Source organism: Paenibacillus hunanensis, from assembly GCF_014645615.1.
GTDB lineage: Bacteria > Bacillota > Bacilli > Paenibacillales > Paenibacillaceae > Saccharibacillus > Saccharibacillus hunanensis.
Window position 1 is genome coordinate 1 of the sequence record NZ_BMMB01000015.1, and the last position, 57,671, is coordinate 57,671.

A 57,671-nucleotide genomic window follows, 5' to 3' on the forward strand; every position below is an offset into this window, starting at 1 on the left:
TGGAGAACCGCTCACGAATCCTTTTCAGAGGAACTGTCGCACTTGGCTTGACAATCCGTCGTTTTAAAAATTACAGATAAAAATCACTTTAATAAATTTCATTTCTCTTTTTGATATGAGGATATTAAAAAAAATAAGATTGCTTTATCGATCCCAACGGTCTGTATCAGATGCGTGCATGCTACTACAATTCGGAGATCAAGCGCTTTGTAAATCGGTATGTGGTGATAGGAAGTATTGGTAATGGATTGACGATGAATAGCTACGCGTATGTGAATCCGGTACCTGGTTGATAGTAAAGCTCGGAAAGATTGGAAAAACTCAGGTTAATGAGATATAGGCTGCGGAGAAGCAAAGTTTCCGATTAAAGCTGGATTTGCAGTTGTTTGCTGAGGAAAAAGGAGAGGCTATAAAGAATGATATTATTGACCTGGAACGTAAAGGAAGTGCACTAAAAGATGATAAGATCAAGCCAATATATGATGATAGTGGAAATATATTAAAAGAATATCCTGCTAAGCCTAAAGCACATGGTTTTTCGGACATACTTGATAATTATGTTGGAGATGCTATAAAAACAAAGTTGAAAGATGGAGCTGATTTATATCAACTTAGTGGGACGTATAATAATGTGGCGGGTAGATTTGAGTGGATCGTAGATAAAGGTGACGTTACTCATCGAATGTTCATTGAGAATGGAAGTATGAATGGAGTGCCAATTAAACCATGACATATTTACAGATGTTTAAAAGAAGTAATATTCCAATAACATGGACGGTTATATTAATAGGTATTGAAGGCCCAGGTAAAAAGGAAAGACTTTTAGTAAGCCAAGATATCATTAATTATGCTATTGAGTTGATTGAATTAAATGATAATTATCCTCAGGAGATACTAAAGTTAGCTAGTGCAACTAATAATGAGGAAGAATATATCAAAAATTTAGTTGTAAATCTAGCACAAAAAGAAAAATTAAATAGGAACAAGGAGTTAAAGAAGTGGATTGTAATACTTTTAAAAGAAACATTGAATAAGCTCCCAGAAAGTCCTTTATATGGTTTAATTGCATTGACGGAGTTTTGGGAAAGTTTTGATTATCCCGACTACAGTCCTCATATAGTCCAAGGAAGAGGTAATGATATTAAACCAGAAGATTATTATTTGAAGGAATTTTATGAATATTGTGTATTCAAACATAAACAGTGGATAAATGATATTTTAAAGCCTAAGTAATAATTGACCTTGATTGAGTGATTTTTACTTAATCAAGGTTTTTTGTATACTTTATCATGAACTGCTACGCGTATGTGAATGGGAATCCGGTATCGTATATTGACCCATTTGGACGGAGTGCAGATGGAGCAGATTAGCTGAAGCAGGGCGGAAGCTTTATAGCGGACGCGATTCCGTTTGTCGGTACGGCGAAGGGCATACAGGAAGTGTTCACTGGCGTGGATCTGATCACAGGACAGCAACTGTCGGTGACAGATCGGGTAGCGGCAGGTGGAGGAACGCTGCTGAGCTGGCTGCCGGGTGGTAAGGTAGCTGGGAAGTGGGCAGTAAAGGGTACGGTTGAAGGCGGTACCTGGTTGTTTAAGAAACTAAAGCATGCTCCTAAGGAAATCTTTTCTACAGGAGGCAGGTTACTTGATCCTGAAGAGTTTTATAAACAAGAAGCCATTGCAGAAAAAATTTATAAAGAGATAAGAGCAAGTTCAAATGATGTTGAACTTATAGCAGTCAATACTGGATGGAAGGTTTCAAGAATAAATAGAATTAAAGATCATGTATTTTTTAAAGCACACACATTTAGAGATGGAAGTGTTGGAATTTTTGATCCTGATTATGAAATGGCACAAGCTTGGATTCGATTACAAAAAGGGACTTATACAACTGAAGATATTCGTCTATTAAATCACGAGTTTTTCGAATCAAGATTTGAAGGGATTTTTAAAACTGATTATGGTACGGCGCATGATGCTACCATTTCACCAAAATCAGGTCGTACTTGGACACCTTAGAAGATATTATAGGGAGTGAATAGAATGAGTGCATATGTTCTTTTATTCAAAGAATTAGAAACCAAAGAAAAGGTGATTTACTGTTATGGTCCAAATGAACAGCAATTAGGTAAGATCGAATATAATAAGATAACTAAAACATTTCAAGAAATTGAGGGTATCCAAAATTTCTCGCAAAAAGAATCGGATCATTATTTATCCTATGCTGCTAAGAAAATAGCCAGTATCTTAAGAAAGGGTGAGGAATTTCCTGACGAGACTTTCTTTGCTTAAATGAAAGTTTAAATTAAAAGAGAAATGAAGAATTAATTTTAATAACTTCATTTCTCTTTTTTTATGGGACAATGTAAAAGAATCCAAGATTGCCTAGACCGATGCAATTGTTCAGATTACCGATACATAAACCGATCCGAATGGTCTATACCAGATGCGTGCACGTTATTACAACCCGGAGATCAAGCGCTTTGTGAACCGAGATGTGGTGACGGGGAGTATTGGGAATGGCTTGACGATGAACTGCTACGCGTATGTGAATGGAAATCTGGTATCGTATATTGATCCATTTGGATTGAGTGCAGATGGAGCGGAGTGGCTGAAGCAGGGCGGAAGCTTTGTAGCGGACGCGATTCCGTTTGTCGGTACGGCGAAGGGCATACAGGAAGTGTTCACTGGCGTGGATGTGATCACCGGACAGCAACTGTCGGTGACAGATCGAGTCGCGGCAGGAGGAGGAACGCTGCTGAGCTGGCTGCCGGGTGGTAAGGTAGCTGGGAAGTGGGCAGTGAAGGGGACTGCCTCCGGCGGTACCTGGTTGATAGGAAAGCTCGGAAAGATTGGAAAAACCCAGGTTAATGAGATAGAGGTTGCCGAGAAGCAAAGTTTGCGATTGAAGCTGGATTTGCAGTTGTTTGCTAAGAAGACGGGGAGTGTTAGTCCTGAAATTGTTGAACTTCATACAAAGCTAGATGATCTTGCTGAAAAATATCTTCTGCCTCAATTTAGAGAAATAGATCCTAATCTTACAGCTGGTTATACAGGGTCATTTAAAACTGGTACAGTAGGTAATCCTAATAAACCAACTTATGGTCAGCCTATTAATTTAAGCAAATATGATATTGATTATTTTATAGAAAGTGATATTTTGTATGAGCAATTTGGAAATAGTCTAAAAGCCAATCCTGAGTTTAGAAAAATTCTTTCTAAGACACCAGGCTTTGAAGGATTAAAACCAAATAAGGCAGGCTTCTCGATAAAATTCAAACCGTCAAACAATTAATTAGGGGGTTAAAATGGAGATGTTGGACAAAGTACATGGTGCACACGCAAATGTGTTTATTCAATATGAAGGGTCTTTTCAGGATTTAGGTTTAGCAATTGAAAAAGGACTCCATATACCAACTTTAAGATTTGAAAATATAGAAGAAGAACCGTATGATGAGGTGGGATACGCTGAGGTTTTGGGCTTTGAAATTGAATTAAAGCCTAATAATAAATGGCCTAATTATAAATATTCAATGTCCATAACTACTACTGATTCCTTTCAAGAAATTTTTAATAACCGTATGTTTGATATTTCACTTTGGTTGGCTCGTTACCTTTCACTTGTATGTGAGTTGACTACCATGGTAGAAAATTCTGATGGACAAACAGGTCAGCTATTCTATTGGAATCCTACTACAGAAAAAAGAGAAAGTAGCTTTGTTAATATACAGATATAATTTGCTAAGCCATAGAGAGTTAGGTTTTCTATGGCTTTTTGAGTTCTCAAGTTACCCTAGCCTGTTTTAAAATCGTATTCAATCCACTTGTTTCAATAAAGTTAGAATCGAAATCCAATCATCAGGTATAATAACTTAGATGGTCATGTACAGGCTCATGGTGCATTTGTCACTGATTTACCAAAAGCTTTTAAAATGGATAGAACATTAATGTCTGTAACTACTGACAAAAATATTGCGAAATATTTTGAAAATGGTGGAACTGTGTACGAGGTAAAAATACCCAAGTTTCAGCTTATACCACAAACACTCCCGGGATCGACAGAAAGTGAATTTTTAATCAAATTTGGTATAGGAGGTTTTACACCACATTGAATCTGAATAATTCACTCATTCAACAATATGAGATTGATGGTAAAAGAATATATATATATTAGATACTAAAGCTTTTGATTCATTAATCAATGATCCGGTGATCGAAGGTAGGCCTATCCATGCTGTAGGTCAGGTATCGTATATGATGCAGTTTCCTAAAAAATATAATATATTTTCTCTTGCTTTCTATCCTCTAGGAGATCGAAATATTTGGATGTTTTGTTTATTTATGAATAATGCTGATAAACTACAAAGAGTACAGATGGAACGTGTGAACTGTAGCATTTGTAATTGGACAGGCATTATTGCGAATCCTACTATTCCAGAGTTGTATTATGGTTGTCCCAATAGATGGGAACTTTTAAAAGAAGCTAATGAAATACCAGTAGTAAATTGTCCTGTTTGCAGTCATGTCTTACCAAAACATTCAATATGGGTAAGTGATTAACTTTTAAAGAAACCTTGAATGGCTTCATACCATTCAAGGTTTCTTTTTAGAATAGTAAGTTATTATAAAATTTATACGAATTGGGACTGATCAGCCGCGAAGACGCAGCCGGTAACGAACAGACGTATCATTATGATCTGCGCGGTAGCACCATCGCCTTGACCGATGCAAATGGTCAAATCACCGATACGTACATGTATGACACGTATGGCGAACAGCTGGAGCATATCGGCGATAGTCAACAACCTTTCCAGTACAACGGACGCGACGACGTACAGACCGATCCGAATGGTCTATACCAGATGCGTGCACGTTATTACAACCCGGAGATCAAGCGCTTTGTGAACCGCGATGTGGTGACAGGAAGTATTGGAAATGGCTTGACGATGAACCGATATGCGTATGTGAATGGGAATCCGGTGTCGTATATTGATCCGTTTGGACTGAGTGCAGATGGAGCGGAGTGGCTGAAGCAGGGCGGAAGCTTTGTAGCGGACGCGATTCCGTTTGTCGGTACGGCGAAAGGCATACAGGAAGTGTTCACTGGCGTGGATCTGATCACCGGACAGCAATTGTCGGTGACAGATCGGGTCGCGGCAGGTGGAGGAACGCTGCTGAGCTGGTTGCCGGGTGGTAAGGTAGCTGGGAAGTGGGCGGTGAAGGGTACGGTTGAAGGCGGTACCTGGTTGTTTAAGAAGGTTGTAAGGTCTTCTGCTGATGAAGTTGCTCCCACAGTTGGTCGTAAAATGGCTGGAGATAATATGGGAGTTATGTTAAGAGGAAACAGAAATCAACCTTTAGCATTGCCAATAGGTAATGCTCCATCTGGAAGTTCGCTAGTCATAGAACATTCTTCTAATCTGAAAGTTAGCTTTTCTGAAAGTGAACTGAGAGTAGCTAATTACATGTATGAGCAAGGTAATCAGGTAATATTACGCCATCCAGTAGGAACGAGATTAGATGGTGGCACTTCAGATTTGTTGGTTAATGGAAAAAGATATGATGTATATACTCCTGAAACTAAAGATGCCTCTCGTATAATTGGAGGCATTGCAAAGAAGAATTCTCAAGCTGAAGGTGTTATTTTAGATTTATCAAAAACACCAGTAACATCGGAACAATTAGGTAATGTCATTGGACGAGTACATGGTATTATTAATAAAGGAGGAAAAACTCCCAATATTAATGACATTATTATTTTACCTTAAGGGGCTAGAAAAATATGCCAAAACTTTTATGTACTTGCAACAATATATTAAATCTTCAGGACATTCCTTGCAAAGTACAATACAATTTTATTTCTGATGTAGATTATGATAAATATCATGACAATATTAATGCAGAAGAATTGTATCAAGAGATGAAAATTTTTGTTGAATGTGATAAATGTGGTCGATTGTGGTTTTTTTGGAATGGATTTGATGAAGAGCCGCTCGAATATTTACCAGTATCAAAACAAATTTAAGATAAAAACCTTAGGAATTATTTTTCTTCCTAAGGTTTTTATCTTATTTAGTTAAGAATTAATAGCAAATCAACGATGAACCGATATGCGTATGTGAATGGCAATCCTGTATCGTATATCGATCCATTTGGATTGAGTGCAGATGGAGCGGAGTGGCTGAAGCAGGGCGGAAGCTTTGTAGCGGACGCGATTCCGTTTGTCGGTACGGCGAAAGGCATACAGGAAGTATTCACTGGCGTGGATCTGATCACAGGACAGCAATTGTCAGTGACAGATCGAGTCGCGGCAGGTGGAGGAACGCTGCTGAGCTGGCTGCCGGGTGGTAAGGTGGCTGGGAAGTGGGCAGTGAAGGGTACGGTTGAAGGCGGTACCTGGTTGATAGGAAAGCTCGGAAAGATTGGAAAAACCCAGGTTAATGAGATAGAGGTTGCCGAGAAGCAAAGTTTGCGATTGAAGCTGGATTTGCAGTTGTTTGCTAAGAAGACGGGAAAAAGTATTGATTTGTCTAAATCAAATAACCCAAGTGATTTCCTGAAAACTGCAGCAGAAAGACAAGGTTTGGATAAAGTCCCTGGAAGATTTAAGGAAAAATGGACGGAAGGTGATTATAAATACGAAGTTAGGGCACATGAAGCTGAATCTCAATATGGAAAGACTGGTAGCATTTTTAGGGTGAGTAGGCAGAAACCTGGAGAGGGAACCGAGTATATGGATTCCAATGGGAATTGGTATCATGAGAGTACGTTAAAGGAAACTTATAAAGACGGACGTCCAAACCCATTATTTAATGAAAATGCAGCTAGAGGTACACATATTCAGTTACCATGATAAGGAGTGATGAGCTTGAATGACCAAAGGTTCTTAATGAATGAAATAGAAGTGATTCAAATAGTTGGGAGTATCAACGAATACGTTTCAAAGGAACCTTGGATGGATTTCGATGTTGCCTTATCTAATGGTTGGGACTTAACGATTATAGGTAGGTTAGATAATACTTTAAAAGAAGCCAATATTGAGATTACTTTTGAACAAATATCCTTTGTTTCAATACCTTTTGGGTGGAAAACCGATACTTCAAGCAATATTATTAAATTAGCCACTCATAAAGAAGTTGAAGAGTTATCTGACAAATTTGAGGTGGAAATCGGCAATTATATATTTAAGTTTATTGCAGAAGGCTTTAATAATGAAAAATATTACTTCGTGGGAGCGAAGAAAATCTCATGTCGATTACTTGATAAACAGACAGGTAAACTAGAGTAACTCGGTAAAAGACAATGGTGGTTTAGAAATCTTGTTTATGTAGAGACCTTGATTGGCTTTGTGCCTTTCGAGGTTTTTCCATTGATGGAGGGACAAATGAACCAATTATTCAACTAATCAAATTATTACCTAGATAACTCTTTGAATGCACATTATGGATTTTGAATACAATTGGAGGTGTTTTATCAAATGTTTATTGAGTAAGATGATTATATGCTGTTGGAATTATTTGAAAGTGAACCTCTGTACTTGCCAAATGAAGAATCTGGAATTTTAATGTATGTTAAAGAAGATGATTCTGGTTTCAAACTTATATTGACTATCTCGATATATGAAAGAAAATGTGATTTAAGTCTAAACTACTATAAATTTTCTAAACCTATATTTGAAGGGGATTTTCAGAATATAGGAAGAATCCTTGCTACAGATAATGAATTAAAATTGTTATATAGTTAAGATAATACTATTGCCGCTTCTGTACGTTTTAAGACTAATTTTGCTATTTTCATAAATGAGAGGTAATTCTTATAGGATGATTCATTTAACTTTAGGTAAGGTATGAAATTCACTGTTGCGCTAGAAGTGATGATAACAATGTTATAAAATAATTTTGTGGAAATACCAAACGTATCTATTTCTAGTGTTTAGCAGTATAAACACAGGGTTCAATGAAAAGGAATTTTTGCAAGGCAAAATATCGTACTGCTTTAGATTTAGCAGTTTTCAAAGAAATTAAACGTGATTTTTCGAGTTTAATTAGCTTTAGTTGTAGAATTAACGAAGAAAATATTAATATGGTTACGGAATGATTTTGTTAAACCTTGAATGGATTCATGCCATTCAAGGTTTTTTAATGACAGATTATAATATGAAGTTCGACACTTACTAGAACTCAAAAAGAGAGCAAGAAACGCTGCTGAGCTGGCTGCCGGGTGGTAAGGTGGCTGGGAAGTGGGCGGTGAAGGGAACCGTTGAAGGCGGCGCGTGGCTGATTGGTAATCTAAGCAAAAAAATCAAAAAAAGCGCGAGCCTCAGTGAAGGTTCAATGGTTAAAAGGTATACTGCTGACGGAAGGACACTTAGTGATGTTACAGAGTTGCCAGGAGCTAAAGGTATGAAAATCCCCAAAAGACTTTCTCCCGAAGAAATGGAATTTCTTACTCAAGAATATGGAGTAGAATTTGCCCAAGTTTATAGAGCAGGATCTGGTAAAAACGGAGGGGGTGGATACTATGAGTTATATTCAGGAGTGCATAACCGAGTTAATATACCTCTTGGTGAGGACGTGAGATTAATATCACATACTCATCCGTGTGGTACAGCACGACCGAGCCCAGATGATCAACTACTAATGCAACTACTTGAACAATCGGGATCACCTCAGCGTAAATCTCAAATCGTACCTGTTGGTAAGACACCTGTATATTTTGATAAAAATAGTTTGAAGTAAAACTCAGTATTTTTAATATAGGAGGACAAATGAAACTGAATAATTATATAGATATGTGGACGATAAACAAAGACAAATATGCTCTATTTGAGATTACTCCCAATGTTTATGCTATTGTAGATATTGAAACTAAATCTGCAGTTTTGATTGAAGATAGCAATATTTCTGAACAAGTCAAAAAGAAAATGATTGATTCTGGTAATAGAGTTATAGATAAAAATTGGTTCAATAATTGACTTTATATTCAGTTAAATGTCACTGAAATATTGAGTCTGCAATAACACTGATTTTAAAATAAATCAAGAAAATTAAACGGGAAATCTTTTTAAAGACCAAGGTATTGTTATCATGCCTTCAAGGTAGGCATTGAAAAAAGAGTCTAAGCTATAAGCGGCTTCCGGAACTCTACCGGAAGCCGTTTATTTAGTTTTCGTTATGGTCGATGCGCATGATACAAGGTGGTCTGATGGAATAGCGACTATACATCCAGTAAGCCAAGCTATCTTAGAAGATTATTTAGCAAGATCAAAGTGAGATATTGCTTTTAAATTCTAGTTTGAAATATAGATATCTAATCAAGGAGGAGATTTATATGTTAAAACTAGAAGCTGACATTTATCTAAAATCAGAAGAATAAGGAGGGATGTATAAAGAAGGATTTGCTGGAATGATGCCTTCATTTAACGTGGAAAATGATCTTATAATGTGCAGAGTAATCCTACATACAAATGAAACGATTATCCGAAGGGGGCAATGTCATAAAGTAATAATCGAATTGCCGTATGGAGAAGACTACCAAGAGTTTATTTTTAAAGGGTATTCTTTTACTTTAAATACGGGGAGAAAAATAATTGCTTATGGTAAGATAATGTCAATATATTGATATTCCAGTATTAGAATCTGAGAGTTTAAAAGGGATATATTAGACTAAATAGACCGACATGGACAGGGCAGAACTTGTCTATAAGAGGTGTAGATTTGATCGTAGCTGGATAAGGCTGTGCTAATAAGATGTTTTTTTAGTAGTACAATGCTGGTTTTCGAAATGGTCAACGAAATACAATGTGTCCTGAACCAACTCAGACTGATCATAAAGGAGAAATGATCATTGCTTATTATTAAACCTGATCTATTAAGAATATTTTTGGACCCATTAACAGGGCTTGCTGATGATGATGAAGAGATGATCTATTATATGAATAAGCCTCCTCAAACAGAAGATGACTATAGATCTATTATCAAAGAGCGTTTAAAGGAACCTTTTCATCAAAAGGAAGAGAAGAAGAAAGAAGTAGCTAACTTAGCACTTCGATATTATTTGAGCCACCCTACTATTGATTTTGAAGGAGTATATGAATCGGTATTACCTCCCTTTGACCCACCGCATCCACCAAGAGAGTTTTTCTTATGGATATGGGAAGAATTATTTAAAGGTGAAGATTATAGTTTGAATGAAGAAGAATATAAGATGATTATTGTTAAATAAATGAGAGTATACCTGAAAGAGTTACCGAACCAAGTTCATGGCATATCGACTAATAAAAATTATATGATTTATGCAGTAGAAACAAGCATAGATGGTGAAGAGTTTTACAGGATAGAGAATGATTATAATCAAATAATCCTGTACTCAGCTAATTTATTTGAAATACGCTCTGCACAATTAAGCTCAGATTGGATCCTATGGAATAAACCCAATGGAAGCTCCGTTTTGTTACCAGAACAGTTTGCTTATTTAAGTTTTTGGGAAGATTATTATAATGACGATGTAGAAGCATTAAATATATTTAGTAGTGTCAAAGAGATATTGATACAACAAGAGTTAAACGAAAATGAGATAAGCAAGATCTTTGAAGCTAGCATTGATAATGACATTAATTATATTCTTAATGTTCTTTTGAAATTCCAAGATTTACGTTTTTTGCGACAAGTACTAAAGTATGCGAAATCAGAATTTGAAAGCAATGATAGCGAGCTAGCTACTAAGGTACTTACATTCCAGTACCTTAGTCTGTTTTCTAAAAAAGAAGTAGAGGAGTTTTTTATCTATTATTTAACCAATATCGAATTAGGATGTAATGAATTAACACAAATAGTGACAGATTATTTTAAAAAATGAATATTTTATAAATGAAGTGTTTTTAAATGTGAGCTTAATTTTGTTATTAAATTTCACCTAAGTAGTCCACCTTGAATCTCTATAAATAGGGACAAACGATTAACTTTACAAAAAAATTGAATGGCTTCATACTATTGTAGTCAAGTGCCTATTTGATAGACAGTAAAACAACCTTCTAAGAAACAAACGGATGCCGCTATTTAACTGGCATCCGTTTGTTTGATGTTTGCTGTAGTCTTCAGGTGATGCAAAATGGAATGCCCGGTAGCGCAGTAGACACTGGCGAAGATCAGGGAAGTCGTGTAGGGCAGGATGTATACGGCTCAACTGAAGCAAACAGCCTGATTCAAGAACCAGAACGTGCAGAATCTACAAATGCTGCTACTACCGATATAGCAACATCCACGACCATTACCGAAGACACATATGGTCTATACGGCGATCTGCACATGACCTACACTGCACATAACCGACTAGCAACTGTAAATGGTCAAACAGTGCGCTACGATGCAGAAGGCAATATGCTGCATGGTCCACTGAACGGCTCGATGGAGGACTATCGCTACGATGCGCGTAATCGACTGATCGAAGCCGGTGGCGTAAGCTATGGATACGATAACGAAAACAATCGTAATGCGATAACCGTCGACGGGAAAACCACCCGATTCGTCATCAACCCGCATGCGATGCTATCTCAAGTGCTGATGGAAACCGATGCACAGGGTACGCCGCAAGCCTGGTATGTGTACGGACTCGGACTGATCAGCCGCGAAGATGCCGCAGGCCACAACCAGACGAATCACTATGATCTACGCGGTAGCACCATCGCATTGACCGATGCAACTGGACAAGTGACCGATACGTACACGTACGACACGTATGGCGAACAATTGGAGCACATCGGCGATAGCGAGCAACCGTTCCAGTACAACGGACGTGACGGTGTACAAACCGATCCGAATGGTCTGTACCAGATGCGAGCACGTTACTACAACCCGGAGATCAAGCGCTTTGTAAATCGGGATGTGGTGACAGGAAGTATTGGGAATGGGAATCCGGTATCGTATATCGATCCATTTGGATTGAGTGCAGATGGAGCGGAGTGGTTGAAGCAGGGCGGAAGCTTTGTAGCGGACGCGATTCCGTTTGTCGGTACGGCGAAAGGCATACAGGAAGTGTTCACTGGTGTGGATCTGATCACCGGACAGCAATTGTCAGTGACAGATCGGGTAGCGGCAGGTGGAGGAACGCTGCTGAGCTGGCTGCCGGGTGGTAAGGTAGCTGGGAAGTGGGCAGTGAAGGGTACGGTTGAAGGCGGTACCTGGTTGATAGGGAAGCTCAGAAAGATTGGAAAAACCCAGGTTAATGAGATAGAGGTTGCCGAGAAGCAAAGTTTGCGATTGAAGCTGGATTTGCAGTTGTTTGCTGGAACAAGGTCTTCACTGACGAAAAAATTGAAGATAATGCAGCAGTACAATTATCGAAAATGGAAAGTGCGATTCCTAATGCACATTTCTATTCCAGGCATGGATCTCAGACGACTCTGGCTGAGCAATATTTGCGAGCAACAACAGGTGTAATATCTGATGGATATCATTTACGTCCTGTAAATTCTTCGAGATTTTCAAGTAATCAAGCTCAATTAAATTCTGCTCAAAGATCTGAGACTATTTATAGGCAAACAGGGGCAAATAAAATTAATTTTTCGATGGATGACATTATAGGAGAAGGGTACAAAAGAGGTGGACAAACGTATATAAAATCTTCAAAAGTTGTGGCTATTTTTCGGAATGATCAACTATATACTATGTATCCTGACCTAAATTAAAAAAATCATAAAGGAGAATTGAGCATTGTTTATTATTAAACCAGATATGTTGACGATGTTTTTAGAACCCTTAGCTGGTCTCGCAGAAGATGAAGTTGAATCAGTTTACTATATGAGTGTGCCGCCTCAAACAGAAGAAGACTACAGAAAAATTATAAATGAGCGGTTAAAGGAAACTTTTTATCAAAAAGAAGAGAAAAAGAGAAAATTAGCTAATTTAGCACTTCGCTATTATCTGAGTCATCCTACAATTGATTTTGAAGGCGTATTTGAATCGATATTACCTCCGTTTGATCCCCCTAATCCACCGAGAGACTTTTTCTTCTGGATATGGGAAGAGCTATATGGAGGTAAAGAGTATAGGGTGACCGAGGAAGAGTACAAAATGTTTACTGCAAAATAGGTCAATTAAAATTTGAAATGCTATGTAGTTAAATTATTAGGATAGCTACATCGCATTTTATAAATATTTAGCTATATCTGTAATATAACGAATGTCTAAGCACGTTTTGAAAAAATGAATGATTGATCGTGATCAAAAGTTAAGTCTCACGATATATTTTCAACTATAAACGTATATCTAATTTAATAAGAATTATTTAATATTGAAACTGTATTTTAATCTTGAGGGGCTCTTATGCTTTTCAAGATTTCTTTTGTAGAATAACGTCAAATAACTGATGTGCGAAGTGGATGGAGAGCAAGCACATTGTTCGAAGTATAGAGAACTACTCCAAGTAAACCAATTAGGTGGCGGAAAGCATCCGAGCGTTTTTGCCCAAATAATTATTTTAGGATTATGATGGAGTATAAACAAACTAATGCAATTTAGTATTTACAATTTGATCAAAAGCTTAAACGAAAATAATAATCTTACTAAAGGAAGCTCACCATGAACAAAACTGATAATCAACACTTCTCATTTGAAGCTATATGTAATATTGCTGAGCGCGCTACAAGAAGAAATTTAAAAGATTATGGAGCTGACTGCGAAGTTCGACTTTTTAGAGATCGAAGATTTTGATTGAAAGTCATAGTTGTATAGTTTGGAAACTCAAATGCTGTGAAAGATGCTTTACTAATTATTTAGTAAGATGTTTTTAACTATTATCTTTTCACGTTCAAATGAAATGAGAACCTTCAGGATTTAACTTGAACAATAAGAATATGATAAGAACAAGTTTCGGACAAAGCATAGACGTGAAAGCAAATCAGAAAGGCCACTATCGATATACTGAATTAAGGAGAAGACTCAAATGCTGATAATAAAAGCACTGACAAAAATGTTGGAAGATTGGGGCGATGATGGAGATGATTTTTATATCTATTATCATATTGATATTGGTCCCGAAGAAATACATGGCGCATCTGACTTATTTTCGTTTGAGTTAATTAGTCCAAAAAGGTTACAACGGATGACGCATGAAGGCGATATTATTATAGGACGCGGATGTATCATAACAGGAGACTTTAATGGGAAAAAGCTTGAGGAGACATTGAATCGCATTGTATCAAAATGTTCTCATAATGATATTACTAAAGCCAATTATAATCTTTCTCGATATTTCCGTTGGAAAATGGATGAATAGCTTGCTTCAATCATCAGAACAATTGTATCAAGAGATGCGTATGTTTTTTAAATGTGATTGTTGTGAAAGACTGTGGGTATTTTGGAATGGTTTTGATAAAGAACCCTATGAATATTTGCGTACACCAAAATAAACATCAAATCCAAAGAGGTGATACGAATGAAGATACCGATACAGTACGGCGAAAATATCATCGTTGCTGTGATCTACGATCAGACATGGAGCGGGTATGTTACCGACAAGGAGTACTGGTATTTAGATTTAACCAAATTAGAGCAAGCCTATGTAGATCAAGGCTATGAATTGCCCACTGCTGGTGACTATTCAGAACGCTTTGATATTGTAGTAGTGAATGAACATTCAGCGGCAGACTTTTTACATAACATACGCGAATATCGAGTAAGTGTGGCGGAATTAAGAGAGTTATTATTGAAGCTAAAGGACGATCATTTGACTCAACCCGATTCGATTACAGAATATACTCCATCTTTATTAGTTAATTTTGATGAGAAGCGATTCATCTCCTACTTTCCAGAGCCTGCATCGTTTGAGCATTATATACCAGAGGGTTGGATCGGGAAGTATGAAAGCTTCATGGATCAAGTACCGCCACAGGAACAATATTGGATTGTACATGGGAAAGATTATTTTTCTAGCCAATGAGTAGAGAGAGGTTTCCTTTAGATAAGCAAAAAGGATTTCACGCAGCGAATTTGATATTAGCTCAAGAAGCGCTAATCATTAAAGTAACATCTCATTCGTATACCTCACCCAAAGGAGAGTGACACCCATGCAACCATCCCTATCCCGTGCTGAACTGATCCAACTCGTCCAGCGTATTCAATACGGCGAAGGCAGCGAGCAACAGCAGGATGAATGGCTAGAATTATTGACCTGTCAGGTGCCGCATCCGGAAGTGAGCAATCTGATTTTCTGGAATGAGGAAGACTGGACAGCAGAGCAAATTGTGGATGCAGCGTTAGCATATCGCCCGATTATACTTGGTGGAGAGTGAATGATCCCATGGACTCATTTAGCACACAATTGACGACGGCGATCGCAGATGCAGCGAGGCAGGCATTTGGCGAGCTGTTTGCGAACGGTGAGCATTACTATTACTGTAGTCTAATTACGATTGCAGAAGGCTATGCCCCATTTGCATCGGCATGGTCAGTAGAGGCATTAGAGCGGGAGAAGGCGCAACATCCAGACTATGATGTGAAATGGTCATATGCTGATTCGCCGTATAGTATCCTGGGAGAAGCCTATTTTGAACCTGTACAGCACTTGCTGGATACGCGACCACGTATAGATGAAATATCGTCTGAGGATTGGGAACTGGAGCTAGTGATGCGTTTAGAAGCGATGGAGCAGGCGATGCGACAGCTGGATGAGGAAGGATTATTTTCGCAAAATCAGCCACGAGAGCAGGTCTGTGTGCTAGTCGAATTAATGCCACCTGTGCCGCTTAATACGACGATCGCCAAGCGATTGAATCCGCCAGCAGCGCTGGAAATATGGTTGAAGGAAGCTGCAGAGCTGGAGGAATAGGGTGGATTATACGGAGCACAGAAGCGTAAGGCGATGTAAAAAGGAAGAGGATTCCACATCATCCATATAGTATGTCTTTGAACGATATGGTAACGCTTATGCTATACAATAAGCATCAAAGCTCTAATCTTTTTCAGCATTTTCACCACCGCTAGCAGTATCTGATCCTTTGTTATTACTTGTCATTTGTTGTTACTTGCTCATAGCCAAAAAACCGCCGTATGCAGACTACTATGCTGCATACGGCGGTTTTTTATGTTGGCAATGTTGTATAACATGCTTTCTTACGGTCTGGCGTACATCGTAAACGAAATGCCAGGCGTTTCAACAAAAATCTGTTAAGACATTCAGAACCTGCTTAAATTACAAAACCTTCTCCAGGAAGCTAATCGTACGCTCATGCTTCGGACTGCCAAATACTTGCTCTGGCGCGCCTTCTTCTACGATATAACCGCCATCCATGAAGATAACACGGTCAGCAACCTCGCGTGCGAAGCCCATTTCGTGGGTAACGATCATCATCGTCATGCCTTCGCTTGCCAGATCCTTCATAACGCCAAGTACCTCGCCGACCATTTCTGGATCGAGTGCAGAGGTTGGCTCGTCAAACAGCATAATATCCGGGTTCATTGCCAGTGCGCGTGCAATCGCTACACGCTGCTTCTGACCGCCGGACAGGCTACCTGGGAAAGCATCTGCTTTGTCAGACAGACCAACGCGCTCCAGCAGCTGTAGCGCCGTTTTGCGTGCTTCTGCTTCAGATTGCTTTTTCAGCTCCACCGGAGCGAAGGTGATGTTTTTGAGCACGCTCATATGTGGAAACAGATTGAAGTGCTGGAACACCATGCCGATATTTTCACGAACTTTGTTGATATCGGTACGATTGTCGCTAATATTGTAATCATCGACGATGACCTCGCCAGCTGTCACTTCTTCCAGCTTATTCACGCAGCGCAGAAGGGTACTTTTACCAGAACCGGAAGGGCCGATGACACAGACCACTTCGCCTTCTTCGATCTGCATGTTAATGTCCTTCAATACTTCGTTAGAGCCATAGCTCTTTTTAAGGTTAGCGATTTTAATTTTACCCACGGCGTGTTCTCCTTTCGACACTGTCTGCCAGTTTAGTCAGGATGGTGATAACAACTAGGTACATGATCGCGACCATTCCGTAGATCAAAGTGGATTGGAGGTTATTCGCTACGATCAGCTTACCGGATTGCGTCAACTCGACCAGACCAATAGCGGACATGATCGACGTATCTTTGAGTGTGATAACAAGCTGGTTGATGAACGATGGAACCATAACCTTGATTGCTTGTGGAATGATAACTTTGATCATCGCTGTCCGATATGACAGACCAAGTGAACGTGCAGCTTCAAGTTGACCTTTATCAATCGACTGAATACCACCGCGAATAATCTCAGTTACATACGCTCCAGCATTCAAGCTAAGCGCCAGTACAGCGGCAACGATCAATGGAATTTTAATACCGAGTGCGCCCGGAATACCAAAATAAATGAACAAGCCAAGTACAAGCAATGGAATACCACGGAAAATATCGACAAACCCGGTCGCAATCCATTGAGCGGTTTTACTTGGACTTACTTTCATAAATCCGAAGATCAGACCGAAAATAAATGCAAAGAACAAGGAGATGAACGTATACATCAGTGTCATTCCTAATCCTTTAAACAGAATAGGAAGAGCAGCCATAATAATTTCCATTTTGCTCAAAGGTGGAGGTGCATCCGTTGATTCCTGACCTGGCTTCGTGTTGCCCAAGTAGTTAGAGACGATCTGATCATATTCGCCGCTGGCTTTGATATTTTTCAGTCCAGCATTGAATTTTTGTAACAATTCCTGATTTTGTCCTTTGTTCACGGCAAAGCCATAAGGAGAGCCTTTCTCTTTCTCAGTTACCACTTTCAGCTTCATACCTTGTTGAATACCGAATGCGATAACTGGGAAATCCTCGAAGCAGGCAGCAGAGTTACCAATAACTACTTCTTCGTACATTTGTGCAGAATCGTCAAAAGGTACAAGAGTGAAACCATATTTATCTTTGATTGAATTAGCAAAATTGTAGCCTTCTGTACCCGTTTTAACCGCTACACGTTTACCACGCAGGTCTTCATAACTTTTGATCGTATTGTCATCTTGACCGATCGCCATAACAACACCGGATTCGTAGTAGGGATCAGAGAAATCAAATGTTTGTTTTCTCGTATCCGTAATACTCATACCAGCGATCATGCCATCCAATTGATTCGATTGCACACCTTGTAGTGCAGCATTAAAACCAAGTGGTTTGAGTTCATATTTAAAATTTTGGTCTTTTGCAATAGCTGCTAGCAAATCGAGGTCAATCCCTACATATTTGCCATCTCGTTGAAATTCAAACGGCGCAAACGTAACGTCCGTACCGATTTGATACGTCTTGCCTTCTTCCGATTGAGCGACCGCGCTTGGACTCCAGCTTGCGGTACACACTCCGAAGAAAAGAAGGAACGCAATAGATAGCCACATCAGCCTAGATTTCTTCATAATATCCTCCATTTCATATACTTCAAGATTACGAGTTTGTGATGGTCGTCGACAATGCTGTAGCAAGCTTGTTAAGAGCAAAGCTGCCTTCACATTCTATGTAACATTTCATGTCTCACATCACACGTCTTCTTATTCTACAAAAAAATATCCTTGTTGACTATAGCGCTGTGAAGCTGAAATGCATAGAATTTTAATTTGGTACTCATTTTAATAATTAATTTTCTGGATTTCTTTCTTTAAATAAATTCTATTATTTCACAAAAGAAAAAGTATATTCACTTCAATATGAAGACAGAAAAAATTTTACTATATTAGTTGATTGAAAATCCATATCACAATATGTATCTCCAGCAATAGAGTAGTTGAATCAACTCAGTTATATAAGAAGAAATGATTTAAGAAAAGCAGCTATTCTCTTAAATTAAGAAAATAGCTGCTTTTCTGTATATAGTTCATAGTTTAAAGGTTGAATTAGGCTGAAAATCAAATATCATCAATAATTTATTATATTGACTGGTTTTTGAACCGTGAAGACTTTACCATTTGCTCCTTTTTTGACATCCATTTTAATATTCATCCCAACAACACTTGCACCTCTAGGTGCTAGCATGCTGTCACTTGTCCAATTTAGCGTGTATGTTGTTTTTGAATTCTGAGAAGGATAGTAATATTGAACTTTATTTACTCCAGGACCTACTTGTCCTGCTATCATAGTGCGACTAACAATAATAGTATCTCCAATGGGAAAGAATTTACCTGAAATGCTTTTAATGCCGAAATAATCGACATTTTGTTTAGTGGTTGATACATAATTTAGAGTACCTACTACAGTGCCGTACCCTTCTTTTGATGCTTGGTCGTATACACTACCTCCACCTGTCGCAGCAGCTGAAGCTAAAGAAGAGCTAGTATTTGAAAGAAGTTCTTTTCTGTTTTGTTCAACAGTTACTTCGTCTTGAGCAGTCAGAACGGAAACTATTGTTTTTGATTTTAGCGCTTTCTCTTCACCGTCGATAGAAGGAGCTAAAGAGTTTTCTAGCATTCTTTTATTGTCTTGAGAGAGATTACTAGATTTTATGTCATCAGAATCCATTTCTAAATTAATTGAAGTAAGTGTTTCTCCATCATCTGTTTTGATTTGTTCAGTTTTTGCTTGAGAGTTAGAATAAACATAGTTGAAAAGCTCTTGTGAATCCATTTTATCTAAACTTTCTTCGTTCATTAAGTTTTGAGCTTGAGCAATAGGGACATTTGGTAAGACTGCACTTGTTGCTAGTAAAGCAGCTATTGTAGAAGAAATAAGTATTTTTGTTTTCATTATTTAACACTCACTTTCTATAATATTTATTGTGTTTTTGGAGTTCGATCCTCCTTTCTCAAAAAAGTAAGTTTACATTATACCATTAAAAGTAATTTATTTCAAAATGATGGGTAATTCTATACTTTTAAAATATTAAAGGCATTTTATTTCATTATTATCTGTTTTAAAATAAATGTTATTAATCATCAAAGGAGTTTATTATGAAATCTGTTATTTTAGACGTAGACACTGGCATCGATGATTCGATGGCAATTGCCTATGCAGTCCATTCCCCAGAGCTAGACGTGCTAGGTATTACCACTGTATTTGGCAATATTACGGTTGAAGAAGCAACACGCAACACACTGGTTGTGCTGGATCAATTGGAGCGCCCGCTACCTGTATATCCGGGGGAAGCCAAGCCGCTGCAACGCGACTATACCAAGCCATTTGCCCGGCATATTCACGGAGCAGATGGAATCGGTAATCAATATCGTGAGCCATCGACAAGACAGGCAGAATCTCTGTCCGGCCCTGAGTTTATCGTCCAGCAAATTATGGCGAATCCCGGCGAGATCACGGTCATCGCGGTTGGGCCACTGACGAACATCGCTCGTGCCCTACAGCTGGAGCCAAACATCGCCCAGCATATCGCTCGCCTGATCGTGATGAATGGCGCAGTCACCGTACCGGGCAACGTGACACCATATGCCGAAGCGAACACCTACTCCGATCCTGATGCCGCGGCGCTAGTATTTAGCTCCGGTATGCCAGTGACACTCGTTGGCCTGGATGTGACGATGCAGACGTTGCTCACTGCTGCCCATCTAGAACAATGGCGTAGCCTGAACACCAACCTGGCCACTTTCCTTGCAGACATGACCGATTTCTACATGGAAGCCTACAAGGGCGTCATTACTAGCGGACGCGGCTGCGCCCTACACGACCCATTAGCCGTCAGTGTAGCGATCGATCCAACCTTCGTACGCACCGAATCCTACGCCGTACATGTCGAATGCACAGACCAGGACTCCCTGGGCAAAACGACCGGCGTACACGCCAGTCAGGCGCCACACATCGACGTAGCCCTGGATGTAGATGCTGACCGCTTCGTAAGCCATTTCCTGAGTCGCATCGTATAATGCTCGCTGTTAGGGGAGGGTTGCTAGATAAGAATCGTTATACTGTCATGGACAATAGATGATGTGGTACATGTCAGTATAATCGCCAATTATGAGAGCAGCCTCAACCCAATTCATTTTAAAATGAAACCTCATACTGAACCATATATGAAAATTAACCGTACCTTGGAATATACAGGTACGGTTTTTTCAGAAACAAGGTCTATGAAAAGTGGCAGAGCTAGAATATCCTAATTGTGCAAGTGCAAGTGCAAGTGCAAGTGCAAGTGCAAGTGCAAGTGCAAGTGCAAGTGCAAGTGCAAGTACAACAACACAGCTGCTTGTTTATACCCTAATTATCCATTTAATGTAATAAATAGCATAAAATCAAGATTTTCATCTTCGAAATAAGCGAATAAGCCCTTTTTTATTGTGACGAATGTCTAAATACGGTATATTGAAGTAGATGAACACATTGCACATGGACACTTGTTTACACTTCAAAACAATAAGCGTTTACATACTGTCCCTATGCAACATTCTCCCTCTGCATGCAGGAGCGGATAATGCACGCAATATACTGAAATTATGAGCTGATTTCGACAATGTACATCATGTATACTGCTTCCTGTTTGACGTAGCATCCAGCATGGATTCATAGCTTGCAGATCGATTAGATTGATAATTTATATAGTAAGGCCAGGTGTACTCAATGAGCAGCAAAAATCCGAGGCGACAAGACGCATTATCTGCAGCACAACGTAAACTCGAGACCCTGCGCATTCTTGAAGCCGAAGGCACAGTCCGCGTATCCGGATTAAGTCGCCGCTTCAATGTGACAGAAGAAACGATTCGGCGCGATCTGGAACGTTTGGAGCTTGAAGGTATCGTTGTGCGTACGCACGGTGGCGCGGTGTTTAACCGTAACCGTGAGCAATACGAATCTCCTGCTGTACAGCGGGAAACGCAAAATATTGAAGAGAAAAAGGCAATCGTGGAGCATGCGCTCTCACTGATTCAGCCGGGCGATGTGATTGCGCTGGACGCAAGCACGACCTGTCTGCATCTGGTTAAGCAATTGCCGAACCGACCACTAACGGTACTGACGTATTCGCTGGCAATCGCGAACGAGCTTGTGCCGAAGACCGAGATCAATGTGATTCTGATCGGTGGGTATCTGGATCGGGATTCGATGGCGAATACCGGCATTCATGCGGAGAAGATGGTCGAGAGCTACCATGTGGACAAGTTTCTATTCTCCTGTCACGGCTTTGATCTGACGCGTGGACTGACCGAGCCATCTGAAGCACATGTGCAACTCAAAAAGAAAATTATCGAGATTTCCGATGAACTGATTTTGCTAACAGACAGCTCCAAGTTTCGTCGCAAATCACTGGTACGTTTCCTCGGCATGGAGGACCTGAACCGCTTTATTACCGACGATCAATTGCCGGAAGAGGCAATTCATGAATTGGAGGAAATGGGTGTTGAGGTCATCGTTGTGGATTAATCGAACCAGCTTGTACTAGCCGCACTGTAGACACAGGGCGGCTTTTTGTTGTGTAGAGATCCCTTTTGTTAACGCTATCATATGCGATATGTGTAGAATTTGTACCAATAGGCTTGAAAATCGTTCCAGTTGGCGGTACGGTAGAACAATAGCATCGTGCTAGCTAGCAGCGATACCCGTTCGGGTGGAGACGACAGACTGAATCGATGGAAGTGGGTTGAACTTCGGAAGCGTAAGAACAACTCAACGCGACACCTGCCGATTCAGAACCATACAGGATGCTGAACCAAAACGAATAATGACGGGATGGGCGTCTGGAGTGAGGAGACAAGCAATGAGAGCAACGGAGGATAACAATTCGCAAACGGTAAGTATGGAGGATATCGTACGGGCGCATCACGTACTGCGCGACGTTATCGTGCGTACACCGCTACAGCGGGATGCAACCCTGTCTGAAAAATATGAGTGCGAGGTGTATCTGAAGCGAGAGGATATGCAGGTCGTACGCTCATTTAAAATTCGCGGTGCGTATAACCGCATTCGCAATCTGTCCAGTGACGAGCTAGCAAACGGCATCGTGTGTGCCAGTGCGGGTAACCACGCGCAGGGCTTTGCTTTTTCGTGCCGACAGCTGAATATTCGCGGGAAGGTCTACATGCCAAGCACCACACCGAATCAAAAGGTGAAAATGGTGAAAAAGTTCGGTGGAGCGAATGTGGAAGTCATTCTCGTTGGCGATACATTTGATGATGCGTATGCAGAAGCGATGAAGACGTGTGAACAGTACAATATGAGCTTTATTCACCCGTTTGACGATCCTTATATTATTGCAGGTAATGGTACAGTCGGTATGGAGATTATGGAAAGTCTGGATCGTCCGGCAGATTATGTGTTTATCACGATTGGCGGCGGCGGTCTGGCTGCCGGTGTAGGTCAATATATGCGTACTATTAGTCCATCCACTCGTTTGATCGGAGTCGAGCCACTGGGCGCTGCATCGATGAGCGAGGCGATTAGCCGTAATCAGGTGGTCACGCTGGAGGAGATCGATAAGTTTATCGATGGTGCAGCCGTGAAGCGTGTTGGACAGCTAACATATGAGATTTGCCGTGAGACACTGGATGATGTAATCCGTGTACCAGAAGGTAAAGCGTGCTCTGCGATCCTCGATCTGTACAACGAGAATGCAATCGTAGCCGAGCCAGCTGGTGCGTTACCGATTGCAGCACTGGATATGTATCGGGAGCATATCAAGGGCAAGACGATTGTATGTATTATTAGCGGCGGTAACAATGATATTGACCGTATGCAGGAGATTAAGGAACGCTCCCTGATCTATGAAGGGCTGAAATACTACTTTACCATCAACTTCCCGCAGCGTGCAGGCGCCCTGCGTGAGTTCCTGGAAAAGGTACTCGGTCCGAATGACGATATCGCCCGTTTTGAATATACGAAAAAGAGCAACAAGGAAAATGGCCCGGCACTTGTTGGGATTGAGCTTAGCTCGCCCGATGATTACGGCGCTCTCATTCAGCGTATGGAAGATCACAATATTCAATATGTAGAGCTGAACCGCGATCCGAATCTGTTTAACCTGTTAATCTAATCCTATATCGCTTGTATAGCATTCATCGCTTTCTATCCAATACCCGGCATTTCTCGAATGGAGAAGCCGGGTATTGATTTGTTCAGCCACGATGAGGGTATGTACAGGTGGGCTAACCTATCTTGCATTCAGCACAAACTTGGTTTTTTGTTCAAAGTGATCTATACTATTAAAGTAAGTTTATTACAGTTGATAACTACCAAGGAGGATGTACACATATGTTTATCATTCACGCTAATATGTTAATCAAACCTGAAAAGGTTGATGAATTTCTGAAAGAGATCGATACACTGGTGGCGGCTTCCCAGGCTGAGGAAGGCAATATCACGTATGTATTGAAACGCGATGTGAAGCAGGATAACCTGTTCACAATGGTGGAAGAGTGGAAAGATGCAGAAGCGATGCAGCTGCACAACGCAACTCCACATTTCCAAAAGTTCGTACAGGATATGCAGCAATTTGCAGCAGCTCCACTGGATGCGAAGGTATTCGAAGGAACGGAGATTAAACGCGGCTAATACCGTGCTTTGAACACTAGCAGAATACTGTGTATTTCGACTATAGATGCATACCGAATCTCCCTTTGAAATAAAGGGAGATTTTTTATTTTAACTATACATAATTACGGAATCAGCTCCGATATATCTCACTAAGTTAGCTTGTCGAAAATTCTCGAAAGAAATCGGAATTGGTAGATTTTATTGTCGATTATACGTAGCAACCTTCGAAGCATCAGGTCACTTTTTAGAGCAGAGACATGCCGACTATTATTATACCGGTGAGAAGGATCTCATTTGAATGCCGGAGTCGGAGGGAAATGACTAGCATGAAAAAGACAGCAAAGATATGGATTGCCTCTCTGTTTACGGTGTCCAGCCTTGTAGGCGCGACTTCGACATATGGGCATGACCGGGCATTCGCCGCAGGTGCGGAGCAGGATGTCATTGTCGTATATAAAAATGAGGACGGCAAAGAAGCCGTACTCGATCAGAGTGTAGATGTGCAGCATGAGTTTGAAACGGTTCCTGCCGTTTCCGCTACTGTCACACAGGCCGATCTGAATAGTCTGGTACAGAATCCGGATATTGCTTATATTGAGCGTAATGTTCCGTTTCAGCTTACAGACGATGATGTGACGCCACTTGGTAATGTGTCTCCAGTCAATAAGAATGAGCAAGCACAATGGAATTATCAAGCAGAGCAGCCTGATCTAGAATGGGCAAAAGGCTATAATGGCTCTGGCATTAAGGTTGCTGTGATCGATTCTGGTATCGCGGCTCACCCTGAATTAACAATTGCTGGTGGTGTATCCACCGTCGATTATACAACCTCTTATACCGATGATAACGGTCACGGCACACATGTGGCTGGTATTATTGCCGCGCACAACAATGATGGGTCTGTAACCGGTATGGCACCGGGCGTACAGCTCTATGCTGTAAAGGCGATGGGCTCCAACGGTCAGGGCAATCTGCAAGATGTACTGGAAGGCGTAGATTGGGCGATTCAGAACCATATGGATGTGATCAACCTGTCGCTCGGTACGTCCTATGATTCACAGCTTCTGCACAATATGCTTGATCAGGCGTATCAAGCAGGGATTGTCGTTGTGGCATCTGCTGGTAATAGCGGCGCAGGCACCGATACGGTCAATTATCCTGCTCAGTACAGCAGTGTTATCGCTGTTGCTGCTGTAGACAAGGATCTCAAGCGTGGAAGTTTCTCATCGACAGGGCCAAAGGTAGAGCTGGCAGCACCTGGTGTATCGATCGTATCCACGTATCTCAATAATGGCTTTGCTATCGCAAGCGGCACATCACAGGCTGCACCGCATGTGGCAGCAATGGCAGCGATTTTAAAACAGGAAAATCCATCCCTATCCGCTTCCGCACTACGCAGCAAGTTACAGGATTATGCGGTAGATCTCGGTACAAGCGGACGGGATGCTGAATATGGATATGGCTTTGTGACATTCAAGCCGAAGGCAGATACAACCGCACCAGCTGAGGTCAGTGGACTTCAAGCGAGTCAGATCGGAACGGATTCGGTGACATTAACCTGGCAAAATCCAACCGATACCGACTTAGCAGGCGTGCATGTATATAACGATCATGATCCAGCGAAGCAAACGGTACAAACGAATGTGTATACCGCTCAGGGACTGGTGCCCGATACGAGCTATACGTTTACAGTCAAAACGTTTGACCAGACAGGCAATGAATCGATCGGTAAAACGGTAACAGCTAAAACCAATTCTGTTCAGCCTACATCAGGCTCAGGTAGTGATTCGTCTACACCATCGAGCGATAATCAGCCATCGCCTTCGTTCACACCGACACCATCGAACACACCAGCACCAACCGTTACACCAACACCGGTAATCACACCTGTTCCAGTTGTAACGCCAACACCAGTCGTTGCCGTACCTGTTGTAACGACACCGCCACCAGTAGGTGGAGGAGCGCTCGTCCCTGCATTTGGCGGCGGGGGTGGTGGAGGCGGAGGTGGCGGTGGTGCACCAGCGGCACCGCGTCCAACCGTTACACCAGCACCAGTATCACAGACACCAGCCGCAGCGCCTACACCAGCGCAAAAGGCACAGCAGCAGCTGAACACAGCTAAGTCTTCTGGCAAAGCATCCGATTATATCAAAGCAAGCTTTAGTGGACGTGGATTGAACAACGCGAGCTTTAGCAAGCAACTGGCTGATCTCAAGCAAAGTCTGGGCATTCAGGATGTGCCCGCTCGAACCAGCCTGCCAAGCACTGTACCTGTACGCATTAGCCTGCAAGTCGTAACGAAGAGCAGTCAGTACAAATACCTGGATCCATCTACAATCAATACAGACAATGTCACCGTACTGGATGGCAATGGCAATATCGCTGGTAATGTACAGATTGCTATGAAATTTAACCGTATTTTTATTACGCCAACGGCAGGTGGCTTTAGCTCCGGTCAGACGTATACCGTTGTACTGGAAAAAGGAATCAAGGGTCAATCGTCAGCGAATTCGGATCAATCCACAGCACTGAGTAATCCGCTTGTCCTACAATTTACGACACGATAATAGGGTCTCTATTATAAATGAGTGCGACTCAAGAAAAGGTGAACAGCGATGAATAAACGAACATTACCACGTCTGCTCCTGACGCTTGGCTTATTGCTGACCATGCTGGTTTCCAGCATGCCTCAGCAGGCACAGGCAGCAGATGGAAAGCTCTTTTCCGATGTGTCTGCAAGCTACTGGGCACACGATACAATTGCATGGGGTGTACAATCTGGCTTAGTGAAGGGCTATGCAGATGGTAGTTTCAAGCCAGGCAAAACAGTAACGGAAGCTGAATTTTTGGCGATGCTGATTCGCTCCTACGAGCCATCTGTGACCGCAAGCAGCAAAGGCAACTGGGCAGCTCCATATTATACTCGCGCCAAAGCGTTAAATTATCCCGTACAAAGCTACACTAATCTGTCGACTCGTAATGCTGTGATCAGTCGCGCACAAGTAGCAGAGCTCGTATCCGCTGCGGATGGAGTCAACTTTAGCGGTGACAATGCGATTCGTTACTTGCTCGCCTTCGGCTTAGCTAATGGCAGTAATGCGGGTCAAGCGACGATCGCTTCTTTCAAGGGTAAGCAATCGCTGACACGCGCCGAAGCACTGCAATTTATTAAAAACTTCGTCGATTATGGCGCAGGTGGTCTGCTGGATCGTCCACAGGAGGCGTCGAATGTCGCCGATCTTCCGGCAGTTGCTGACCGTTAATCGTTTCGTTATTGCTCGTTATCGATACCCATTACACATGTTATGAAGTGACTCGTTTATGCTCTACACGAGCAAGTGTAATGCTCCTAGAACATGTACCCATGGTTAGGTAACATCTAATAAGTATACAAAAAGCCCCTTTCCCTGTAGGAAGCGAAATGTCATCTGTAGGATGAACATCCGTTTCAGTGGGAAAGGGGCTTTATTACGTTGCGACTGAATAGTCTTATCTCAATAAGGTCGTCTTATGAAAATATAATGTTAAAAGGCAACAGGTGCCGAGCCGTCTGGATCATGATCCATATGCAGCAGTTCACCTAGATTAGTCGTAGAGATCACGGTCAGACGCTTCAATTGGAGCGGATCATCGCCCGGTCGAATAAAGCCCTGGTGCACCGTGAATGCCATCCGGTAGCCGGACTGCTTGAGTGCATAGATCATCTGCATACGGAAATCGCCAAATGGATACGCAAAGTATGGTGTATTAATGCCAGCTTCGGTACGCATAATATGATCATCCTTTACAAAACGATCCGGGTCCATACCTGCTGCATAATCATCGCCGCAATGCAGTGGCTCTTTGAAATGCAGATTATAGGTATGACTGTTAAATTCAAACACATCAGTCGTCGCCTTCATTTCCTCACGCGATACATAGCTTGTTTTGGTTGGATCGAAGGCTTGCGTTTTCGCTTGAATTTTGGAGCCGATCACGAACATGGTAGCGTGGAAGCCGTACTTTTTCATAATCGGGTAGGCGTAGATCATATTGTTCTGATAGCCATCATCAAAGCTGATCACGACGGTATTTTCCGGTAGTGGAGCCTGCTCGTTCACGAACTTCTCCAGCTCCTGCAAGGTTGCCGTGTGGTAATGGTTGTCGTACAGATACTTCATATCCTTCTCGAAGGCTTCGAGGTTGATGATCGAGTTGTTTTTCGGCTCGGTATTGTACTTCGCAGGCACGATATAGTGGTACATGAGCACAGCGACCTTATCCGCAGTGCCTTTCGGTACAACATAATCAGCGGCAAGTGCGACATTACGCTGATTCAACTCATCCCGGTGTTGCAGATAAAACACTTCATTTTGAGCAGCGACCCAGGAGCTGCATATTTTATGGGCCAGAATGGAAGACTTCGGGAAGTTCACCCCGAGGACATAGACGACGAGCAGCATCGCCAGCAGGGCGAACATATACTTTTTCCAGGGCTTACGCATGCTTTAGGTATGTCTCCTTTGATGTAAAAATAGACGGAAATGCACAGCACCGCTCGTCGCTAAAGAAACTGTAACGAGACGGTCTGTATGAATGGACAGATGTTAGATGCCGTTGCTGAACCAATCGAACACGTCAGCAAACTCCGTACAAGCTTATTCCTTTGTTTATAGTAAACGAAAGCTGTCGACAAAAAGTTACATTCCGGCTGAAGAATAGTAACAGTCGCGTGGTTGACTTTTACTTATACTACCGACTTGCTTTCTATTAAAACAGAGAAATCCATTCGTAAATCCGTAGTATTAGTTATATCAGATAAATGTATGAAAACTGTGTGAGTACAGATTTTATAGCTTCGTAGTGCGAGGATAGCAGGAGGTGACGTAGTAGTTGGAATGAATAGGTGAATATTGAGCTAATTCTGTCGTTTACGCAATAGCAGTAGTAATTTCCCTATGTATAGATACAGAAGCTAGGCTGTACCGCTAATTTGAATGATGGATAGATTGCTCATTCATTTCTATAGGCGATAATAGCAAATAATCTGTATAAATAAGCGCCTGTCACTCTTGGACAACATAGAGTAACAGGCGCTTGTTATATGGAGCTTAGCGAATGTAGATTAAGCTTTACAGCGCGATCTCGAATGTTTTAATCTCATATGGCTCCAGTACAAATGCGATCGTATCGCCAGCAGTATCCTCGCCTTCTGGCTTTTCCATCAGATTGCATTCGCGGTAGCTGGTGATGCCCAGCTCGCTGGTCAGTGTCAGGCGCTGACGACTGCCTGAGAAGTCATGCACACGCACGATGATCCGGTCGCTGTCCTCTGCCTTTTTCACTGCATCGATCATAGCAGTTTGACCGGACAGGGTGAACAGGGAGCGTTCTGGTGTATCCGAGCCGCCTGTACTTACACGCAGCGGGCTGTTTAATGCCCATGCTGCTGGAACTGTACCGCCTTGCAGCCAGTCGCCTTCGTGTGGAAGCAGGGAGTAGGTGAATTCATGATGCCCCTGGTCGGCTTCAAAGTCGGGATGGATGGCGCATTTGATCAGCGACAGACGCATCACATTATTTTTGATATCATAGCCGTATTTGCAATCGTTCAACAGGCTGACACCATAGCCACGATCGGACAGGTCTGCCCACTGATGACCGACAGACTCGAAGCGTGCGCTATCCCAGCTTGTATTCCAGTGTGTTGGACGCTTCACATTGCCATACTGAATATCATACGTAGCCTCGGTAGAGCGTACATTCACCGGGAAGGCGACTTTGAGTAGCTGCTGACGCTCATGCCAGTCTGCCTCGGTGACAAAGTCGATGCGGCGATCGTCTGCGTACACGATCATCTGCTGACGGATCGTCGACTCACCAATTTTCCATTCAAAACGAACGACCGTGCGCAGCAGACCCGTTTCCACGACTTCCGATACGGTCAGCTCCTGCACTTCCTTCATTTTCTCCTGATAATAAATATCGATATCCCACGCATCAAAGTTCAGTGGCTTATCCTCGAACAATTGCAGTACATTCCCACGCTCGCCAGCAGCCAGCACCTCACGGTCTGCTGCTCGATCATACAGTCGTGTTAACTGACCCTGCTCATTCCATTCCAGCTCGTAAAATGGCGTGCTCAAGCGCTGTGCTTCCACTGTGAATGGAGAGCTTGCCGCTGGAGCTTCGGTAGTCGGCTCAAAGGAAAAAGTCGTGTATCCAAGTGCAGGCACCTCGGGTACGTGTACAATCCATTCGCCATCGTGTAGCTCAGCTTGTAAAATAGCGCCATTGGCAGCTTTCCAGCTACCGCTTTGCATTGAATCATTCGCAGCAATCGTCAGCACACCGCTGGTTGCCCATGGTGCCGAGTTCCATACGGTGCGAGTATGATCATCCGACTTACCAGCGATGAGCTGCTCTGCCTGTTCCCATACGTCAGAGCCGATCTGCCAGGCTTCTGCATATTCCTCGCGGCTGTCTTCATAGACTTCACGGATCGAAGAGCCAGGGATGATATCATGGAACTGGTTGCGTAAAATAATTTTCCAACCATCATGAAGCTGTTCTTGCGGATAAGCGCTCCAGTTGCCGCCGAGCGCACTTTGCCACGCATTCAGCCATTCGGCTTCACGGTATAGCAGCTCCAGCTTGCGATTCATACGCTTATTGTACGCCTGACTGGTGTAGGTACCACGGTGGTATTCCAGATATAGCTCGCCATCCCATGTGTGTACATAGCTGTCCGTATTCGCTACCGTCTCCTGCAAGCGGCGGAAATAGTCGCCTGCCAATCCGGTACGCATATGTGGCAAGCCTGGCATACGGTCGATACGGCGACGCATTTCCAGCATCGTCCGGTTAACACCGCCGCCGCCATCGCCATAGCCGTACGATACGAGCAATTCACGATTCATTTCCTTGTCCCGATAGGCTTCCCAGCTGCCTTGAGCTGTTTTCGGTACAAGCTGACCGTTATATGTGTAGAACCACGAGCCTGGCTCCGAATCCGGTTCTGTTGTCGTGATAAAGTGTGTCAGCACCTCGGTTCCATCGATCCCACGCCAGTGGAACGTATCGTGCGGCATCCGGTTGAACTGGTTCCAGCTGATCTTCGTTGTCATGAAGGTATCGATACCAGATTTTTTCAAAATCTGTGGAAGCGCCCAGCTATAGCCGAATACATCAGGCAACCACAGATAATCCGATTCAACGCCAAATTCTTCTTTGAAAAAGCGGGTGCCGAGCAGCAGCTGACGAGTTAGCGATTCTCCGCTGGTCAGGTTACAGTCTGCCTCCAGCCACATCGCACCGCCAGCTTCCCAGCGTCCTTCGGCAATACGCGCTTTGATCTGCTCGTATAGCTCGGGTGCGTCCTGCTTCACATAGTCATACAGCTGTGGCTGAGTTTGCAGGAATACGTAGTCCGGGAACTTTTCCATTAAACGCATAACAGTGGAGAAGGAGCGAATCGCTTTTTCCCGTGTATGCTTGAGTCGCCATAGCCACGCGACGTCAATATGAGTATGCCCGATGGCAGTTAATTGAACAGAGGAATGCTTTCCGATCTCACCAACAAGCTCATCCAGCAGCTGTTCGGCTTGCTGAATACTTGCATAGAAGCTTTCCGAGCCAGGTACAGCCCAGTCGATCAAACGGAATGCGCGATCAATCGCACGCAGCAGGTCAGCACGCTCAGGCGAGTGCTCACTCAGCACTTCAACCGTTTCCAGTACAGTAACGCCGGTATAGTACAGATTGTCTGTCGGCTCATCCAGCCAGCACAGCTCTGCTGTTTGCAGCTCATGCTTTTGCATGATGCGCTTGCCGCCGCCTTCCAGACCTGTCCATAGACGGAAGGTCAGCTGCTGCTGTTGTCCAGCCGCATCGGCAGGCAGGAACACCTCCATATGATTGGAGTCGACCCCTTGATAAGGCTGTCCATTCAAATACAGCAGCGATTCAAAACCAGAATTCGTACCGCCGCCTGTTTTACCAAAATCAAATCTGCCCAGAATCGTCTTGCCATTCCATGCTGCGGGTACCTCTGCGCTCACATTGAGCCACAGGTAGCGGTCACGTCCAGTCCAGGTGTCGCCCAACTTCATCTCAGTCCAGGTGTTATCTGGCTGTAGCGGGGCAGAATGAATGCGCTTACCATCATCTTCATGCGTTTGAAACGAAGACAGGACGATGGCCTCACGGTAACGATAGCTATCCAGTTCATTGAGTCGGGATTTCAGCTTCTGCTCTGTTAAAAACATACCTTCACTCCTTGATCGTTGGTGAATTTCCGCAGGTCAACCGGTGAGCAAGCCTGTATGCTGGAGAATCGCCAGCAATGTAATCGATGATGACAGGCAGATGTTGTTTTCGTGATGTCGCCATTCGGGGACAAGCGAACTTCCACTTCCCATGTTGGCACATCCGGAGAGCAAATACAATATGTTATCTCTGAATTTAAAATGGTAAAACAAATCCAACATACTTTATATAGTAGAAGTGGAAATGAAAATCTGAAAATATCAGTAAGCTAATGTTAACCGAACCAGTATTGAGCAAATTATACATATCAATGGGAGAGAAGCATCTTCCATTGTCATCCATGAGGTGATCCTGTCATGATGCAATCCTTCCATATCCAGCTACCAAAATCTTATATGCTACATCTCTTGTATCATGTATTCCATATTTCGATGAGCACTGCATTCGATCCATTATATACTTATTTCAAGCCCGAGAGCGCAGACGATAAGAGCTGTGAACAGGGTAATAGATAACAGTGCTCCACATGATGCAGGTCAACTGAAACGACTGCAAACACACATGACCGAAGCAGCTGTAAAAGGAGAGAAACCATGAATCGAATTTCGATGCTGTTCCTTATTGTACTGACGACCTTTCTCATGGGTTCATCCTTTGCGATTGGCAAAATGGGATTAGTCTACGCCTCCCCATTGTTATTAGCTGGACTGCGCTTTCTACTCGCAGGGATTATTATGGCGGTACTTGTTCGCTTGTTACGTCAGCCTCATCCATCAGACTGGAGGGATTGGGGTAAAATGGTGCTCATCGGCACCTTTCAGACCGCAGGGGTGATGGGCTGTGTGTTCATTAGTTTGCGTACGATCACCGCAGGTGAATCATCGATCCTAACCTTTACCAATCCACTGCTGGTGGTTGTATTTGGCACCTGCTTTGCAGGGATGCGATATCGCTGGTATCAATGGATCGGCGTGCTGCTTGGGCTGATCGGCGTTAGCGTTACCGTTGGCGCCGGGCTGCAATGGAAGATTGGGCTCGTATTCGGACTTGCTTCGGCTGTATCATGGGCAACGGCAACGCTGCTCGTTAAGCGCTGGGGTGGAGGGCTGAATACGTGGGTGCTGTCTGCATATCAAATGCTGGCCGGGGGGATTTTGCTGCTGCTTGGCAGTGTAGTCCTGGAGCAGCCTTCATTTGTATGGAATGGCGCTTCGATTATGATTCTGCTCTGGCTCAGTCTGTTATCGTCGATTGTGCAGTTTGCAGGCTGGTACTATGTACTGCAAAATAGCGATCCCGGCAAAACAAGTGCATTTCTATTTCTCGCGCCATTCTTTGGTGTGTTAACAGGCTGGCTTCTGCTAGGAGAGCCGCTGTATCCATCGCTGATTACAGGTGGGCTGTGTATTCTAGTCGGAATTTATCTGGTGAATCGGCAGGTTCAAGCTCCACGCTAAAATGGTCGCGAAACGCCTGCTTCCCGTTCGCCGTAACCTGAATCGCCCGAATGCCTGACATACGCTCGATCCAACCACGTTCCAGACATAGCTGCAATAAACCCTGTCCCAATGCGCCGCCCAGATGATGCTTGCGTTCGCTCCAATCCAAACAGGCATGGGCAAAGGCACGGCGCTTGCGGCGTAGCGGGGCGATATCCAGACCGATAGCGGTGAATCGTTCCACTCCCGTTTCACTCACCTCAAATGCTCCATCCTTCACAATCAAGTACCCATGCTGAACCATTGCCTCTGTTAATAAAACACCTACCTGCCCAGCCAGATGATCGTAACAGGTGCGTCCGTAGCGCAACTGATCCATCTGCTGGGATTGCTTTAAGGAACGCACCTCAGGTACGGGACAGATCGCTAAGAACTGCTCCAGCTTCTGCGCCGTCTCATTTCCAGCCAATCGATAATAACGATAACGTCCATGCTTTTCCGTGCTGATCCAGCCCTGCTCGGTGAGTCGTGCTAGATGAAAACTAGCGGTTTGCGGTGTAATGGACGCTGCGTGAGCAAGCTCACCCGCCGTATGGAACCGACCATCCAGCAGTGCTGTCAGCATATTAGCACGCGAAGGCTCGCCTAGCAGGGAAGCGATATTGGATATATTTGAATGTAGTGTCATGAATGTGGCTCCTTAGTAGATATAAATTTGTAGATATATATTTGCAGGTATAGATGTAGATATAGATAAAGCTGCAAATGCTATGAATGAAGATGCACATGCTGCGAAATATAGAGGCATGTGTATTTCACATTTCGATCATTATCTAATTATACTATACAAAAAATAAAATGCAGGCTAGCTGCATAATGGACTGCGTATCGGAATGAACCGAGTGTTCCTATTGCATAGCATGGTAAAATAAACATAGACCTCCTACCTATCGCTGCTGTACAGGTATCCTGATCATAAACCTATACGCTACGGTTAACTAAACGTTGGCCTACAATTGCCAGTCGTTCGTTTGCAAGACAGGCGTGGTGGGTATGTTGTTGTTGGAGGTTGGTACGACTATTACGAGGATCGGCTACAATCGAAAGGGGATGGCCATGGAGCATTTTATTGCTGTACTTGTTATTCTGTTTTTCATCGGGATTTCCAATGTTCTGAACAGGCTGGTTCCCTTTGTGCCAGTGCCGCTATTTCAGATTGTGCTCGGGATCGGTGTTGCCCTGTTCGGGTTAAAGGTAGAGCTAGATCCAGAGCTGTTTCTGGTGCTGTTTATCGCACCACTGCTATATAATGATGCTCGTCAAACGCCACGCGGTGAGCTGTGGAATTTGCGAGGACCGATTATTTTGTTAGCGTTTGGGCTCGTATTTGTGACTGTGATCGTAGCGGGCTATGGGATTAATTATCTGATTCCAAGTATTCCATTACCTGCTGCATTCGCGCTGGCGGCAATTCTGTCTCCGACCGATGCGGTAGCCGTAGGCTCGCTGGCGAAAAGGATTCATTTACCAGGCTCGATTCATCGTCTGCTGGAGGGTGAATCGCTCCTGAATGATGCGTCCGGACTGGTTGCATTCAAATTCGCTGTGGCGGCGATGGTGACAGGTACGTTCTCGCTCTGGGAAGCGTCGCTGAACTTCCTATTAGTCGCGCTGGGGGGATTGGCGATTGGTACACTTGCCTCTTTCCTGCTTATTCGCTGTCAGGTGTTGGTGCGTAAATGGGGGATGGAGGATATCACGGTACATGTGCTGTGGCAGATTCTGACCCCGTTCGTAATCTATTTGCTGGCGGAGGAGATTGGTGTATCGGGTATCCTCGCAGTTGTGGCAGGCGGTATCGTCTATGCGATGGAGAAGGATCGCGCCGAATCGGTACAGCTCAAAATGCAAATTGTCTCAACAAGCACATGGTCGGTCATTGTGTATACGCTGAATGGTCTGGTGTTCATGATGCTCGGCTTGCAAATTCCAGAGGTGATGGGCAGTATTTTCACCAATCCCGAGTTTAATAATGGGCTGGTGCTTGGCTATGTTGCGTTGATCACATTACTGCTGTATATTTTGCGCTTTATCTGGATTTACTGCTACTGGGAGGTTCGCTATGTGATGAGTCGCCAGATGGATGATAATCGGCCGGATGTACGAGGCATTTTGCTCACGTCATTGTCCGGAGTACGCGGTGCGCTGACACTGGCGGCGGCATTCTCGATTCCGTATGTGCTGAACGATGGCTCTGCCTTTCCGCAGCGAGAGCTGATTCTATTTATTGCGGCAGGTGTGATTTTGCTGTCGCTCATACTGGCAAGTCTGCTATTACCGCTGTTATCGCCTAAACCACAGGCAGAGGTGACGAGTGCATCCGAAGCAGGGCAAGGAATGCTACAGCGTCAATTTGTAGAGGATCGGATTCGGATGAAGGTTCTGTCCGCAGCGGTGCAATCGGTCGAGTCCAGCACCAATGATGCGAACCGTGAAGCGGCGAAGACGCTCATTTCAGATATTACGCAATACATGTTCCAAAAAAATGGGATGCAGCCGTCGATTTTACATGATCCGAATCCAGATCAGGAAGAGGTCAAGCTGTATCTGGCTGCGATTCATGCAGAGCGTAAGGTCGCACGGAAGCTACGGGATAATGGAGAGATTACACCGGAGCTGGCGATGGAGTTTGAATATCGTCTGGATCGGATCGAAAATGTGCTGACCGATCGTATGGATACCGGGATTGCCGAGTGTGTGGACAAATGGAAGGGCATGCTGCCGATGCATCTGCCCGCTCCTGTGAATCTGACGAAGGATGCCGAATCGGATGGAGAGGCAGATGAGCCAGCCGCGATGAGCAAGCTTGATAAAATCCGTATGCTCAAGCATCTGAAGCTGCAATCCTGCCCAGCCGCGATTGATGCGATTCGTAGTCGTATGAATGTTCATAATGAGGAAGCCGCTGAAAAGGTCATTTCCCGTTATCGCAAAATTATGAACTCGATTCAATACTTCAATGAGAAAATTGCACCGGATATTACACTGGATGAAAACAAGCTCAACTTGATCACCAGTGCTGTGCAAAACCAGCGCGATACGGTGCAGGAGCTGTACGAGAGCGGCGAGATCGACCGTCAATATGCACGGAAGATGCGTAGCTTTGTGCAAGATCTGGAGAAGTGGATTCTGATGGAGACGTAAAAGATTAGCTCCATTATGATAACGCAACTATATCGCAGGAGAGATTAATGAAACGCAACTAAAATGAGTATTCTTTGCCAGGCAAAAAGAATCGGAACAATATGTTTCGGTTCTTTTTGATACATCATTTCCCATATCTCGATTCCAATGCTACAATAAAGCAATCTTTCCCATTATGAATTTGGAGGTATGTTACTGATGAATATGAAAAAAGGACTGCTTTCTGGCTTTCTAGCTCTAGCTGTAACCTCTTCTCTTTTTATTTCCACAAATGTAAGCGCAAACAATTCAACCGAAGCGCCAGCTCCATTCTCGTATTCACTCGTAACTCGCGGCTATGATTGGGGCCCAGCCGTGTACAAGGTTATTTTACATACCGGTGTGGATATTCAAGCAGACACACTCACCAACGACACATTCAAAGTCCTAGCCGAGCGCAGTTATCCGATGGTTAACATGCAGACGAAGCAAAAGTATACCGGAGCAGATAGCTCCAGTAGAACGATCGATCGAGTGTATCTGTCCGATGAAAAGGGGAACGCCTCCGAGCAGCCTGCCGGTCAGTACATTACGATGGAGATGAAGGTGCACCCTGATTCTGTATCAGCCAGTCCGTTTACATTCGACCTCAGTACATTCACGAATAAATACGTTGATCTCCAATACACGCTTGTTCAACAGAAACCGCTTCAAGATACACAGGGGAATACAGTCGACAATCTGACTACCCGACCAGATACCCCGCATACGATGATCGAGCAAGGGGTCGACAAGTTCGATACTACAGGCAAATTTAATTACAAGGATGCCAAATACGGACAGATCCATCTTACCTATGCGTCCTACATGCCAGCCAACGACAAGAAAAAGCCGTTAATCATCTGGCTGCATGGTGCAGGTGAGGGTGGAACCGATCCGAGAATTGCACTGCTGGGCAATAAAGTAACGTCATTAGCCGGAGAGTCGATTCAGAAATATTTCGGCGAGGCTGCCGTATTGGTGCCTCAGACGCCAACATTTTGGATGAACGACGGCACCGGTCAATATACGAAAACAGGGAAAAGTATGTATACCTCGGCACTGACTGCGCTAATTAAACAGTATGTCAAAGACCATGCCGCAGCCATAGATACTGATCGTATCTACATCGGAGGCTGCTCGAACGGTGGATTTATGACCTTGAATATGCTGCTTGCTAACCCGGATTATTTTGCCGCTGCCTATCCATCCGCTGAAGCTTATACCGATTCCTGGCTGACGAAGCAAGACATCAATAAGCTGAAGGATACCCCGATCTGGTTCACAGCCGCGGGAGCGGATAAGACAGTAGACACGTCCAAAGCATCAACAGCAACGTACAAACGACTCATTGCCGCAGGCGCGAAAAATGTTCATTATTCCTATTTTGATAAAGTGCTTGATATGAGTGGTCTGTACAAAAAAGGCAATGGAGATTCGGCAGCCTATGAGTACAACGGACACTGGTCATGGATTCCAGTATTGAACAACAATATTTCCAAAGACTACAATGGCAAGCCTGTCAAAATTAAAGGCAAAGCCGTATCTCTGATGGAATGGATGGCGAGCCAGAAGAACTAAATTATGATCTGCGTAGCATATACGGATTGGAAGGCTTATTGCAGCTTATTGCTTATTAAAAGCTAGTCTGATAAGAAGCTGCATAAGTAGATTGATTTTCGCTTTACGGAGCTAAGAAGCCCTGTACGTTAATATGTGCAGGGCTTCTGTTATTTGGTGCGATGAAGTAGTGAGTTCTATGGGATACAAGACACGTAGATAAGATATTTTTGATGTGAAATCATCTATTCGGCAGGCTGAGATTATGCTTATTTTTGGAATATCTACAGGTATATACTTGAATAGCTTAGTTTTCAGTAGCTTAATTTAGAGGTAATATAAAGGCAGTGTAAGTTGATGGCTAAGTAACTGCAATTCTTTAGTGGTATGTATGCAAACTGGTATACGTGTAAAAGCATGGAACGGAGGGAAGGAAATAAGGGGAAAGGACGAGTTACCGTGTTAGCGATTGTCTAACACGTGGTTTAATAAAAAGTGATTTTTGCGCAGCAAAATATCTTACAGCTTTTGAGCACGGGAATCTACAACTTGATCCTATTGCGTAGATTCCTGTGCGATACCGGAGTCCGTCCCCTTATTCCTTGCCGGAGTGGTTGCTACCCCAACAACAAAAGTTTACGTACACACTCTAAACCACGAATGGAGGAATTAGAAAATGTCTTCATTAACAGGAAAAGTAGCCATTGTTACAGGTGGTGCCAATGGAATCGGTGAAGCCTGCGTAAAGGAAATGGTTGCTGCTGGCGCCAGAGTTATATTTTCTGATCTGAATGATGAGCTAGGGCAGAAGCTGGAGCAGGAGCTGAACGCGAATGGTGGAGAAGTGCGTTACCAGCATTCTGATGTGTCGAAGGAAGAGGATGTAAAAGCATTGATTCAGCGTGCGATCGACGAATTCGGTCGTCTGGACACCATCGTAAGCAACGCTGGCATTGGCAATACAGACAGCACGGATGATCTGACATTTGAATCGTGGCGTAAGCTGATGAGTGTGAATCTGGATGGCGTTTTCCTGTGTGCCAAGTATGCCATTCAAGAGATGAAGAAAAATGGCGCTCAAGGTGGCTCAGTGATCAATATGGCCTCGATGCTCGGTCATGTAGGACGTGCAGCAACTGCGGCATACACCGCATCCAAAGGCGGCATCGTGAACCTGACTAAGTCACTGGCACTGGAGTATGGCCCGGATAATATCCGCGTGAATGCCGTATGTCCGGGTTATATTGAAACTCCACTACTCAATGCAACGCTGGATGAAGAAACGCAAAACTATCTGGCATCCCTGCATGCTTTCGGACGCTTGGGCAAGCCAGAAGAAGTCGGTAAAGCCGTTGTGTTCCTGGCATCTGACGATTCCAGCTTTGTCACAGGCTCTAGCCTGATGGTCGATGGTGGCTACACAGCTCAATAAGCAATGATATAGCAGAGCGTGTAGAAGATGATATTAACTCATGCATCTGTACGTGTCTGAATGAATATAGGACAACGAAGACCTCTGTCCCTGATACAGGATAGAGGTCTTCGTTTATACATGAGTTACAAGCTTTAATAAGCATTGTTAATCAAAGCAATGAATATTGCAGTACATCCATGATAGAAGGTAGTACAATACGCTATCTGTTCATTATAAATATCCTGCCTTTTGTAGTGCTTGCAAATAATGTGCATAGACAGGATTGCCTGGCTGTGCCTGAGCAGGATCAATCCCTTTTAATGCAACAAGCGTATACAGTAACTGTTCACTTATACCTTGCTGCGTGAATGAAGTCATCGTCTGTCCATCACTGGACATGATCGCGATGCGAAGCATCCGACCTTGCTGAATATCGACCCATGCTCGCTGAAATTTGTCTTCAGGAGCCGCATTATCGGCTTGATACATCGAAGTCTGAATTTCTTTTTCCTCTAATGTGAACAACGATTCTAAAATCGTCGGCTCTGTGATGGTATAACATTTATAAAAATGCTCAAATCCAGCATAGGGATCGTGAGCAAGGTCGGCGACGTAGATCGGGTCTTCTTCATTTGCCTGAAATGTATGGTGCAGTACTTTTTCTACGTCTGCCAATGAATACAATAAAGGCAGCTTTCTATCCAGAAAAGCCTGATGTAGATCAACAGTCAATGGGTTCACTCCTTGTATAAGATTGAATTCCATAGGTTTAACTCTACATTATACCGTCTTATTCGCAATCAGCTGCTTCACCACATCCAGCGGATGCTGCGTTTTATCCAGATTCGCGTCCGGTACATATTCCACATCATCCGGTAGCACGATTTGACGGCGATTGATCCAGATGCAGGACCAGCCTGCTTTTTTGGCACCTACCACATCATTCAGATAAGAGTCACCGAGATAGCACGTATCCGCAGCGGCAATATTCATCTGCTGCTCGACATGACGGAAAATAGCAGTATCTGGCTTGGATATACCCAGCTTCCCTGAAATAAAGGTATCCTCTGGAGCAATCCAGCGATCCATGCGTAGCTGCTTCACTTTACTCGCCTGATGCTCCGCAGGGCCATTCGTAATAATGCCCATTCGCCAGCCCTGCTCCTTACCATAATCGAGCAGCTCCTTCATAAACGGATGCACTTCGATATGCTGCTGATGAAAGGCATAGCGATTTTGAAAATCTACCGCCTGCTGTTCAGAAATAGTAATATCAAAATCAGCAAAAGCGTGTGTAATCCGATACACATGCATATCCTCATCGCTCATTTGCCCATTTTGTACTTGATCAAATACGACATCACTATGCAGTCGACTACGGATAAACAGCTTTTCGACCGGAACGTCATACTCCTTCGAAGTGCCAAACACTTCATTATACGCCTGACCAAATGGGTCCATCTGATCGTACAATGTATCATCCATATCAAATATCAGATTAATCAATAGACTCTCCCGCTTTCTTTCTGTCTCATTCCAGTATGGGAATAGATAGTGATTCATGTGACAGTTTTGAAGTATACTTACTTTAATCTAGCGCTACGGCTTTATTCTAGCTTACTGGAAATTCATATAAAATTTCAAATAACGCAACTAGATTTCCAGCTACAGCCATTAGCTTTACCGGATCGGTTGTAGACGTGCGTGAATTGAGATAGACTGTAAACGTGATTGCACGGGATAAACGGGAACGAGAGCTTGCCCCTCATTCCATGCAGAGTACGGAAATGAAGCATACGATGCAGCCAGCACCGCTGGCACCATTTGCACAGACAAGGAGGATATTATGGGGAATACATCACAGCATAGCCGCGTAGGTATTATGGATATTGGCTCGAACTCCATTCGGCTGGTCATTTATGAGAACGGGGGCGGAATGGGCTACAAGGTGCTCAAGGAATGCCGCGAATCGGCACGTTTGAGTGCGATTGTAACGCCAGAAGGAGAAATGCCGCTGGAATCGCTGCGCTTTATCGTACCTGTGCTGCGTCAGTTTGCGGAGGTAAGCCGAGCGTATGAAGTAAGTGAGATTCGTGCGGTAGCTACCGCGGCGATTCGGAATGCGACGAATGGTGAGGACGTTATTCAATATTTGAATGAACAGACAGGTCTGGATATTGAGCTACTACCAGGTGAGATGGAAGGTCATTATGGATTTATCGGTGTTGTGAATCGAATCGATATTCGTGATGGCTATATTATCGATATCGGTGGTGGTAGTACCGAGATTACACTATTTCGCGATCGGACACGCATTTCCAGTGTATCGTTCCCATTTGGTGCAGTGAATATGAACGTGCGCTTTGGCAAGCAGGAGGATGGGCGCTGGGACGAGAAGGCGGTAACAGAGCTGGAGCAGCTCGTACTCAAGGCAGCGGAAAAGCATGACTGGATTAGCCGTAATCCGGGTCTACCCCTTGTCGGATTAGGTGGTACGATTCGCGCTGTTGGTAAAATGCATCAGCGTAAACGCAAATATTCGATGGAGCAGATTCATCAGTACACCCTGCAATCTGAGGATGCAGATTATTACTACCAGCAATTGCCTTCGATGACCAATGAAGAGCGCAAGCGTGTAGCTGGCTTGAGCAAAAATCGGACGGATATTATCATACCCGGGATGATCATTTTGCGTACATTGTTTGGTTATATGCAATGCGATCATTATCTGATCAGTGGTACAGGCTTGCGAGATGGGCTGTTCTTTGAATGGGAGCGCGGACGCGAGCATGCGGTGCTGGACGATGTGCTGGAATACGAGCTGGAGTCGGTGCTGGAGCTGGAGCCATTGCCACGTCAGCGACATTTGCGTCAGGTCGCACAGCTGTCTGTGCAGCTCTACGAAAGTCTGGGCGAAGGCATGGACGACCGCTGGAATGTGAAGCTGCTACGTACTGCTGCGATGCTGCATCAGATCGGGATGAAGGTAGGCTATCATGATTATGAGGAGCATACACGGTATCTGCTCACCACGCGTGCGCTGGCAGGCCTGAATCATCGGGAAACGGTGCTTGTTGCCTTTATCGCGATCTTCGGCAGTAAAGGAAAAATTAAGAAAAGACGCATTTCGGTGGAGTACGCGGATATTCTGCATCCGAAGGATGAGGAGCGCATTCGTCGTCTCGGTGCATTGCTACAGCTGGCTGCTGCTATGGATACGAGCGAGACGCAGCCTGTGGAGTCACTGCTAGCTGTACGCAAAGGAAGAGACTTCGAGCTGACCATTCACTGTCGCACCGAAGCCTCTATGGAAGTTGCTGAAATTACGGAAGCTGTTAAAGATTTGGAGAAGGAGTGGGATGTCCGAGTGCGGCTGGTGGTACATACGGTTTCCACGAGCTAATATTCCACGCATGGAACTGACTGCGCAGCGGCGGTTCCCCATTTTTGAATAATTCATAATTACCGCTTGGCAACAATATTCTAGCCTTCACATTGTCCGCAAGGATCAGGTTCAGAATATTGAGCACAGCGGTTTTTGTGTTTTTATCGAATAATGGACACATCAGCTCGACCCGACGTGTTAGATTGCGGGTCATCCAGTCCGCGCTGGCAAGCCATACCTCCTGCTCACCGCCATTATCAAAGGCGAAGATCCGCGAGTGCTCCAGATAACGGTCAACGATGCTACGAACGCGAACATTCTCACTCAGTCCAGGTACACCCGGGCGCAGACAGCACACACCGCGCACGATCAGATCAATCTTCACGCCAGCTTGAGAAGCGACATACAGCTCATCGATAATCTGCTGGTTGGAGAGCGAGTTCATTTTGGCAATAATACGTGCTGGCTTGCCATTGCGTGCATGATCAGCCTCGCGGCGAATGAGCGAGATGAACTTGTTCATCATCGTGCTTGGTGCAACCGCGACCGCCTGCCAATCATGACTTTCGGTATAGCCTGTAATATGATTGAACACCTCGGATGCATCCTCACCGATCTGCGGATTTACTGTCAGCAAGCCGACATCGGTGTACAGCCTTGCGGTGGAGGCATTGTAGTTACCTGTGCCCATATGGATATAGCGGCGAAGCGTATTACCCTCACGGCGCACGACGAGAATAACCTTAGCGTGCGTTTTGAGTCCGACCAGACCATAGACAACGTGGCAGCCTGCTTTTTCCAGCATTTTCGCCCAGACGATATTACGTTCTTCATCAAAGCGGGCTTTTAGCTCCACGACTACGGTGACCTGCTTGCCTGATTCGGCAGCACGGGCGAGCGAGTGGATCAGGGAGGACTTGCCGCTCACACGGTACAGCGTCATTTTGATTGCCATGACATCGGGATCATCTGCTGCTTGCTCGATAAAGTCACTAATCGCGTCAAATGATTCATACGGATGATACAGCAGCACATCACGCTCGCGAATGACGCTGAAAAAGTCTGTATCACTGCCTTCTGGGAACTCTGGAGCATAGCGCTGAATTTCAGGTGGATAACGCAGTGAATCGCGTCCAGTAACCGAATCGGAGAAGCCTAACAGGAAGCCCAGATCGAGCGGCCCGTCAATCTCATAAACCGCCTCACTTACATCGAATTCCTCCAGCAATTGAGCGAGTGCATACGGATGAAAGTCCTTTTGAATCTCCAGACGTACAGGCGCACTGCGTCTACGTTTACGAAGCTGGTTCTCGATCTCTTCCATCAGATCCTCTGCATCTTCCTCGTTAATGTCGAGATCGGCATTACGAGTCAGACGGAAGGCATTTACCGCAATCGGTGTATATCCGCCAAATAAGGTCTGAATATGCTGACAGATCAGATCCTCGATTAAAATGTATTGCTGCTTTTTACTATTTTGGCGATGCGGAAGTGCAACCGCACGCGGCAGATTGGAAGGAATCTGTACGATTGCAAAATAATACGCTTCGCCATCTTCCTGCTCCGTTGCCTTGAGATTCGGATGCTCCAGTACGACGGATAGATAGACACTCAGGCCATGCACGAGCGGAAACGGACGGCTCTGATCGACTGCCATCGGTGTGAGCACTGGATAAATGACATCGTGATAGTACGTGTCCGCAGCCTTCTGCTGAGTAACGCTCAGATCATCATAATGAGTCAGGGTAATGCCCTGCTTACCGAGTAAACGAGAGAGATCCCGATATGTACGGTATTGATGCGAAACCATCTTTTCTACGCGCTTTGTCAGGCGCTTGTATAAGCCGGCTGGTGTATAGCCGGTAAAATCCTTTTTGTTGTAGCCCGCTTTGATCTGATTACGGATACCAGCAACCCTTACGCTCATAAATTCATCGAGGTTGCGAGAAACGATACCGAGGAACTTGATGCGTTCCAGTAGTGGCGTATCCGATGCCTGTGCTTCCTCCATAACCCGGGTATTGAATTCAATCCAGCTAAGATCCCGGTTAATATACGTTGCTTGAGCTTGATGGTGTCCCTGTTTAGTTTCCATAATGCCTCCGGTCCTAGTGTTAGCGATCTCCTAACACGAGATTCAATGAAAAGTGATTTTTGCGAAGCAAAATATCTTACCTTGCTAGTGTTAGCGATCTCCTAACACGAGATTCAATAAAAAAGTGATTTTTGCAAAGCAAAATATCTTACCTTATTTAAACTTTTACTCCACGCTTGCCCGAACGGATACGTCTTCCTATCCCTCGCCAGCAACCGTGTCGAATGATGCAAAAATGTATCGTATATAGCCAGTATACCCATCTTTTGTTAACGCTGTGTAAAAAAATGCGTCAACTTTCGTTCCATAACTGTGTTCCATCCATTTTAGCAATCGATCGCTTTTGGGTTCTGCCAAAGTTAAAGCTCCGAGTACGCAGCTCATAACCTTCCTCTTCCAGTGGAAGCATCTTCTTCCATTTCTGAACAGTATACGCTGGATAGCCGGGGCGGTGCATATCGATTAAGATCATATCCTTGTGTAGCATATTTAGGCATTCACCAAGAGTCATGGTCATACCCCTTCCATGTAAAGGATCGCTACAGTATGCGATGCGACGATAGTGTCGTCGCCATTACGGCTAACTGAAGAGCCATCATACGCAAAATAAGTGGAAGTAGCGTGTAACTTATCATTACCCGCCTGTATATATTTTGAGCGATTAAATAGAAAATTGCAAAGCAAAATCATCCATGAAGGGAGCCAGTTGAAAGCACAATTAAGGGTAATGGGAATGATGAGATGGGCTGAAAGGAAGTAGCTATTTACGAAGTGGATATAAGGTGGAGCGGCTTAGAACAGCATAAATAGAAAGTAAACGAACGGAGCAGCAAATCACAGAGCGGAAAAGAACAGGGTAGAGCAGCGTAAGAGGATGCTATGCGATCTAGTCGATCAGCGAACTAATCTAGCGATGAGAGAAAGCCGATGCATTAGCCACATCGATATACCGAATACCTGACTAGATCAACGTATACAAAAAGCCCCCACGACTCACCCAATTTTGGCTCATCGTAAGGGCACTTTTAGATTATAAATAGCTTCGAGACGTAGCTACATTTTGTATCGTACATACACAGCAGAGCTTGCACTACCTACTCCGCTTACTTGAAGCAATACGATTCAAACCATTATTCATCCGGCAAATTCAGTAAATGTCTGACCGTTGTCGTTGAGGTTACATTCATTCTCGGCAGATACATCGGATCATCACCTGGATGAACAAAGCCCGGTCGTACGGTAAATGCCATCCGGTAGCCGTTGCGCTTCAGATCATACACCATTTGTGGATCGTATTCACCGTAAGGATAAGCGAAGTATGGCGTATTGATTCCCGTTTTACTTTTCATCAGGTCGATATCATGAGTGAATCGCTTGCTATCCTTGCCTGCTGCATAATACTCGGCACACTGTACCAGCCGTTTGTAATGCAAATTGTAAGTGTGACTATGGTAAGCAAACACATCGCTGGTCGCCTTCATTTCCTGACGCGAAATGGTCGTTTTGGCTGTGGGGATGAACTTTTGCTTCTGATCGCTCAGCTTGGTGCCTACGATGAAAATATTCGCTTTAAAGCCATACTTTTTCAGCACAGGATACGCGTACACGACATTGTTCTGGTAGCCATCGTCAAAGGTGAGCACGACAGTCTTTTCAGGCAATTGAATCTCGCCCTTCACGTACTGCTCCAGCTCCTTCAACGTTGCGGTATGGTAACCCTCGTCATGCAGGAATTTCATCCCCTGCTCAAAGGCTTCCAGATTAATGCGCGCATTGTTCGGCTCGACATTATATTTTTCCGGTACCACATAATGGTACATTAGCACGGCAACATGACTGGCTTTGCCATCAGGCGCTGTTTGTACATGTGGGGTAGAGGCAGAAGCCGCAGCGACATTAGAAGCATCCTCGGGCACTTCGCCGTTTAATGTTTTGAACAGATCGTCGGTCATATCATAGGTAGCTCGGCATGTCTCATAGGAGAAGGCAGAGGCATGCGGATATTTCATACTCAATATATAAAAGGTAATAACAAAGGCGATCGCGATATAGAGCATGATGATAATCATATTACGGATGTGTCTTAGCTGCATATCTTCATGGACTCCTTTACATACAGGTTGAGATCGAAGGAATGGAATACATGTGTTATTCCATCATGATGGTAATTCTTCACGGTAAACCAATTGACTTATGTATAACATCGGACACTTTTGACCAAAATATTATGTTACTAAAGAATCATATAGCTGCATAGGGCTGTGTTCCTGATACCGGCACATACAAAAAGCCAGCCTGCACAGGCATGAATTGCACCTCCATTCATATTCGGTATAGTCTACCGATGGGAAGGGGGGTTAGCAGTGCAGGCTGACTTTCGTGTGCTATTTTTGGATAGAGTAATCTTCCTTATAGATTACGATCGTGTCGTTGAAGATCATGTTTGCCGAGAAGAGCGCTATTAGACTCGGCGAGAAAATGATCAGCTATAGCCAGAGTGGAAAATACCACGGTATCCTTCTGACTTCATACTTGAGTGGAGAGTTGCACACTATCGAGTCAGTCCGTGATGGGGTGACTCAACGATCAGATGATCTACCAATCGATTAGAACATCACGGTATCTTTATACCACGATTCTGGTACAGGCTGACTCAATGTCCACATCGCAGCGATCTGCCCATTATCGACTCGGAATAGCTGGATAACCGCCTGTCCACGATCATTGGTATTGTTTTGCATATGACTGTGTACCAGCACCAGATTGCCTTCAGCAATGGTGTTCACCAGCGTTGCCTTACTGTCCGTATTGGCGCGGAACTCGGTCAAATAGTGACTCACTAGCGCGCTACGTCCATTTTGAATACCTGAACCGTATTGCTCCACATTCTCATTAACCGCTTCATTGGCAATATCCGTATTATGCTGCACAAAGAATGTATTGAAGAAATTATCTACAAAGCTTGCATTAGCAGCAACGGTTGCACGATCAGTGGCTGCCAGCTCGGCTTTAGCAGACAGCGTTGGCAACTTGTCAGGTGTGAATGCTTTTGCTGGATCATCTGTACCTTGCTTTACATTCCAGTGCTCGGCAATCTGGTTATCGCTAATACGATAAATATCGACGTAGAGTGCTGTTTTCGCATTGGAGCTCGTTGAGCTTGTTGTAGTGGTGCTGGTAGCATCGGTACTTGCTGCGCTGCTGGTTTCGGCACTTGTAGAATCAGATGGCTTGGTAGGAGTGGCTTCAACCGGAACGGTGCTAAACACAGCTACCAGGTCACCCTGTCCGATCATACCTGTGATATTCGCCTTATAATCCGGGTAACGCTTGAAAATATCTTCATAGAACGTAGAGAATTGTTCTCTGCCACTCTGCATGTACGGATTATGCTCGGTATAGTTTTCTGCTACATATTGATTGACTTTATCCATCTGATGTCCATTGAGAATATCATGATATAAGCCGAGTACAAGCTGTTTATTGGCAGTGATTTTGGCTTCCTCAGCCGTTGGTGTGCCTTGCGCTGGCGTGGTTGTCTCGCCACCCGGTGCGGTATTACCTGAGTTTTCCGTGGTGTCCGGTGTGGTTGTAGCTGGAGGTTGACTGGAATTACCTGTGCAGGCAGACAGAACGGTCACTAGCATCAGACTTGCAAGTAAAAGACTGTATTTTTTCATCATAAGCATGCTCCTTTGGATACGATAGTTTGAAATACGGCGGCATTCGTTGTTTGCCTGTTAGCAGTGGAGCTTCACCTTCTTTCGGTTATATAACCATATTGTACAATCGTGAATGCACACCGTATAGCGACGGTCAGCCCGTTTCCGATTGGGCAAGCAATGTCAAGTGGTTCTCTGTCATCAAGTGGCGACAAGGCTGTCATATCGTCACCCTGTAATGCGGACTGACTCTAGTCCGTGGTTGTGATGTACTATGCGCTCTTATCTATAAAGACGATTAGGTCAGGGCAGAGGTTGCAAGATGAAAAGGGTAAGCGAGTACGCAAAAACTGCTATTGAACTCGTTCAGCATTAGGTATCATCTGCAACGCCAACGCCAACGCCAACGCCAACGCCAACGCCAACGCCAACGCCAACGCCAACGCCAACGCCAACGCCAACGCCAACGCCAACGCCAACAAAAAACAGTCATCGTCCGCGGCTACAGATGTAGCACATCGGTCAATGACTGTTTTCGTTTGAATCCACTCACAGGGATATCGATTCAGCGGCGCATGAAGATGAATTTTTGTCCCAGAATACCAATCGCACATAGCCCCAGACTGATCCATGGGGAGATGACGACGACAGGCATGATACGACGTAAGTAGTTGCCTACTACAATAATAGCGACCAGAATGATCAAATACGTCATCACCGACCGCATATTAATCTGCATTCGCGGACGATCCAGATCGCTTTTCTCGACAGGCTGATTGGCTACACGCATGACGAGTTCAACGAGCACAATTGCTCCTACAGCGACAAGCACGAGGGTAGACAGGCTAATCTCGCCTACGACACCTGTACCACTAATACTAATTTTGAAAAAGCCTGCTAACGCTTGCAATAAAAACACCCAGGTGAGCGCTACCCAGACGATCATCAGATAATACATCGGCTTGCTAAGCTGTCTGCGTTCTGGCAAATTCTCGATGAGCTGTCCAGCATACGAGTCCGAATCCTTGGTAAATAATTGCTCGGCCGACTGGCCGCGCTGTTGAGCGTCCAGCAGATGCTGCCCCATCTCCAGCAGTAGCTCCTCGCTAGATTGACGCTCGATACGAGCATCGCGCACATGCACGATCACATCGTCATAATAGCTCAGATTTTCTTGATTAAGCTGGTCACGGATTACATTAATATCCCGTACCAGATGACGTACTGTACTCATCGTCATTTCCCCTTTCGCATTGGTGTCGGTATGAAGACATACGTGCCAGGCAACCTACTCATAATCCGGTCATTAAAGTCTATCTACTTGTTATTACCCCGCTCTGCTATGCTTGGATAGCCAGCTAACTGGGGCAGAGCAAGCAGGACAATAGCACGAGAAATAGACTCTACTGCACATCTATCGGAAATTCCTATTTTGACACACTTCCATCAGATTGACAATTGCTCTGAGGCAGTGATACTATAAGTTTATTATAATACTCACTAAACTTATCGGAATTATTTAAATTTAAATAGATACGTCGTTTATATACGTTATTATGCTCCATCATACATCGTTAGCATGCAGGAGCAAAGTCCCACAATAGCTGGCAACACATTGGCATCGCTTAACACGGGAATACAGGATACGCATTGCATGAAAATCACCCCTTTTAAGGAGGAGTTCATTATGGAACGCAATATTACGATTCGTCATCATGAGGTTGATCTGGCTGCGAGCATACATTATCCGGTTGCAGACCATAAGCCGGAAGGCAAAGGAAAGGGTCGAACTCCACTGATCGTGATCTGTCATGGATTTGTTGGCAACCGGATCGGTACGGACCGCCTATTTGTCAAAAGTGCACGTAAGCTCGCTAACGAAGGCTATATGGTCGTACGCTTCGATTATGCAGGCTGCGGAGAGAGCACAGGCGAATACGGTCAACAGGGACTGGAATCGATGGTCGAGCAGACGCGTACGATTTTGGATTATGTGATGAACTGCAATGATATTGATCCGACTCGTGTGACGCTGCTGGGGCATAGTCTGGGCGGTGCGGTAGCTATTTTGACGGCGGTACGTGATCGCCGTGTGAATCATCTGGTGCTGTGGTCGCCGGTTGGTCATCCATTTAATGATATCGTCAAAATTGTCGGTAGAGAAACGTATGATCAGGCGGTATTGGAGGGCGAGGCTGATTATCTGGGATATGGCTTTGCGCCGGAGTATTTTGAATCGCTCGGTCATTTTCAGCCATTTCAGGAGGTACGTCGCTTTCAGGGCGATGTGCTCGTCATTCATGGAACAGGCGATGATGTGATTCCGGTCGACTATGCCTTTTTGTATCAAAAGGAGCTATGGACACGTAGCGAGGGTCGCTGTGATAAGGAGATTATTTTCCAGGCGGATCATACGTATTCGTCAGGCCCGCATCGCCGCGAGCTGCTGGAGCATACATGCACATGGCTATCGGAGCGCTCGGCTGCACAGACGCAGTGGCAGCACTGGATGATCTGATCTAGTAGTTGTAAATCAATCGCAGAGCCCATCGAGAAGCAAGGACTTTGCCAAAGCGCGATAGCCGTGGTATGGTAAGAAAACAGGGCGGCAGCATCGATCGATATCGATTGGTGGTTGCCTCTGTAATGCATACATCTGTGCTACATGTATATTCCATCTATATGCAATACAGTTGTGTGCAGAGTTATACTATAACTTGAAATTAAATACTCATCTTGAACCGACAATGCAGGATAAGCTTACAAGCGGCATTGTACGGTAGCAATTTCACTAGGGGAGCCTTGATGGCTGAGACGAATGCGATATTCGGACCCTTGGAACCTGATCTGGATCATACCAGCGGAGGGAAGTGGAAGACGACTATTCATTCAAACATATGGAGCAGACTCATCATGATGAGTGCTGTTTTATAGATAAATGGACGAATACGACCCACCTTTCTCTTTTGGGAGATCGGTGGGTTTTTTTGTTATGCATCGAAGCATCATACAAGTCTAGAAATGACATCGGGAGGCGAAAGAAATGTCCATTTTACAGCAGGTAAGGAATAGGAATCCACTCGTTCACAATATTACGAATGTGGTGGTGACGAACTTTACAGCGAATGGATTGCTGGCGCTGGGAGCGTCCCCTTTTATGGCGTATGCGCATGAAGAAGTGGAAGATGTAGCGGCGATGGCGGGGGCAGTCATGCTGAATATCGGCACACTTGATCCGTATACCGTGCAATCGATCAAGCTGGCAGGGCAGGCGGCAAATCGTGCTGGAGTGCCTGTTATCTTCGATCCAGTCGGTGCCGGAGCAACGGCGTATCGTACCGCCGCGGCACTGGAGATTGTGGCTGAGGTGAAGGTCGATATCGTACGAGGCAATGTAGCGGAGGTCGCTCATGTGATCGGCGAGAATTGGCAGATCAAGGGCGTAGATGCTGGCGGTGGAGCGGGTGATCGAAAGGAGCTTGCCCTGCGCGCGGCGCGTAAGCTAGGCTGTATCGTTGTCATCACAGGCGAGCAGGATATCCTAACCGATGGCACACAGCTGAACATAGTAACGAATGGTCATATACTGCTGACCCGAGTGACCGGAACGGGCTGTCTACTCAGCTCGGTCGTCGCTGCATTTGCTGCGGTTGTACAGGATGCCGAGCGGCGTCTGGAAGCAGTTACTGAGGCTGTGGCTTGTTATGGACTGGCCGCCGAGCTAGCCGTGGTTGATGCAGGTGGACAGGGAACAGGTAGCTTTCAAACGGCATTTTTGAACCGTTTATCCACGATTACACCGGAGCAGGTGAACGAGCATTGTCGTATTCAGCGTCACATCTATCCAGCACATGAAACGAAGCATTGAATGGCTATACCGGGGAACGTCTCCAATCCATCCACGATAGCAAAGGAGCAGAAAAGAATGCATATTCCACAAGCATTAACGATTGCCGGCTCAGATAGTGGCGGCGGAGCAGGGATTCAAGCCGATTTAAAAACATTTCAGGAGCTGGGCGTGTATGGCATGTCGGTCATTACAGCAATTACCGCGCAAAATACAGCCGGTGTGCAGGGCGTCTATCCAATCGAGTTAGAAGGTGTCGTGACCCAGCTACATTCGATTGGCGACGATCTTCAGCCCGCTGCGATCAAAACAGGCATGCTGTTCAGCGCCGATATTATTCATGAAGTCGCTATCGCAGTGCGGCAGTATCAATGGAACACATTAGTCATTGATCCTGTTATGGTAGCCAAAGGTGGCTCTGTGCTGCTACAACAACAGGCGATCCAAGCATTAATTCGAGAGCTGCTACCACTGGCGGCAGTCATTACGCCTAATGTGCCAGAAGCCGAGCTATTAACAGGTAGTACGATCCATACGCTGAAGGAACGCGAGCAAGCGGCACGCCAGCTGGTGCAAATGGGCGCACGCGCCGCTGTGATCAAAGGTGGACACGATACATCTACGCCGCAGGCTATGGATGTGCTGTTCGATGGCAAGCAGTTTCATTATGTAGAATATCCGCGTGTAGATACGCCACACACGCATGGAACGGGCTGTACCTATTCGGCAGCGATGACCGCTGAGCTGGCGAAAGGCAACGGATTATTGCAAGCTGTACAAACTGCCAAAGCATTCGTGCATGCAGCGATTGAGGATGGACTCGGGATTGGCTCGGTGCATGGGCCAACGAATCATTTTGCATATCGACAAAGGAGGGCTGTGCGATGAACTCGTCCCTATTTTTCGATGGCGCTAATCGCTATCGTTCATTTACCCATGACAATGAACAGCGTGCGACTGATGGTGACCGTCCTGATGTACAGTCAGATATACAGTCAGAAACACAGTCGCAGCGTATCGATCTGGCTGGCGGCGATTCGACTCACGAGCGTAATGCTACAGGTTCGCTGCTGCCTGCGAATGGCACAGCGGCACGTATCGATTGGATTCGCTCACGCATGCCGCTGTATCTTGTGATGGGCAGCGTGAATTGCCGCCAAGCCCCTGATCAGGTGCTGGAGCAGGCCATCGCTGGCGGCATTACCCTATTTCAATATCGAGAAAAGGGGAAGCAAGCATTGTGCGGTCAGGAGTATGTGGAGCTGGCACGTCGCTTGCAGGACATTTGCCACAAGCACCAGATTCCTTTTATCGTTAATGATGATCTGGAGCTGGCGCTGGAGTTGGATGCGGACGGAGTACATGTCGGACAAAATGATGAACCCGCAGAATGGATACGCCAGCGTCTTGGCCCTAACAAAATCGTCGGTGTCTCTGCCCATTCGCTCAAAGAAGCGAGCCGTGCTATCGCCGCCGGTGCAGATTATCTCGGTATCGGGCCTATTTACCCGACAAGCTCCAAGGACGATGCCGAGCCTGTACGAGGTACCGAAGTGATCCAACAGGTTCGCCGCTCGGGTCTGACGATTCCGCTGGTGGGCATTGGGGGAATCCATGAGCATAATGCTGCTCCGGTAATACATGATGGTGCAGACGGCGTAGCAGTCATCTCGGCTATTACAGCGGCAGCTGCACCTGCGGAGGCGGCAAAGCATTTGAAAAAAGCAATTGCCCAGCGATTGTAGTTGCACTTCTGAAAAACATCCTTACAATACTCGGTTGAAGGTTGAAGGTTGAAGGTTGAAGGTTGAAGTACCCGTTTGCTCTTTACTTGTACAGGCTCCTTTCGGAATTGAAATGGTTGCTCGTTAGCGCTTCATTTGAGTTGCTGTGTACATTTCCCTATAATTGGACTTGCCAATCTCCTGTATCAATCTGTGCTATATCCCTTTGCAAATTATTGTCATCTGTAGCTCGTGAAGCTGGTGATCTCAATTGGGATATCGAAGCCGATTGATCCATAGTACACACCATACCCACACAGGAGAATGTACACGAGCAATGCCGAAAGGAGTCATAGGTATGCTAAAAGAACGAATTCAATATTTGTGCGACAAAAAGCAGTTATCTCGCAAAGAGCTAACCGACGGTCTGGTAACGCAGGCTCACTTTTCCAATATTCTTGCCGGTCGTTACGCGCTGCCGGAGGATCTGGCGGAAGCGATGGCGCAGCGACTCGGCGTGGATGCGGACTATATTGCTCAAACTGATCTTACGGATACATCTACATTGCAGGAAGCAGAGCGTATTTTCGACATGCTATCGGCACAGGCATCGTCGATTCCTGAGCAGCAGGTGAACGAGCTGCCGGATCGTCACCCTACACTGACGGTTGAATTAACAACTGCTCTGATGAAAGCGACCTATTACCAGCAGCTGAACGATACTGATGCTTATCAGTATGTGCATCAATCGTATTTGAACTTTTATCTGGAGCATTTTGGACGACCGGATCAGCTTCAATTGCCTGTGCCTCTGCATAAAGCGTTATTGTTTTATAAAATCCAGCATTTTCGTTCGCTGGGCCAGTATCATGATGTGTTGTATCAGCTGGAATTGTGGCTGCCTTTGCTGGATCAAGGCAGTGAGACATGGCTGACGGCGCAGCAGATTCGATTGGAAGCGTACGTACATACTCGACAATTTGAACAAGCCAAGTCGTCTTTTGAAAAGATCACCACCCATATTTATGAGCAACGCCTGTTCCATCGGCTCTCCGGTCTGTATGTGCTGTACAGCGGCTATTGCTTTTCGATGGAATGGACGCAGGAGGCATTAACCGCGCTGGCAATGGCTGAAGCGCATCTCGTTCACGCTCAGCATCAGAGCGATACATTAAGTGCAATTATGAATAACCGCATCATTATGCTTACGCGGAGCGGTGAGCTGGAGCAGGCACAGCAGGAGCTTGATCGCTTTCGGCAGATCATACAGATGCAGCCAGAAGAGACGCAGCAACAATGGGAACCGACATTGCTGGTATATCATTGCGAAATGGCTCTGGCGCGTAAGGACTGGGGAGCGCTTATACCGTTGCTGGAAAAGCTACGAGTCTGCACACTGGCGATCGATCAGCAGATGGCGCTCTTTTTTTATGAAAGTCAGCTCTCGTTATCTTCGGGGCAGCATGATTCGTTTGTCGAGCAGGCACTGCAATGCTTGCCGTATTTTGAAGGGATTCGTCAGCAGGATCGGCTAGGTGTGCTGTATGAGGGATTGGCAACAGTGGCAGAGGAGCAGCGGCGTTATAAGGATGCGGCGCTGTATTATCGCAAGCTGGTGTATTTGCTGCGTCATGCATAATTGCGTGGACACGGTAAGGGAGTCGGAAATACATTGGCGATTAGGAACGAAGGTACAAGAGAATTAAAAGTAAAAGTGAAAGTAAATGCGAAGTTGAACGTAAATTCAGATCAGGATACAGGATAGACATAAGTATAGGGATTGAAAGGTTATCATTTCGTGCAAGTGTAGCTGTCTATAATCGATTATAGCTGCATACAATCGGTCAATTAGCGAATACGTAACCTCCAATTGCATCTGAATCCAATACAAAATTGTATCAATCCGACATTTTTGTGGAGAAAATTCTCCCCCATTTGAGCCTAAACGCACAATACACAGCCAATCCTACAAGCTTTAAACGGATGTATCTCCCGATTTATTTGCCGCAAGACCCTTTTTATAATAAAAAAAGATCGATTTTCGTACACTCAAGCAGGCATTTTGCCTGCTTTTTTGTATGTGTCCAAATCTATTGTGGCTATCCAGCGCTGTTTTTTATAATAAAAATAAGCAACAACGATTCATCGATCCTACCGTATACGATCGATTCCATATTGTAACGAAGTACCATACAAATTTAGAGGAGCGTGTCACCAATGATGAAATTTTTCAAAAAGAAATCCGAGCCAACTGACCGATTACAGCAAGCCGATGCTGCATTGAATAAAGGATTAAGCGGTATGCTGATCAAGGGTCTGGTTCCCAAGGAACAGCGACAGCAAATGAGTGACGGATTGGAAGCAGCCAAGCAGATGCAAGCCGCAGCTTCTGGAAGTGTAGCGATCACAGCAATGGGAACGATCGTATCGGTAAAGGATACGGGCAAGCTGGTTAATTTCGACCCGATTGTATTGTTGACGATGGATGTAGTCGAAAATAGCGGCTCTCGTTATTCGCACACAATGGAGACGCTCGTTCCGAAAATGCAAATCCCACGCCCAGGCGATGTGATCGGACTGGGCACCCATCCAGCGCATCCATCTTCATTTATTTATATGGGGCCACTTGACTAAATTGGGTGTTTAGCATTCACAATTGCC

Annotated in this window: 50 protein-coding genes, 1 pseudogene and 1 riboswitch; of the genes and pseudogenes, 38 read left to right on the top strand and 13 right to left on the bottom strand. The window is 44.5% G+C overall.

Going from position 1 to position 57,671, the window contains the following annotated elements:
- Positions 1–382 precede the first annotated feature (382 nt).
- From IEX62_RS21625 to IEX62_RS21720, 21 genes and pseudogenes are all read left to right on the top strand, one after another.
- Positions 383–730 carry a hypothetical protein gene (locus IEX62_RS21625; RefSeq protein WP_188778180.1) on the top strand — a complete coding sequence of 116 codons (348 nt, stop codon included), beginning with the start codon at positions 383–385 and terminating at the stop codon, positions 728–730.
- Complete coding sequence (locus IEX62_RS21630) at positions 727–1,233, top strand: DUF2247 family protein (RefSeq protein WP_188778182.1); 507 nt, start codon at positions 727–729, stop codon at positions 1,231–1,233. Before IEX62_RS21625 ends, IEX62_RS21630 begins: the two co-directional genes overlap by 4 nt.
- Before the next feature lie 137 nt (positions 1,234–1,370).
- Positions 1,371–2,021 carry a pre-toxin TG domain-containing protein gene (locus IEX62_RS21635; protein ID WP_188778265.1) on the top strand — a complete coding sequence of 217 codons (651 nt, stop codon included), beginning with the start codon at positions 1,371–1,373 and terminating at the stop codon, positions 2,019–2,021.
- Between the two features lie 24 nt (positions 2,022–2,045).
- Positions 2,046–2,294 (top strand): hypothetical protein, encoded by a 249-nt coding sequence (locus tag IEX62_RS21640; protein ID WP_188778184.1) that lies wholly within the window; start codon positions 2,046–2,048, stop codon positions 2,292–2,294.
- 151 nt (positions 2,295–2,445) lie between these two features.
- A pseudogene (locus IEX62_RS21645) lies at positions 2,446–3,297 on the top strand (pre-toxin TG domain-containing protein); the annotation flags it as partial.
- 19 nt (positions 3,298–3,316) lie between these two features.
- Positions 3,317–3,739 carry a hypothetical protein gene (locus IEX62_RS21650; protein ID WP_229686013.1) on the top strand — a complete coding sequence of 141 codons (423 nt, stop codon included), beginning with the start codon at positions 3,317–3,319 and terminating at the stop codon, positions 3,737–3,739.
- A 903-nt stretch (positions 3,740–4,642) separates the two neighbouring features.
- Positions 4,643–5,770 carry an RHS repeat-associated core domain-containing protein gene (locus IEX62_RS21655; protein WP_188778190.1) on the top strand — a complete coding sequence of 376 codons (1,128 nt, stop codon included), beginning with the start codon at positions 4,643–4,645 and terminating at the stop codon, positions 5,768–5,770.
- 14 nt (positions 5,771–5,784) lie between these two features.
- Positions 5,785–6,027: a DUF8617 domain-containing protein gene (locus IEX62_RS21660; protein ID WP_188778192.1), complete on the top strand. Its 243-nt coding sequence runs from the start codon at positions 5,785–5,787 to the stop codon at positions 6,025–6,027.
- Positions 6,028–6,102: 75 nt separating this feature from the next.
- Positions 6,103–6,855 carry a pre-toxin TG domain-containing protein gene (locus tag IEX62_RS21665; protein ID WP_188778194.1) on the top strand — a complete coding sequence of 251 codons (753 nt, stop codon included), beginning with the start codon at positions 6,103–6,105 and terminating at the stop codon, positions 6,853–6,855.
- A 15-nt stretch (positions 6,856–6,870) separates the two neighbouring features.
- Complete coding sequence (locus IEX62_RS21670; RefSeq protein WP_188778196.1) at positions 6,871–7,290, top strand: hypothetical protein; 420 nt, start codon at positions 6,871–6,873, stop codon at positions 7,288–7,290.
- 958 nt (positions 7,291–8,248) lie between these two features.
- A complete protein-coding gene (locus tag IEX62_RS21675) occupies positions 8,249–8,740 on the top strand; it encodes a hypothetical protein (protein ID WP_188778197.1) in 492 nt (163 codons plus the stop codon).
- 29 nt (positions 8,741–8,769) lie between these two features.
- Positions 8,770–8,976 (top strand): hypothetical protein, encoded by a 207-nt coding sequence (locus IEX62_RS21680; protein ID WP_188778199.1) that lies wholly within the window; start codon positions 8,770–8,772, stop codon positions 8,974–8,976.
- Between the two features lie 872 nt (positions 8,977–9,848).
- Positions 9,849–10,226 (top strand): hypothetical protein, encoded by a 378-nt coding sequence (locus IEX62_RS21685; protein ID WP_188778201.1) that lies wholly within the window; start codon positions 9,849–9,851, stop codon positions 10,224–10,226.
- Complete coding sequence (locus IEX62_RS21690) at positions 10,227–10,859, top strand: hypothetical protein (protein ID WP_188778203.1); 633 nt, start codon at positions 10,227–10,229, stop codon at positions 10,857–10,859.
- 257 nt (positions 10,860–11,116) lie between these two features.
- Positions 11,117–12,439, top strand: coding sequence for a pre-toxin TG domain-containing protein (locus tag IEX62_RS21695; protein WP_188778205.1), 1,323 nt, complete (start codon positions 11,117–11,119; stop codon positions 12,437–12,439).
- A 273-nt stretch (positions 12,440–12,712) separates the two neighbouring features.
- Positions 12,713–13,090 (top strand): hypothetical protein, encoded by a 378-nt coding sequence (locus IEX62_RS21700; RefSeq protein WP_188778207.1) that lies wholly within the window; start codon positions 12,713–12,715, stop codon positions 13,088–13,090.
- 489 nt (positions 13,091–13,579) lie between these two features.
- Complete coding sequence (locus tag IEX62_RS23975) at positions 13,580–13,711, top strand: hypothetical protein (RefSeq protein ID WP_268239825.1); 132 nt, start codon at positions 13,580–13,582, stop codon at positions 13,709–13,711.
- A gap of 232 nt (positions 13,712–13,943) precedes the next feature.
- A complete protein-coding gene (locus tag IEX62_RS21705; protein WP_188778209.1) occupies positions 13,944–14,276 on the top strand; it encodes an Imm8 family immunity protein in 333 nt (110 codons plus the stop codon).
- A gap of 159 nt (positions 14,277–14,435) precedes the next feature.
- Positions 14,436–14,939, top strand: a complete 504-nt coding sequence (locus tag IEX62_RS21710; protein WP_188778211.1) for a hypothetical protein — start codon at positions 14,436–14,438, stop codon at positions 14,937–14,939.
- A gap of 127 nt (positions 14,940–15,066) precedes the next feature.
- The gene (locus tag IEX62_RS21715; RefSeq protein WP_188778212.1) at positions 15,067–15,291 is read left to right on the top strand and encodes a bacteriocin immunity protein; all 225 of its coding nucleotides are present in this window, start codon (positions 15,067–15,069) and stop codon (positions 15,289–15,291) included.
- Positions 15,292–15,299: 8 nt separating this feature from the next.
- On the top strand, positions 15,300–15,827 hold the full coding sequence (locus IEX62_RS21720) for a DUF4303 domain-containing protein (RefSeq protein WP_188778213.1): 528 nt from the start codon (positions 15,300–15,302) through the stop codon (positions 15,825–15,827).
- 363 nt (positions 15,828–16,190) lie between these two features.
- Here the strand turns inward: IEX62_RS21720 and IEX62_RS21725 are convergent, their stop codons facing one another.
- From IEX62_RS21725 to IEX62_RS21735, 3 genes are all read right to left on the bottom strand, one after another.
- A complete protein-coding gene (locus IEX62_RS21725; RefSeq protein ID WP_188778214.1) occupies positions 16,191–16,919 on the bottom strand; it encodes an amino acid ABC transporter ATP-binding protein in 729 nt (242 codons plus the stop codon).
- Entirely contained in the window at positions 16,912–18,375 is a 1,464-nt protein-coding gene (locus tag IEX62_RS21730) for an amino acid ABC transporter substrate-binding protein/permease (RefSeq protein WP_188778215.1), read from the bottom strand. Before IEX62_RS21730 ends, IEX62_RS21725 begins: the two co-directional genes overlap by 8 nt.
- Before the next feature lie 496 nt (positions 18,376–18,871).
- On the bottom strand, positions 18,872–19,696 hold the full coding sequence (locus IEX62_RS21735; protein ID WP_188778216.1) for a hypothetical protein: 825 nt from the start codon (positions 19,694–19,696) through the stop codon (positions 18,872–18,874).
- Between the two features lie 203 nt (positions 19,697–19,899).
- Here IEX62_RS21735 and IEX62_RS21740 point away from each other — a divergent pair, with 203 nt between their 5' ends.
- The 6 genes from IEX62_RS21740 to IEX62_RS21765 all read left to right on the top strand — a co-directional run bounded on the left by IEX62_RS21740 (position 19,900) and on the right by IEX62_RS21765 (position 27,678).
- The gene (locus IEX62_RS21740; protein ID WP_188778218.1) at positions 19,900–20,820 is read left to right on the top strand and encodes a nucleoside hydrolase; all 921 of its coding nucleotides are present in this window, start codon (positions 19,900–19,902) and stop codon (positions 20,818–20,820) included.
- A gap of 691 nt (positions 20,821–21,511) precedes the next feature.
- Positions 21,512–22,309, top strand: a complete 798-nt coding sequence (locus IEX62_RS21745; protein WP_188778219.1) for a DeoR/GlpR family DNA-binding transcription regulator — start codon at positions 21,512–21,514, stop codon at positions 22,307–22,309.
- 334 nt (positions 22,310–22,643) lie between these two features.
- Entirely contained in the window at positions 22,644–23,915 is a 1,272-nt protein-coding gene (ilvA, locus tag IEX62_RS21750) for a threonine ammonia-lyase IlvA (RefSeq protein ID WP_188778220.1), read from the top strand.
- A gap of 218 nt (positions 23,916–24,133) precedes the next feature.
- Complete coding sequence (locus IEX62_RS21755) at positions 24,134–24,433, top strand: putative quinol monooxygenase (RefSeq protein WP_188778221.1); 300 nt, start codon at positions 24,134–24,136, stop codon at positions 24,431–24,433.
- A 308-nt stretch (positions 24,434–24,741) separates the two neighbouring features.
- On the top strand, positions 24,742–26,982 hold the full coding sequence (locus IEX62_RS21760) for a S8 family serine peptidase (RefSeq protein WP_188778222.1): 2,241 nt from the start codon (positions 24,742–24,744) through the stop codon (positions 26,980–26,982).
- A gap of 48 nt (positions 26,983–27,030) precedes the next feature.
- Positions 27,031–27,678: an S-layer homology domain-containing protein gene (locus IEX62_RS21765; RefSeq protein ID WP_188778223.1), complete on the top strand. Its 648-nt coding sequence runs from the start codon at positions 27,031–27,033 to the stop codon at positions 27,676–27,678.
- 261 nt (positions 27,679–27,939) lie between these two features.
- Here the strand turns inward: IEX62_RS21765 and IEX62_RS21770 are convergent, their stop codons facing one another.
- The gene (locus IEX62_RS21770) at positions 27,940–28,899 is read right to left on the bottom strand and encodes a polysaccharide deacetylase family protein (protein WP_188778224.1); all 960 of its coding nucleotides are present in this window, start codon (positions 28,897–28,899) and stop codon (positions 27,940–27,942) included.
- Positions 28,900–29,526: 627 nt separating this feature from the next.
- Positions 29,527–32,661, bottom strand: coding sequence for an alpha-mannosidase (locus IEX62_RS21775; protein ID WP_188778225.1), 3,135 nt, complete (start codon positions 32,659–32,661; stop codon positions 29,527–29,529).
- Between the two features lie 594 nt (positions 32,662–33,255).
- Between IEX62_RS21775 and IEX62_RS21780 the strand changes: the two genes are divergently transcribed.
- Positions 33,256–34,119: a DMT family transporter gene (locus IEX62_RS21780; protein ID WP_188778227.1), complete on the top strand. Its 864-nt coding sequence runs from the start codon at positions 33,256–33,258 to the stop codon at positions 34,117–34,119.
- On the opposite strand, the gene IEX62_RS21785 is transcribed toward IEX62_RS21780, so the two are convergent.
- Entirely contained in the window at positions 34,052–34,789 is a 738-nt protein-coding gene (locus IEX62_RS21785; RefSeq protein WP_188778230.1) for an ArsR/SmtB family transcription factor, read from the bottom strand. The two genes, IEX62_RS21780 and IEX62_RS21785, sit on opposite strands and share 68 nt — an antisense overlap.
- A 428-nt stretch (positions 34,790–35,217) precedes the next feature.
- Between IEX62_RS21785 and IEX62_RS21790 the strand changes: the two genes are divergently transcribed.
- From IEX62_RS21790 to IEX62_RS21800, 3 genes are all read left to right on the top strand, one after another.
- On the top strand, positions 35,218–37,305 hold the full coding sequence (locus tag IEX62_RS21790) for a Na+/H+ antiporter (protein ID WP_188778232.1): 2,088 nt from the start codon (positions 35,218–35,220) through the stop codon (positions 37,303–37,305).
- A gap of 198 nt (positions 37,306–37,503) precedes the next feature.
- Positions 37,504–38,904 (top strand): prolyl oligopeptidase family serine peptidase, encoded by a 1,401-nt coding sequence (locus tag IEX62_RS21795; protein WP_188778234.1) that lies wholly within the window; start codon positions 37,504–37,506, stop codon positions 38,902–38,904.
- Positions 38,905–39,559: 655 nt separating this feature from the next.
- Complete coding sequence (locus IEX62_RS21800) at positions 39,560–40,315, top strand: SDR family NAD(P)-dependent oxidoreductase (protein WP_188778236.1); 756 nt, start codon at positions 39,560–39,562, stop codon at positions 40,313–40,315.
- A 213-nt stretch (positions 40,316–40,528) separates the two neighbouring features.
- On the opposite strand, the gene IEX62_RS21805 is transcribed toward IEX62_RS21800, so the two are convergent.
- Both IEX62_RS21805 and IEX62_RS21810 read right to left on the bottom strand, forming a co-directional pair.
- Positions 40,529–41,029: a hypothetical protein gene (locus tag IEX62_RS21805; protein WP_188778239.1), complete on the bottom strand. Its 501-nt coding sequence runs from the start codon at positions 41,027–41,029 to the stop codon at positions 40,529–40,531.
- A 48-nt stretch (positions 41,030–41,077) separates the two neighbouring features.
- On the bottom strand, positions 41,078–41,803 hold the full coding sequence (locus IEX62_RS21810; RefSeq protein WP_188778241.1) for an HAD family hydrolase: 726 nt from the start codon (positions 41,801–41,803) through the stop codon (positions 41,078–41,080).
- Positions 41,804–42,143: 340 nt separating this feature from the next.
- Here IEX62_RS21810 and IEX62_RS21815 point away from each other — a divergent pair, with 340 nt between their 5' ends.
- Positions 42,144–43,700, top strand: coding sequence for a Ppx/GppA phosphatase family protein (locus IEX62_RS21815; RefSeq protein WP_188778243.1), 1,557 nt, complete (start codon positions 42,144–42,146; stop codon positions 43,698–43,700).
- Here IEX62_RS21815 and ppk1 read toward each other — a convergent pair.
- The 5 genes from ppk1 to IEX62_RS21840 all read right to left on the bottom strand — a co-directional run bounded on the left by ppk1 (position 43,633) and on the right by IEX62_RS21840 (position 50,673).
- Entirely contained in the window at positions 43,633–45,777 is a 2,145-nt protein-coding gene (gene ppk1 / locus IEX62_RS21820) for a polyphosphate kinase 1 (protein ID WP_188778246.1), read from the bottom strand. The genes IEX62_RS21815 and ppk1 overlap by 68 nt on opposite strands.
- 292 nt (positions 45,778–46,069) lie before the next feature.
- Positions 46,070–46,288, bottom strand: a complete 219-nt coding sequence (locus tag IEX62_RS21825) for a hypothetical protein (RefSeq protein ID WP_188778248.1) — start codon at positions 46,286–46,288, stop codon at positions 46,070–46,072.
- Between the two features lie 619 nt (positions 46,289–46,907).
- On the bottom strand, positions 46,908–47,870 hold the full coding sequence (locus tag IEX62_RS21830) for a polysaccharide deacetylase family protein (protein ID WP_188778250.1): 963 nt from the start codon (positions 47,868–47,870) through the stop codon (positions 46,908–46,910).
- Positions 47,871–48,383: 513 nt separating this feature from the next.
- Positions 48,384–49,460 (bottom strand): nuclear transport factor 2 family protein, encoded by a 1,077-nt coding sequence (locus tag IEX62_RS21835; protein WP_188778252.1) that lies wholly within the window; start codon positions 49,458–49,460, stop codon positions 48,384–48,386.
- Between the two features lie 544 nt (positions 49,461–50,004).
- The gene (locus IEX62_RS21840) at positions 50,005–50,673 is read right to left on the bottom strand and encodes a DUF1129 family protein (RefSeq protein WP_188778253.1); all 669 of its coding nucleotides are present in this window, start codon (positions 50,671–50,673) and stop codon (positions 50,005–50,007) included.
- A 453-nt stretch (positions 50,674–51,126) separates the two neighbouring features.
- On the opposite strand from IEX62_RS21840, the gene IEX62_RS21845 reads away from it, so the two are divergent.
- The 6 genes from IEX62_RS21845 (at position 51,127) to IEX62_RS21870 (ending at position 57,644) form a co-directional block, all read left to right on the top strand.
- Positions 51,127–51,957 carry an alpha/beta hydrolase gene (locus IEX62_RS21845; RefSeq protein WP_188778255.1) on the top strand — a complete coding sequence of 277 codons (831 nt, stop codon included), beginning with the start codon at positions 51,127–51,129 and terminating at the stop codon, positions 51,955–51,957.
- Between the two features lie 265 nt (positions 51,958–52,222).
- A riboswitch (TPP riboswitch) is annotated at positions 52,223–52,325 on the top strand.
- Between the two features lie 157 nt (positions 52,326–52,482).
- On the top strand, positions 52,483–53,307 hold the full coding sequence (thiM, locus tag IEX62_RS21850) for a hydroxyethylthiazole kinase (protein WP_188778257.1): 825 nt from the start codon (positions 52,483–52,485) through the stop codon (positions 53,305–53,307).
- 57 nt (positions 53,308–53,364) lie between these two features.
- Complete coding sequence (thiD, locus tag IEX62_RS21855; protein ID WP_188778259.1) at positions 53,365–54,174, top strand: bifunctional hydroxymethylpyrimidine kinase/phosphomethylpyrimidine kinase; 810 nt, start codon at positions 53,365–53,367, stop codon at positions 54,172–54,174.
- Positions 54,171–55,031, top strand: coding sequence for a thiamine phosphate synthase (gene thiE, locus IEX62_RS21860; protein ID WP_308422665.1), 861 nt, complete (start codon positions 54,171–54,173; stop codon positions 55,029–55,031). The genes thiD and thiE overlap by 4 nt, the downstream gene beginning before the upstream one ends.
- Before the next feature lie 337 nt (positions 55,032–55,368).
- Complete coding sequence (locus IEX62_RS21865) at positions 55,369–56,649, top strand: helix-turn-helix domain-containing protein (protein ID WP_188778261.1); 1,281 nt, start codon at positions 55,369–55,371, stop codon at positions 56,647–56,649.
- A gap of 578 nt (positions 56,650–57,227) precedes the next feature.
- The gene (locus IEX62_RS21870; protein ID WP_188778263.1) at positions 57,228–57,644 is read left to right on the top strand and encodes a hypothetical protein; all 417 of its coding nucleotides are present in this window, start codon (positions 57,228–57,230) and stop codon (positions 57,642–57,644) included.
- The last annotated feature ends 27 nt before the right edge of the window (positions 57,645–57,671 follow it).

Bases quoted from the DNA above. Each gene is read 5' to 3' on its own strand.
- IEX62_RS21630 (WP_188778182.1), top strand. From the start codon at position 727: ATGACATATTTACAGATGTTTAAAAGAAGTAATATTCCAATAACATGG.
- IEX62_RS21640 (WP_188778184.1), top strand. From the start codon at position 2,046: ATGAGTGCATATGTTCTTTTATTCAAAGAATTAGAAACCAAAGAAAAG.
- IEX62_RS21650 (WP_229686013.1), top strand. From the start codon at position 3,317: ATGTTGGACAAAGTACATGGTGCACACGCAAATGTGTTTATTCAATAT.
- IEX62_RS21660 (WP_188778192.1), top strand. From the start codon at position 5,785: ATGCCAAAACTTTTATGTACTTGCAACAATATATTAAATCTTCAGGAC.
- IEX62_RS21665 (WP_188778194.1), top strand. From the start codon at position 6,103: ATGAACCGATATGCGTATGTGAATGGCAATCCTGTATCGTATATCGAT.
- IEX62_RS21680 (WP_188778199.1), top strand. From the start codon at position 8,770: ATGAAACTGAATAATTATATAGATATGTGGACGATAAACAAAGACAAA.
- IEX62_RS21690 (WP_188778203.1), top strand. From the start codon at position 10,227: ATGAGAGTATACCTGAAAGAGTTACCGAACCAAGTTCATGGCATATCG.
- IEX62_RS21695 (WP_188778205.1), top strand. From the start codon at position 11,117: ATGCCCGGTAGCGCAGTAGACACTGGCGAAGATCAGGGAAGTCGTGTA.
- IEX62_RS23975 (WP_268239825.1), top strand. From the start codon at position 13,580: ATGAACAAAACTGATAATCAACACTTCTCATTTGAAGCTATATGTAAT.
- IEX62_RS21705 (WP_188778209.1), top strand. From the start codon at position 13,944: ATGCTGATAATAAAAGCACTGACAAAAATGTTGGAAGATTGGGGCGAT.
- IEX62_RS21710 (WP_188778211.1), top strand. From the start codon at position 14,436: ATGAAGATACCGATACAGTACGGCGAAAATATCATCGTTGCTGTGATC.
- IEX62_RS21715 (WP_188778212.1), top strand. From the start codon at position 15,067: ATGCAACCATCCCTATCCCGTGCTGAACTGATCCAACTCGTCCAGCGT.
- IEX62_RS21720 (WP_188778213.1), top strand. From the start codon at position 15,300: ATGGACTCATTTAGCACACAATTGACGACGGCGATCGCAGATGCAGCG.
- IEX62_RS21730 (WP_188778215.1), bottom strand. From the start codon at position 18,375: ATGAAGAAATCTAGGCTGATGTGGCTATCTATTGCGTTCCTTCTTTTC.
- IEX62_RS21735 (WP_188778216.1), bottom strand. From the start codon at position 19,696: ATGAAAACAAAAATACTTATTTCTTCTACAATAGCTGCTTTACTAGCA.
- IEX62_RS21740 (WP_188778218.1), top strand. From the start codon at position 19,900: ATGAAATCTGTTATTTTAGACGTAGACACTGGCATCGATGATTCGATG.
- IEX62_RS21745 (WP_188778219.1), top strand. From the start codon at position 21,512: ATGAGCAGCAAAAATCCGAGGCGACAAGACGCATTATCTGCAGCACAA.
- ilvA (WP_188778220.1), top strand. From the start codon at position 22,644: ATGAGAGCAACGGAGGATAACAATTCGCAAACGGTAAGTATGGAGGAT.
- IEX62_RS21755 (WP_188778221.1), top strand. From the start codon at position 24,134: ATGTTTATCATTCACGCTAATATGTTAATCAAACCTGAAAAGGTTGAT.
- IEX62_RS21760 (WP_188778222.1), top strand. From the start codon at position 24,742: ATGAAAAAGACAGCAAAGATATGGATTGCCTCTCTGTTTACGGTGTCC.
- IEX62_RS21765 (WP_188778223.1), top strand. From the start codon at position 27,031: ATGAATAAACGAACATTACCACGTCTGCTCCTGACGCTTGGCTTATTG.
- IEX62_RS21770 (WP_188778224.1), bottom strand. From the start codon at position 28,899: ATGCGTAAGCCCTGGAAAAAGTATATGTTCGCCCTGCTGGCGATGCTG.
- IEX62_RS21775 (WP_188778225.1), bottom strand. From the start codon at position 32,661: ATGTTTTTAACAGAGCAGAAGCTGAAATCCCGACTCAATGAACTGGAT.
- IEX62_RS21780 (WP_188778227.1), top strand. From the start codon at position 33,256: ATGAATCGAATTTCGATGCTGTTCCTTATTGTACTGACGACCTTTCTC.
- IEX62_RS21785 (WP_188778230.1), bottom strand. From the start codon at position 34,789: ATGACACTACATTCAAATATATCCAATATCGCTTCCCTGCTAGGCGAG.
- IEX62_RS21790 (WP_188778232.1), top strand. From the start codon at position 35,218: ATGGAGCATTTTATTGCTGTACTTGTTATTCTGTTTTTCATCGGGATT.
- IEX62_RS21795 (WP_188778234.1), top strand. From the start codon at position 37,504: ATGAATATGAAAAAAGGACTGCTTTCTGGCTTTCTAGCTCTAGCTGTA.
- IEX62_RS21800 (WP_188778236.1), top strand. From the start codon at position 39,560: ATGTCTTCATTAACAGGAAAAGTAGCCATTGTTACAGGTGGTGCCAAT.
- IEX62_RS21815 (WP_188778243.1), top strand. From the start codon at position 42,144: ATGGGGAATACATCACAGCATAGCCGCGTAGGTATTATGGATATTGGC.
- ppk1 (WP_188778246.1), bottom strand. From the start codon at position 45,777: ATGGAAACTAAACAGGGACACCATCAAGCTCAAGCAACGTATATTAAC.
- IEX62_RS21825 (WP_188778248.1), bottom strand. From the start codon at position 46,288: ATGACTCTTGGTGAATGCCTAAATATGCTACACAAGGATATGATCTTA.
- IEX62_RS21830 (WP_188778250.1), bottom strand. From the start codon at position 47,870: ATGCAGCTAAGACACATCCGTAATATGATTATCATCATGCTCTATATC.
- IEX62_RS21835 (WP_188778252.1), bottom strand. From the start codon at position 49,460: ATGATGAAAAAATACAGTCTTTTACTTGCAAGTCTGATGCTAGTGACC.
- IEX62_RS21840 (WP_188778253.1), bottom strand. From the start codon at position 50,673: ATGAGTACAGTACGTCATCTGGTACGGGATATTAATGTAATCCGTGAC.
- IEX62_RS21845 (WP_188778255.1), top strand. From the start codon at position 51,127: ATGGAACGCAATATTACGATTCGTCATCATGAGGTTGATCTGGCTGCG.
- thiM (WP_188778257.1), top strand. From the start codon at position 52,483: ATGTCCATTTTACAGCAGGTAAGGAATAGGAATCCACTCGTTCACAAT.
- thiD (WP_188778259.1), top strand. From the start codon at position 53,365: ATGCATATTCCACAAGCATTAACGATTGCCGGCTCAGATAGTGGCGGC.
- thiE (WP_308422665.1), top strand. From the start codon at position 54,171: ATGAACTCGTCCCTATTTTTCGATGGCGCTAATCGCTATCGTTCATTT.
- IEX62_RS21865 (WP_188778261.1), top strand. From the start codon at position 55,369: ATGCTAAAAGAACGAATTCAATATTTGTGCGACAAAAAGCAGTTATCT.
- IEX62_RS21870 (WP_188778263.1), top strand. From the start codon at position 57,228: ATGATGAAATTTTTCAAAAAGAAATCCGAGCCAACTGACCGATTACAG.